This window comes from Streptococcus thoraltensis DSM 12221 (assembly GCF_000380145.1).
GTDB classification, from domain to species: Bacteria; Bacillota; Bacilli; order Lactobacillales; family Streptococcaceae; genus Streptococcus; species Streptococcus thoraltensis.
On record NZ_KB904591.1, the window covers coordinates 1 to 45,730 of the forward strand.

Genomic DNA, 45,730 nt, shown 5'->3' on the forward strand with positions numbered 1-45,730 from the left:
TTGCATCTCAGAGTCCTTCTAATTGTTTTTGTGGTGATTACAATTATATCTCTCTGAGGTGTTTTTTCATACTTTTAAGTGGCTAACTTCATTTTAGAACTTTTATATCACTTTCGGATGATGATAAATCAAAAGAATTAGAAAAATATCTTGTATTGTTTTGGCACTTCTGCTATAATAGTAAGGTATGTGGTGCTAGCACATCCAAACATATTCTACGTAGGAGGAAAACACGAAATGGCTAAAGTATGTTATTTTACAGGTCGTAAGACTATGTCAGCTAACAACCGTTCACACGCGATGAACAAAACAAAACGTACTGCAAAACCAAATCTTCAAAAAGTTACTGTTCTTATCGACGGTAAACCTAAAAAAGTTTGGGCTTCAGCTCGTGCCCTTAAATCAGGTAAAGTTGAGCGCGTTTAATAGTTAGAGAAGCTAGGTGCCCGTCATCTGGCTTTTTTATTTTTACGAGTCTTGAATCATCCCAGCTTTTGCTAAGCCTAAACCTACCCTTGTTTACCAAGCTCGCAAAAAGAAAAATTGCCACGATAGGCAGTGATTTTTCCTTTTGTGGCCCTAGGTGCAAGGTTAAAGGGCTAACAGCAATGCAACATTTCTGTCAGTGAGGACTTACTATGAAAATGATGACACAACTCAATTTCTTTGAACATCGAGAACTTAGCAATTTCTAGTCAAATGAATTACCTTGCAGACAAGAAACTGAGATGCCGATAGTACTTAAGTACGGCAAGTCGAAAGTGACCATTATCAAAGGAATTCAAAAGACTATAGAAAAAGTTTGATGGTTTTAGGCGGACTTCCAGCAGCAAGTCTGTTTGATGATTTAGCAGATAAACGAAAATATGACCGTAAAGACTAGGTCCCTTAGTCCTATTTCATTGCTACATCGCTAAAATAGTTCTTGAATTGGAAACCGATCAACAATTGCTTCGTCAGCTGAAGATGAATAGCAAAACGTATCAAATTTGTGGATTTGACGCCCATACGATTTGGGGGCGAAGATGCTCTCAGCAATAAGCATGCGTTTTTTAGTGATGGTTGGTTTTGGAAAAAGTTCGGCGAGGACTAAAAGATCAGACTGGCTAGTTGGGGAATTTGGTAGAGACGATTAGAAAAATAGATTGAAAAACAAAGGGAATGACGCCCTCTTTTGGTGTTCAAGCAAAAATACTTATTTAGAAACAGTCTCACAACTTTTAAGAACAGGAGAAAGTCCTACAGCTAACATGGCGTTTGAAAATTGTGAAGAAATTCATGGCAAGGAAATAATTCGTATTATCTTTTTTTACAAAGTCTCTCTATTATGATAAAATGAAGTGATAAAAACTTTTTGAGGTAGTGAATATGACTGTAAAAATCAATACAAAAGATGGTCAAATTGAACTCTTAGACGATGTTATTGCGACAGTCGTTGGGGGTTCGGCAACAGAGATTTTTGGTGTTGTTGGCATGGCAAGTAAAAGTGCTATTAAAGATAATTTCCAAGCCCTTCTTCGTAAAGAAAACTACGCAAAAGGTGTTGTTGTCAAATCAACAGAAGCAGGAATTTCCGTTGATGTTTATACTGTGATGAGTTACGGTGTGAAAATCAGTGAAGTTTCCAAAAACATTCAAGAACGTGTTAAGTTTAATTTAGAAAATCAGCTTGGCATTTCAGCTGAAACTGTGAATGTTTATGTTCAAAATATTAAGGTTGTAGGAGAAGAGTAGTGTCAAATATTACAACAAGTTTATTCCAAGAAATGGTCCAAGCAGCGGCTACTCGTCTTGGTAAACAAGCTGAATATGTGAATTCCTTAAATGTTTTCCCAGTTCCAGATGGAGATACTGGTACAAATATGGGAATGACCATGGATAATGGGGCTAAAGAAGTTGCTGATAAACATGCTGCAACAGTTGGTCAAGTAGGTCAAATCCTTTCAAAAGGTCTTTTGATGGGGGCTCGTGGTAACTCTGGTGTTATTACATCACAACTTTTCCGTGGTTTTGGACAAAGTATCAAGGATTTAGAAGAGTTAGACGGTAAAGCGTTGGCTGATGCCTTTCAATCGGGTGTTGAAGTAGCTTATAAAGCTGTTATGAAACCTGTTGAAGGAACAATCTTAACAGTTTCACGTGGCGCAGCAACTGCAGCTAAGAACAAAGCTGAGAGTACAGATGATGCTACAGAAGTTATGCGTGCAGCCCTCGATGGAGCCAAAGCAGCTCTTGCTAAAACACCCGATATGCTTCCAGTTCTAAAAGAGGTTGGCGTTGTCGATTCAGGTGGACAAGGTCTTGTGTACATTTATGAAGGCTTTTTGGCGGCTCTAACTGGTGAGTACATTGCTTCAGAAGATTTCCAAGCAACTCCTGCAACAATGTCTGAAATGATCAATGCTGAACATCATAAATCAGTAGCTGGTCATGTAGCGACTGAAGATATTACTTTTGGTTATTGTACTGAAATTATGGTGGCACTTGGTAAAGGTCCGACCCACGTTAAAGAATTTAACTACGAAGAATTCCAAGGTTACTTGAGTGGTATCGGTGATTCACTTCTTGTCGTTAATGATGATGAGATTGTCAAAGTACATGTCCACACAGAAGACCCGGGGCTTGTTATGCAAGAAGGCTTAAAATACGGCTCTCTTGTTAAAGTTAAGGTTGATAACATGCGTAATCAGCATGACGAAGTTCTTGAAAGAACAAATTCAGAAGCAGCTGCTACTCCAAAAGAAGCAAAAGAGTATGGTGTTATCGCTGTTGTAGCTGGTGAAGGTTTGGCAGAAATTTTTAAAGCACAGGGTGCCGATTACATTATTTCTGGTGGTCAAACGATGAACCCATCAACAGAAGATATTGTTAAAGCCATCAAAGAAGTTAATGCTAAGAATGTTATTATCTTACCAAATAACAAAAATATCTTTATGGCTGCTCAATCAGCAGCAGATGTTGTAGATGTTCCAGCAGCAGTGGTAGAATCTCGTACAGTACCGCAAGGCTTGACAAGCCTTCTAGCTTTTGATCCATCTAAATCTCTGGAAGATAATGTGGCAGCAATGTCTGCAAGTTTATCTGACGTTATCAGTGGTAGCGTGACCTTAGCTGTTCGTGATACAACAATTGATGGTCTTGAAATTCATGAAAATGATATTTTGGGGATGGTTGATGGTAAGATTCTTGTTTCAACACCTAATATGGAAACAGCACTCTTGTCTACATTTGAAAAAATGTTAGATGAAGATAGTGAAATTGTAACCATCTATGTTGGAGAAGATGGAGAGCAGGAATTGGCAGAGTCAATTGCTGAAAAACTTGAAGAAGCTCATGAGGATGTAGAAGTTGAAATCCATGTTGGAAGTCAACCTGTCTATCCATACTTGATGAGTGTTGAGTGATTATTGTCATTATAAAAAATATCTGAGCATCGTTTGATACTCAGGTATTTTTATTTATTTTAAGTGAATGGGGATGGTTTGACAATCTTCATTTCTACGTTTTTACGATGCAAAATGGGTAGCGATGAAATTATACTCAATATGAAAATCAAAAGTAGACTAGGCGACACAGATAGCCGATAGAACTGTCTTCATCAAATCAAGTCAACAAGGTCTGCTTTTGATTTTTGAAGAGAATTGATAACACTAAAATAGTGAATATAGTGCTAGTTTGCCACTTGGTTTAAAACAAATCCGACTTTTTCCAATTATTCGTCTGTACATTATATTCTTTATGCCTTACTTGCTATCATGGCAAATGATAAATAGCAAGGATAAAGACTGAAGCTAGGCTATTCTTTAATTTGCAAAGAACGTAAAAAACTTGAAGCATTAGGATATTTTCGGAGCTTTGGAGCATATATGCACCAAATTCTAGCAAAGTAATTATAGTCTTTTGAATTACCTTTGATACATAGTTACTCTCGACTTGCCGTATTCAAGTACTGTTCGCGTCTCAACACCTTGTTCTGAAAGTTAATTCATTTGACTATGTATCGCGTGTCAACCTAGATAAGTGAAAGCTCTAAATGAGTAATTTTCTTTCATTGTTGACTTCTGGCGCAATACTCCCTGCTTCCTCAAGTGAATGCTCTATGCTGATTAAAACATCTAGAGCTGTAGCGGTTTGAACAACGGTAAGGTCTTGTGATGCTGGTGATTATCTCAATAGCTCTCACTCCTCTGCTTTCATTCTACTACAAATACCGTTGGATTTAAAATTCTTAGAAAATACATGATGAACGGTTGTTTAGTATGAGGTGAGTTAGATTTGTCAGCACTTGCTTTGTTAAAGACCTAGCTCTAGACTCTTTCTGTCCCTTGCTGTCAGTGCTTTGTAGAGCTTGATTTTGAGTGTCAGAAGTAGACTTTTTCATAGTTATTGGAAAGTCGCTTGAAGTTGATTGTTTATCACCCGATTGATTTTTATTTTGAATTCGTCTTAACCTTATCGACTCTAAGCTCATTGTTGTTTCGACATCTGATTTATGAGAATTTAACTTTTCTGGACGAGTGATATGGTCGTCTCTTTTAGACGGTGTGATTTCAATGTCATCTGAAATGGCATTGCTATGGGTATTGTCGTCAATGGCTTCAATACTATTATAGCTATGACTCGGAGGATTGGTAACCTCTTCGTCGGTAATTTTATGTAGTAATAATTTTTTGTATTCTGAATTCTTTTAACCTAAGATTTAATTTACTGAAGTTGATTAGCATATTTAGAATAGTCGATTGTTTTCTTAATTTTTCTAAGAAATATTAGGTGAATATTTGACACTGCTTTCATACTTGATATAATGGCATTATTAAAAGTTTTTTTAGGAGGAACTGTTACTATGGGATTTATTTTTCCGCTTGTCATTTTACTTATTATTATTGCAATAATTGCTAGCACACTTTATGTGGTTAGACAGCAGTCTGTCGCTATCATTGAACGTTTTGGGAAATATCAAACCATTTCGACTAGTGGTATCCATATGAGATTACCATTTGGTATTGATAAAATTGCTGCACGTGTGCAACTACGTTTACTTCAAAGTGAAATTATTGTTGAAACGAAGACAAAAGACAATGTTTTCGTCACACTTAATATTGCCACCCAATACCGTGTCAATGAACAAAATGTTATTGATGCTTATTATAAATTGATGAAACCTGAAGCGCAGATTAAATCCTACATTGAGGATGCCTTGCGTTCATCAGTTCCTAAATTGACTTTGGACGAATTGTTTGAGAAAAAAGATGAAATCGCCCTTGAGGTACAACATCAAGTTGCTGAGGAAATGTCAACTTATGGTTACATCATCGTAAAAACCTTGATTACTAAAGTTGAGCCAGATGCTGAAGTCAAGCAGTCAATGAATGAAATCAATGCAGCACAGCGTAAGCGTGTGGCTGCACAAGAATTAGCAGAAGCTGATAAAATCAAAATCGTTACAGCGGCCTCAGCAGAAGCTGAAAAGGACCGCCTGCATGGGGTGGGAATTGCCCAACAACGTAAGGCTATTGTTGATGGTTTGGCAGATTCCATTCAAGAGCTCAAGGACGCCAATATTAGTTTGAATGAAGAAGAAATTATGTCTATTCTTTTGACAAATCAATACCTTGATACACTCAATACTTTCGCTGCAAATGGCAACCAAACAATCTTCTTACCAAATACACCTAATGGTGTTGATGATGTTCGTACTCAGATATTATCAGCTTTAAAAGCAAATCAGTAAACTAAAAAGACAAGAAATGCAATTTTCTTGTCTTTTTTCGTAGATTGAATAATAATATTAGTTACTTTTGCCTCTGCGTTTGAAGTCGTGAATGATTTTTAGAGCACGTTTACGTGTCTTGATATTTGGACTTTTAAGACGACGATAGGCTGAAGAAAGATCAATTTTTTCTGCCATAGGTTCCTCCTTATGAAAAGTGGTCATTGCAATGACTATTTTATATTAGCATAAAATAGTTAACTGGTAAAGTAATTTTGATTGCATTTGAAAATAGAATTTATTTAACCTCAATAAGTTACCTATTACGTAGTATTTAGAATACTGCGTTTTATTGTGTCTGAATAAGTTCTTAATTACTAAAAATAGGTCTATTTTGTATCGGTTGTTTCCGAATTGTTGCCAATTAGAGTGAGTAAATAGTCTCTATCTTCTTCAAAACTACTCCATTGTTTAATCATGTTTTTTGCAAAGGGCTCTATATCAATATTTTTATATTTAATTATTGTTATTATATGGTTTATTTCTTTACCAATTTTATCCTTTGGAGCAGAGTTATATTCTACCATTTTTATTAACCTATAAAGTGCGTTATCTAACTTATTTTTGTAATCATTAGTCGCGTCACTTATTTCTTTAAAACTTTTTTCTATATTTTCTTCATAAGATTTGTCAAATTCGTTTATATCTGTAATACCTAGTAAATAATCAGTTGTTACATTGAAAATTTTTCCGAGTTCTAATAGAGTTCTGAATTTTGGTTCGTTTGTCCCAGTTTCATAATTTCTATATGTCACACGATTTACTTTTAATAAATCTGCAAGTTCTTGTTGAGTTAATTTTTTTTGAATTCGTAATTCTTTAAGTCTATCATTAAATTCCATAAAGCACCTCTTAAATGATTATTTTTTTTATCTTTTTATTGACAATGTAAACAAAACTTGCTAGTATTATTTTGTGGTAATTAGTTTTATCATGTTTCGTTCATTGTAAAATTATTTTATCATAATAACTAGTAAAAGTTCAAGGAGGTAATTGTCTATAGATTATAAAGATATAGCTAAGTTGACTGGTCGTTCAGTCAGCACGGTTAAGAAATGGCGATTGAAAATTGAGGAATTATCTGGTTATGAGTTTGAAAAAACAAAGGCTAGAGTGAGTAAGAGAAGTGTTCAAGTCTACTTTGTTTTCTCAAAGGAGGAAGTCGCTAAATTTGTTGAATTATCCAAAGAAATTACAAGAACGAATGATTTGGATAATTCCGTTAAAAAGGTTTGGAGCGACCTTAATGCTCAATTAGAACGAGATTTAGGGCAGGAAATACGTGATTTAAGACTTTGGATAGGGAAATACACCCTAGAGACAAACAAACGCATAGAAGCCCTAGAAACAGCTAATAAAGAGCTTAGGCAAGAGTTGTCTAGGCTAAAAGAAAAACAAGAGGAAATAGAAGAGAGTCAATCGACTGGACTTCTAGCAAAATTTAAGAATAAGAGGTAAACAATAATGGCACAACCAACATGGAACAAGACACTTAAAGAAGTATTGCAACAAAATACTGTCATGAAAACACGCAAAAGCGCTAAGGGAACAGACTATGACGTTGAGGTCGTCCCACATTTAGAGGTGGTTTCTACGGGCAGTATTGAAGAACATCAAGGCGAGTATCGCTACTCGATTGTTGACACGGTTCACCAACTGGAATACACGATTAAAGCGCCGAACAAGGTTGATGTTGCCTTTGGTACGGAATTAGTTTTTGACGAGGTCACAGGAGGGACAACGCAGAATGGGCGAGGGTGGTATAAGGCTGAAGCTGTTGCCCTTGCCAAATAGGAAAATGGAGGTCTTGTGAGTGCGGAGAGTCAGTGCCAGCGAGCGAGGCTTGCGGGAGCGATAGCTCGCAAAGGCACGGTCGAGCGCTGACGCACGAACTTCCAGACCTCTATTTTCATAATATTTTCAAAAGTTTTTCAAAGGCTCAAGAGTTTTTTTAGCGTTTTAATTTGCTCATTTGCTCATTTCTATGCGCGCACCATTCTAGGGCTTGTCGACAGAATGGTGTTAATCCCTTTAACCCCAAGTGGTTAGGGCAATTTTCCACCTTTCCATTTTTCGCTCGAAACCTTGAGCAAATTGATGAGCAAATTAGTGAGCAAATTGAGCAAAAATCGTTTAATTTGCTCAAGAAAATTATCGAAAAACGATAAATATGATAAGTATTTAAAAATAATAGACAATTGTTATTTTCATAAAATAGACTATTTGAAAGGAGAAAAATGACAAAAAGAAAACAAACAACCACGTTTATATTTGAACAACAATTACAGTCAGATTATTGGGATTGGTCTGATGATAAAAAAGATTTGTTTGATGATTGGGAAGCAAACAAACGAGCAATTTTTCAAGAGATTTATGATAGGGTTAAAACCATTGATGAGGAAAATCCTATCAAAATAGGTTTGATTGTTCATGATAAAGATGTTAGCTTTGGTAGTAGGTTGGTGAAACCTCATGTACACGGTTATATTGAATTTAAAACCAAGCGAGATTTAAATATATTAGCGTTAAGTTTAGGATTGCTACCTCAATATATCGAACCAAGTGGCAAAGGGCGTTATGGCAAAATTAATTCAAAAGCTTATTTAATTCATGCTAAAAGTCCCGATAAATACCAGTATGAAGCTAGTGAAGTTGAAACCTTTGATACGTTTGATTATGAACAATTTATAGCAGAAAATAAAGAAGATTTTGCCAAGCAGTCAGCAACACGAAAGCGTGAAAAATCTGATGAAAGTTTAGATTTAGTCATATCAAAAGTCCAAAAAGGAGAATTGAGTTATCAGGAAGTTATGGAAGATGATGAATTAGCTTTTCTATTTGCTAATAACCAACAAAAATTCAGAGAAAGTTTTAATTTCTTTGGTGAACGTGAAGCATTTCTACGTTTGAAAAGTTTAGAGCGTGGAGACTATCAATTAACAGTACTTTATATTCAAGGAGAGCCAGATGTTGGCAAATCGACTCTGGCTAAAGAAATAGCTTTAAAAGTAAAAGCTAAAATGAATGACATTGGCTTGCGTGGAGATATTTATTCTGCTTCTTCTTCTAATCCGTTTGATAATTATTATGGTGAAGAAATTCTCTTTTTAGATGATTTGAGGGAATATAATTTATCTGCAAGTGATTGGTTAAAGTTGTTTGACCCGCTTAATTCTGCACGAATGTCAGCACGTTATCAGAATAAGTTGGTTATTCCTCGACTGGTAATTATGCCTGTCTATAAAACTCCAAAAACATTTTTTGGGGAAGTCCAAGCAGAAGATTTAAATCAGTTTTTACGTAGAATTAACTTTTTGTTGGATATTTCATTAAAACATGAGACAGACGATAGATTATATAACGTATCTGAACTTGTAAAGCGCAAAGCAGTTGATTTTTATGAAAGAAAAGATGGTTCAACTGTTGTATTGAATTTCAAATATGAAGATATGTTCTGTTCCGATGATAAAGAATGGTTTGTAAATAAATTATTAGAGGATTGTGTTTATCCTAGAATTTTGCCAAAGAAAGTGAAGGACGTGACAAATGACTAGGAAAATAGTTGTATTTACGAAAGTCAGTATTCCAAATTCTCTTGCAGGTATAGCGGTAAATTTTAGACGAAATCCCAAATTATCTCAAGAATTGAAAGATATTTATATATTTCTACATAGTCAATCAAGTTATGCTGAAATAAAAAAAATGATGCAGTCGGCAAACCGCATCAAAATAAACAAAATCTATAAATAGTTTAACACGAAAGGAAAATAAATGCTATGTTTGTAACTAAAGAAGATTTAAAAAAATTAGGATTTGGAAATTATCAAGCTTACATGTTGGTCAAGCAAGGTAAAGCGCTTATGGTACAAAAAGGCTATGCTTATTATGCTTCTAAAGGTTTAGGAAGAGTACCAGTTGAAGTTATTGAGGAGATTTTAGGAACAAAACTAGATTTTGAGGAGTTGGAAAATAATGCCTAAAATTCCTCATGTATATTTTGATAAAGCTAGCAGTAGTTATTATGCAGTAGCTTCTTTAGGCTTTGATGAGATAACTGGTAAAAGAATGCAGAAGAAAAAACGTGGCTTTAAAACGCAGACGGAAGCTAAAAAGTGGTATGACGAGTTTATAGCTAAACACTCTAAAAAAGCAATTATACATGGTGCTAGTTTAACAGTTGAAATGTTTCTCGAACATTATTTTATACCAGACTATAAAAATAAGGTGTCAAATAGAACCTTTATAACTTTTTCTTCTAAGTTAAAGAGACTTCGTTATTTTTCCGAGATGAAAATGATTGATATTCAGCCGATTCATGTTAAAAGATGGCATACAGCTATTCTTGAGGAGGGCTTATCAAACAATTATTTAAAAGATTTACATCAATCAATGAAAGAAATTTTTGATATGGCTATGACTTTAGGTATAGTTACTGAAAATCCAGTTAGAAAAGCTGGCAATGTTAGCCGTACAAAACATAAAGTTGATTTTTGGACGAAAGAAGAATTTGAGTTATTTATTAAGACTTTTGAAAAAGAAGACGTTCTCGAACATTTAAAATTTATTACTTGTCTATTCCTTTTCATGACTGGTTTGCGAATTAGTGAACTTCAGGCTTTAGTATGGGATGATATAGATTTTGAAAATAAGCATTTTATGGTTAGTAAGTCAATGTTTTATCAAAATAAGAATAACTGGCAAATAAATCCAACTAAAACTTTTTCTAGTAACAGATTAATTTATCTTGATAATATGACTGTAGAAGCCTTAAAAAAGTGGAAAGAACATCAGAAAAAACTGGGTCACATAGATTTCATATTCTCTTATAATTGTATGCCTATCACTAAAACAATGTTGACAAAAGCGATTGATAAACATAGTAAGCTAGCAGGCGTTAAAAAAGTTAGGATACACGATTTACGGCACTCTCATGCAAGTTTATTGCTATCCTTAGGTATGAATGATTTAGAGCTTAAAAATCGCTTAGGACACGCTAGTATTCAAACTACGCTAGGTGTGTATTCTCACCTTAGACCAACTGCTATGAAAGAAGTAGCAGATAAGCTGGAGGGACAAATTAGACTTCACTAATGAGAATCGTGGCTTTTGTTAGACTAGCAAAGTCTGTCTAACAAAGACGCAGATTGTAAAAAGCAGTAAAAGAATTCTTACTGCTTTTTATGTTTCCAAATTGTTGCCGAAAATAAAAATCAATGGCTTCGACCACTGATTTTATACTATTTTCACTAATTAAAAAATTATTTATCCTCAATAAAAACTAAAATTAAACCAGACGGTGCAGATAGAACTGAAGGTCTTCAAATCAAGTCAAGGAAGTCTGAATTTGATTTTCGAAGGGGATTAAGTCAGACCGATGCACGCTTTGAATGACTTTCTGCAGTTTTTTATCACATCATAAAGTGATTCAAAGGATTGTTTCTTAACCGTTTGTGGCGCGAACCAATTGCCAATAGTTAAAAACGTTAATTCCTCATAACGTAGAAGAATGCAGTGGGAGGTTTGTGAAACATAGGGCGTATTTTTAATGCTTGTTTTAATTCGTTTCATTGATTAGAAGATAGTGATGGTTCCATGCATCTATGAGATGTCTATTTTTATTTTTTATAGTCTTTTGAATTACCTTTGATACATGGTCACTTTTGACTTGTCCTGCTCACGTATTATCCGCGTCTTTCTGTTCCTTGTCGGAAAGTTACTTCATTTGACTATATTAAGCGGTAGAAGAATTTCAAATTTATTTTATAGCAAATAAAAAGAGCTGACAATGTCAACTCTTTCTTGTATGATCTCTATTTCAAGAAGCGTTTCAAGAATTCTTTAGTACGCTCTTCTTGTGGGTTACCAAAGATTTGTTGCGGTGCCCCCTCTTCAGCGATGACTCCCTTATCCATGAAGATGACACGATCAGAGACATCGCGTGCAAATTCCATTTCATGGGTTACGATAATCATCGTTAAGCCTGATTTAGCCAAATCTTGCATGGTCTTAAGCACTTCACCGACCATTTCTGGGTCAAGGGCAGAAGTTGGTTCATCAAACAAGATGGCTTCGGGATCAACGGATAGAGCGCGAGCGATGGCTACACGTTGCTTCTGTCCACCAGATAACTGACTAGGACGAGCTTTCCAGTAACGTTCTCCCATGCCAACTTTTTCAAGATTTTCCTTAGCGATAGCTTCAGCTTCAGAGCGACTGCGTTTAAGGACAGTTGTTTGTGCCACGATGGCATTTTCTAAAACGTTGAGATTGTCAAAAAGGTTGAAAGATTGGAATACCATACCGAGTTTTTCACGATAAGTTGTTAAATTATACCCTTTTTCGAGAACATTCTCACCATGATAGATGATGCTACCTTCTGTCGGGGTCTCTAATAAGTTGATAGAACGAAGAAAGGTTGATTTACCAGAACCAGATGAACCGATGATAGAGATAACTTCGCCTTTATTGATACTCAATGAAATGTCTTTGAGGACTTCATTGTTACCAAATGATTTTTTGAGATGTTTGATTTCTAAAATAGGATTAGTCATGTGCCACCTCCTCAACTTGCATTTGGTTAGCGCCAGTGGTATATGTGTCAACGTCCATACGACGCTCAATGAGTCGAAGGATGCGAGTCACAGTAAAGGTCAATACGAAGTAGATGACGGCGATAACTGTGAAGGTTTGGAAATATTGGTAAGTTTGTGTTGCGACGGTATTACCTGAGAAGTAAAGTTCGACAACAGAGATAACGTTCAATACAGAGGTATCTTTGATATTGATAACGAACTCATTACCCGTGGCAGGTAAGATGTTACGGATTACCTGTGGCAAGACAATCTTACGCATGGTTTGGTTATGATTGAAACCAAGTGCAGTGGCAGCTTCAAATTGACCTTTATCAACGGCGAAGATACCACCACGAACGATTTCACTCATGTAGGCACCAGTATTGATCGAAACAATGAAAATAGCAGCTAAGGTACGGTCAAGGGAGACACCAAAGGCTTGAGCAGTTCCGTAATAGATAACCATAGCTTGTACGATCATTGGAGTACCACGGAAAATTTCAATATAAACGTTGAGCAACCAGCCAAAGAGTTTTTGAAGAATGGCAAGAACCTTGTTGCTGGCTTTAGGGGCTGTACGGTAGACACCAATTAAAAGACCAATGATGGTACCAACAATGGTACCGAGAATGGAAATTAAGAGTGTGATACCCGTACCGCGAAGCAATTGTTTCCAGTTGTTTTTAACGATGCCAGCAACTTGTGCAAAGAAACTTTTAGGCGCTTCTTCATCACTATTATCTGAAGGTTGTTCAGCAATCATTTTATCCATAAGTTTGATGCGGTCGCCTTCAGAAATGGTTGCCAGTACTTCATTGACTTGTGACATACGTGTGTCTTCTTTACGCATACCGACAGCAGTAGCAGCATTTGACTCATCAACTTTAAAACCAGGTTTCAAGGTCAGCATTTTGAATTTGCTGTTAGCTTCCTCAGCAGTCAAGGCTTCTGGACGTTCAGAAATATAAGCATCGATAACGCCTGAAGAAAGTGCTTGACGCATTTGGGAGAAGTCCCCCATTGGTGTTTGAGGATCGGCACCTTTTAAATCTGAAAGAAGATCGACATGCCATACACCTTGTTGAGCAGTAACTTTAGCTCCTTTGAAAGCATTGATGGATTTTGCATTGGCGTAATCACCATCTTTAGCAACCACGATGACTGGCTCACTAGTATAATAACTATCTGAGAAAGCAATTTCTTTTTTACGTTCTGCAGTAGGACTCATACCTGCAGCAATCATATCGATTTTCCCTGAAGTTAGGGCAGGAACTAGACCTTCCCATTTTGTTTTAACAACAAGGAGTTTCTTATCCATGCGTTTAGCAATCTTTTGTGCTACTTGGACATCATATCCATTGGCGTATTGGTTGGTTCCTTCGATTGGCGCGGCGCCATTTGAGTCATCATCTTGTGTCCAGTTAAATGGGGCATAAGCAGCCTCCATACCGACACGCAAGTACTCATCTGCTTGCGCTTTTGTTACTCCTGTAAACAAAAGGAGTAAAGCTGCAAAACAGCTTAAAAAGATCTTTTTCATGAAAGACTCCTCATTTTTTTATTGTGTCTTCTCCATTTTACAAGAAAGCAGAGGCTATTTCAATATGAAAGTGCTTAAAATAAAGAAGAATTATACAATAACAGTTTGAAAAAATAACAGCTCATCCTCCATTTTGGGGGAGGTTTTGTTATAATAGAAAATAAGTTTAAACATAGGAGTTTTCATGTTAATCATAGAAATTTTAAAAGCCATCTTTTTTGGTATTGTCGAAGGTATCACTGAATGGCTGCCTGTATCAAGTACGGGTCATCTCATCTTAGTGCAAGAATTTGTTAAATTCAACCAATCAAAAGACTTTGTTGATATGTTCAATATCGTTATCCAATTGGGGGCTATTTTAGCAGTTATTGTCATTTACTTCGAACGTTTAAATCCGTTTCAACCTGGAAAAACGAAACTAGAAACTCAGCTGACTTGGCAGCTTTGGTTAAAAGTTGTTATTGCTTGTATCCCATCTATTTTGGTTGCCTTACCTTTCGATGACTGGTTCGAGAGTCACTTTAACTATATGTTTCCAGTAGCCATTGCCTTGATTGTTTATGGGATTGCCTTCATCTTTATCGAGAAGCGCAATGCGACGAGAGAACCAAAAGTAACTGATTTAGCGAAAATGTCCTATACGACAGCTCTTCTTATCGGTGTCTTCCAAGTGCTTGCAATTGTGCCAGGGACCAGCCGTTCAGGCGCGACAATTTTAGGGGCTATCATTTTGGGAACTAGTCGTTCTGTAGCAGCGGATTTCACTTTCTTCTTGGCGATTCCAACTATGTTTGGCTATAGTGGCTTAAAAGCTGTTAAATTCTTTATTGACGGTAATGTCCTTAGTATGCCACAAGTATTAATTCTCTTGGTAGCCAGTGTTACTGCCTTTATCGTCAGCCTTTACGCTATTAAGTTCTTGACAAATTACGTTAAGAGACATGATTTCACTGTTTTTGGTAAATATCGTATTGTTTTAGGACTTATTCTGATCCTTTATGCTGCAGTGAAAGTGGTTGTTTTATAACCTAATTTGTAAACTTAAAAAATATTATAATACAGTGACTGTATAGAGATTGCTGACTCATTTCCGTCACTCATTTAGTTAAAAAGTGTACACTAAAACAACAGTAAGTGTCTAGAGTTTTGATAAGGTGTTACAATGCTAGGGCATAGACGACTTTAATGATTTTGGGTTGAAGTATAATCGTAGAGTTTGTTATGCGTTATGAGGTAATACATTGTCCTGATGAAGCGATGTATAGGGGCAATCGTATGCAGCTTAGTTGAAGTCGTTTGCGATTGTCTTTTTCGTTTCTCGTAAAAGTTAGCGATATGACACGGCTTAGTGTGGCTGGCTGCAGCGATATTGTGAATGCAGAAGCTATTTCAGTCAAATAAGCATCTGGATGAGTTTTAAGATAGTTCTTTAATTTATCTCTATCAACTTTTCTTGGCTTAGTTCCTTTAACTTGGTGATTAAGATCGCCTGTTTTTTCTTTTAGTTTTAGCCATTGATAAATGGTGTTGCGTGAGATTTGGAAAACAGCAGATGCTTNAGAAATANTGCCAGTTTTGTCACAGTATGCGAGAACTTTTTTACGAAAATCTAGTGAATATGCCATAAAAACATGATATCACAAATGTACTGTTTTTATTTCATTTTGCTATAGTGCGATTTTAACTGTTTTTGTAGCCAAAGTGCATTATTATAGCTATTACTTATCATCGTCTTTGTGTTTCAAGACTTAGATATTGTGCCAAAACATATCGAAGAATCGATGCTGATGTTTAATCAAGTGATTAGGAGTGGTCTTACTCATGCTCTACTTGCTGGTATCAGACTTTTCATGATCGACTTATCGTTATGAGCACATGCCGTGACTTGGCAGTTTATTATTTTGAGTTTGACATCAGTTATTTAAATGATGCTTGTTTCATAAATTATTAGGCAAGTAATTTATGACAAGGGCTACTAGCATTGGATGATAGACAATTCTATGGGTGAATCGGGAATAACGTTGTTTTCTTAGTAACTGATCGTGTGGAAATGATTGCCTTTGCACGATGGAAAATTGTCTGCGTGGAGTTATTGTTTTAATCCTTGGAGGACTCATGCTTACCCTCTTAAGTTAGTGAAAAATTAGACAACACGAAATCTTTCTAATCGTTGATATAATTGAGTTTGTAAGTGATTTCATTCACGTGAAATAATTTAAAAAGTTGAGCTAAATTAGCTTAATTTTTTACATATTTTTGCTATTATGGAGTAGTGAAAGTTTTCTTGTGATTTATGATGTAATGACTGTAAAAATGAACGATGGATGAAATGATTGGTTGATGTCTGCTATAAAATTTTCGAAATCTTGTTTATTTTTATCGTCTTCATTAGTTAATATCACAATGAAGCTTATCAAGAAAATTTTTTATAGAAAGTGAAGCTTTAATGCACGCATTATTAGAAATTGTTATTATTTTAGTCGCTAGCTTGTTAGCAGGAGCGGTTTCATCACGTTTGAATATTCCTGCAGTTGTTGGTCAATTATTGATCGGTATTGTGATTGGACCACCTATTTTAGGCTTGGTTCACAATGGTGAAATTCTCCATTTTTTATCCGAACTTGGAGTTATCCTTCTTATGTTTATGGCTGGATTAGAAGCTGATTTTAGCTTGTTGAAAAAGTATCTTAAGCCTAGTTTGTTAGTGGCTATCACAGGAGTAGTCGTCCCCTTAGTCGTCTTTTATTTCCTAACACAGGCTATGCATTTTAAGGTTAGTCAATCTGTTTTCTATGGGTTAGTATTTGCAGCAACAAGCATCTCAATTACCGTTGAAGTTCTTCAAGAGTATGATAAGGTATCGACAGATATTGGTGCCATCATCATCGGTGCAGCAGTTGCAGATGACATTATTGCTGTTTTATTGCTTAGTTTCTTCGTATCATCACAAGGGTCAACTGAGAATATCAGTATTCAGTTGATTGAACAATTACTCTTCTTTGTCTTTTTATGGTTAGCCATCAAAATCCTCATCCCTTGGTTGGTAAGGCGTTTGGAAGTCCTTGCTTCTAAGAATCTCATGTTTTATGTCGCTTTGATTCTTTGTTTTTCACTTTCTTGGTTGGCTGATCAGGTGGGAATGAGTTCTATTATTGGTTCATTCTTTGCAGGTTTGGCAATTGGTCAGACAAAACAAGGTCATAATGTTATGAAACGCGTCACTTCGTTCGGTTACAGTTTTTTCATCCCTATTTTCTTTGCTTCTATTGCCTTTCCATTGCGCTTTACGGGATTGTTGGAGCACCTGTCAATGATCATATCCTTTACAATTTTAGTTGTTTTAACGAAATTAATCCCAGGTTATTTAGTAGGTCGTGGCTTTAAGTTTCCTAAAATGGAATCAATAACAATCGGTGGCGGTATGGTCAGTCGAGGTGAGATGGCTCTGATTATTATTGGTGTGGGTCAAGCTGCTCATATTATTGGAAATAGAGTTTATTCAGAGTTAGTCATCATTACAATCGCATCTACAGTTATTGCACCATTCATTTTGAAATATTTCTTTAAAGGCTCTAAGGGCCCTCAAAAAGGTTTGAACTCAACGGATGGCTATTAGATGCTTATTTAAAAATCCCTATCACTACAAAGTGACAGGGATTTTTGAATGGGCTGCTTAATCGTAGGGAATAACGAATTGAGACTGCTCAAGGTCAATAGTTAATTGGTAATTCGAATTATCACGAATAGTGTGTTCAAAATCTGTTGTGTATAAAATGACATGCAGTTTGGCACCGGCCTTGACGCTGTAGATACTTGGTTGAAGTTTCAAAGAAAAGGTCATCCATTGATCGGGGGTGATGTCTTCAACTGTAAGTAAGTCATTGCGGTTTTGAAGATTGATATGCCCTTTGGTAATGACACGTGATTTAGCTTCTTTAAAAGGCAATTCTCTTAAAGCCTCCATCTGGAAGAAGCGACCATTATCCACACTGTTCCCCTTGGGGACGGGAATAGCTTGGAGGTATTTTTGGGTCTCAACTTCAAGGACTTGAGCTGAAAGAAGACCTCTGTCAATGCTTGATTTAAGTCTCAGATTAAGTTTGATGGAGCCATTGATACGTAGAGATTTTGGAAGTTCTAAATCAATAGTTACTGCATTTGCCTTGTCGTTAAATAAATCCGTTTTAAAGCTATTAAAATCTTTTCCATAACGGGTAAAGTCCTCTTCGTTGTAATGGTTGTCAATGACTTTCAGACCAGAACCTAGTTCAATGCTTTCATAGCGGTCACTGCCAAATGACTCAAGGTCTTGCCAAGTTTGAGGAGTTGTATTATCTTGCCAAACAACAGTTGGTAGTTCAAAGTTGCTTTGTTGTCCTAAAATAAGCTGACTCAAGAGAGCGTTCATACTTTCTCTAAAGTCAATGGATTGCCAAGCATTCATGTAAACGTGAGCGCCATGGTGGAGAAAGAGGTGTTTAGAAACAGTTTCGGGCAGGGCGTTAAAGATATTGTAGACGTTGATTGGCTTGACGTTCCAGTCTTGAGTACCATGGGTAAAGACCATGTGCGCCTTAACCTTATCAGCATGTATTAGGTAGTTACGATCATGCCAAAATTGATTATAATCGCCGGTTTCACGGGAAATAGCTGCGCTTTGTTTCTTGAGCAGCTCTTGATACTTAGTATTTTGACGCAGGTAATCTCCAGCAGAGAGATTTCGTGAATAGGTGAATTCAGTCAAGGTATCTAAATCTTCACCAGGGTATCCACCAGGGCTGGTAACAAGACCATTTTCGCGGTAATAGTTGTACCATGATGAGATACCAGCTTCAGCAATGACCACTTCAAGTCCATCAACGCCCGTTGTTGCCAGGGCATTTGACATGGTTCCCAGATAGGAAAGACCAGTTGTAGCCACCTTGCCAGTCGCCCAAGTGGCTTTGATACTGCGCTTACGATCATGACTTGTAAAGGCTCGAGCACGACCATTTAGCCAATCAATAACAGCTTTATAGGCTTGAACTTGCTGATAATCACCTGTTGTCATAAAGCCGTCAGATTGGATTGTACCGATACCTGATACGTAAACGTTGGCAAAACCACGTGCAAGCATGTAGTCGTTGAGCGTATAACTATTTGGATAAAGAAAAGCTTCTTCTGTTTCTTGAACATCATCAGCCATGCTGTTTGATGTTAAAACAGTAATGTCTCTGGTTTCAACAGAAATCTTATTAGCTTCTTTTTTGAGTAATTGCCCTTCCATTTTATGGGTTCTTTTATCGCTAGCTGGCTCATTAACGCCTTGATGGTAAGGGCTCGCGGTCATCATGGTAGGTAATTTCAGATGGGTTTTTGGTCTGATAATAGAGACTTTGACGAGATCAATGTGCCCATCTTTATCGGTGTCAACACCAGACTCTACATAAACGACCTCACGAATAAGGTCAGTAGTATTAAAGGTTGCTAGACTTTTTCCGTTAAAGTATGTGTATTCATTAGTAACTGGAATCAAGTTTTTAGCTACCAGACTATCAATTAGGGTATTGCCAGATTTAGTACGAGTAGCTAATAAATGATGAAGTGGTAGGACGCTGTCGTCGAATCCTACGGGAAAGGCAATTTCCTTAATAAATGATGAAGTATCTGTAAAATCAACATTAGGAACAAATCCTAACAGTTGAAGGACGATAGTATAGAAATGGGCTTGTGATAATGTCTTATCTGACTGAAAGAAAGACAATAAATCAGAATTGACATCTGCACTCATCAGCGCAAGACCATAATCTGTATTCTTGAATTGTAAGGATAAGATTTTACGAATAAACTGTTCTAGATTGGTTTTTAAAGAGGCCTCTAAAGAAATATTGAACCCGAGAGCTGTCAGTTCTATCAGTGCTTGTTCTGAAGTTGTTGGGATATAGCTGTATTGATTGTATTTCATAAAGAGCCTCCATAAGTAAACGTTTTAATTTTGAGATTAGCTTTACTTTCTCTATTATACTTGATAAAATGGACAATGTCGAAAAAGAACTAATTCACTAATTTGAAAGGATCATCAAAACATGGATGTTACATGGACTGTAAAGTATATTACAGAATTTCTTGGAACAGCTTTTCTTATCATTCTTGGTAATGGTGCTGTTGCAAATGTTGAACTTAAAGGAACAAAAGGTCATGCGAGTGGTTGGCTAACCATTGCAATTGGTTATGGTATGGGGGTTATGATTCCTGCCCTTATGTTTGGAAATGTTTCTGGTAACCATATTAATCCAGCCTTTACACTTGGGTTAGCTGTTTCAGGTTACTTCCCATGGGCTCAGGTAGCGCCTTACATCCTTGCACAAGTTCTTGGAGCTATTGCAGGGCAAGCAGTAGTTGTAGCAGCTTACCGTCCATACTACTTAGCAACAGAAAATGCAGGTCATATTTTAGGCTCATTCTCAACGATTTCATCTTTAGATACTGAGGTTGTTGATACTCGTAAAGGCGCTCAAATCAATGGTTTTGTCAATGAGTTCTTTGGTTCATTTGTCCTTTTCCTAGGTGCAATGGCAATGACCAAAAACTTCTTTGGAGCTGAAGCTATCCAATTTATATCAAAGCAAGGTGTAGATATAGCAGCTCTTAATGCAGGACAAAAATTACAAGGGGGCTTAATCGCTTCTACTTCAGCAGGTGCAGCAGTAGCTCACATGGCACTTGGTTTCCTTGTTATGGCACTTGTCGCTAGTCTTGGTGGTCCTACTGGTCCAGGTCTTAACCCAGCGCGTGACTTCGGTCCACGTTTATTACACCATTTCTTACCAAAATCAGTTCTTGGTGAGCACAAAGGAAGTTCAAGATGGTGGTATGCTTGGGTCCCTGTTGTTGCTCCAATCCTTGCAAGTATCGCAGCAGTAGCACTTTTCAAACTACTTTACGCATAAAATCATAGTCACATAAATTAACTTTCAGATAAGGAAGGCAAGACGTGGACAGTACTTGATTTTCATTGAGTATGAGTACGACAAGTCGAAAGTGACCATGTATCAAAGTTAATTCAAACGACTATACAAAAATAAAAATCCTTGAAAATATGATTTCAGGGATTTTTTTAAACTCTATGATATAAAGTTTAGCTAAAAAGTGAAAAAAGTTGGGACGGTCATTCTTGATTGCCAAGCAACCAGAGATGACCGCCCCATTTTCTCTTGTTTAGTGATGTCTAGCTTGTTTGTCTTTTAGTTGAGGTTTCAAGGATGAGCGAATGAGCATGCTTCCTGTAAAGAGTACAATAATGACGACCAGCACTTTCAAGCTATTGAGGTTGAGGTTTGACAAGAAAGCAACTGCGATTAGCACACCAACAATTCCTCCTAAAACCATGCCTGCGTAGCCATTCCAACTGATACGATCATTTTTCACAAACTGTGTTGTTGATGCGGTCATAATCATAGCAGCATCAAGCATCATCACAGGCATTGCAACCGCAGGACTTAGTCCCATGAGTGAAAAGAAAATGAGTTCAGGAGCGTAGTTACCAAGTCCCATAGTCATCAATACCCCGATGATTAGGTTAAAGATAATACCGACGGCTAGCCAAATACCTTCTAAGCCATGAGCACTTTCGACAATATCAGCACCAGGGTTGGACCACATGCGGTAAATGCTGATTAAGGCAGCGATGATAAGCAAGGTTCCTAGTATTCCTTGGACAGTTGGGGTATGCCAGTTTTTAGTGATCTTAGTACCAAAAAGGGCACCTATAAATGAAGCACCGGCCATGCTGACAAGAGTGAGGGGTTCAACGTTAACAACCAAGATAAAGCAGAGGGATTGAATTAAGACAGGAATCACATGAACAGCATTCATGGTACCTGGTAACTGACTGTCGTCGTCAATCATTTTAGTCGCTTTGAATAGGGTTGTTGTCGTGGCAAATGATCCAATACCAAGTGTATCTAACAGGTCGGTCGTCAAGCCAATACCAAAACCAGTCCAAAAACGCTTGAAGGGGTCAATGTTATTTTTTTTGATATAAAAAATAAGATAACTTGCAATGGTAATAATTGCTATTACCAAAAAAAATTGTATGAGATGTAAGATAATATTATCAGCCATTCTACCAGTTTACTGAAAAAACGCTGAAATGTAAATATCTCTCATTAAAATCTCCTAACTTACATATAATTTCTTGTCAAAAAAGACATTTTCGCATACAATAGGTAGGAATAAGGAGGACGCTATGTCATTATTTACAGATATTACCTTCAGATCACCGGTTATAAGGGTTGAAGAACGGGATTTAAATTTAGAATTCTTACAAAAAAATCTCGGCATGAAGCTAGTAAGCGAAGAAAATGCCTTGGCTTTTTTATCTGGTTATGCATCCAAAGAAATCCGTTTCATTATAGAAGAATCTCCAACCTATCGTACAAGAGCAGTTGAAGGTACCAAGAAGTTAAATTGCTTAGTCATCAAAGCAAAAGCTACTGAAATTGCACAACTTTTAGCTCGTGGTGCTGAGGCTCGTTACATCTTTAAAGGTAAGGAAGGATATGCTTTTGAAACGGTATCTCCACAGGGAGATGCCATTTTAATTCATGCTGAAAATGCCATTGAAGACCTAGAACAAGTGACATCTTTTGAAGTAGATCTTAATCCAGAATTTAAGGGCTTATCAGATTTCCATGTTGAAGAGGTTGTTTTGAACGTACCGGATATCAGTACCAGTCAGGCCTTCTACCAAGAGGCTTTTGAAGGGAAATTACCGCTTCATTTGACTTTCGAGACTGCAGAAGGACCAGACTTGACAATTGAACCTCAGATTACCTGGGACATCGAATTCTTTGATTTTCGAGTACCAGAAGAGTATGACTTGGTTGCTTTGTATGAATATCTAGATGCTAAGGATTTAGCACCCTATATTGATAAGAAAGCTCGAGTTGTTGTCGTTTCTGATCCAAGTAATATTGAGATTTGGTTCAGCAAATAAACCTCTATGAAAAAAATCCTAGAAAAAGTCAATCAACAGATTGCTGAAAATCTTTATCATGGCGCAAGCTTAGCTATTTTCAAGGAAGGTCATTGGCAGGAGTATTATTTAGGGACGATTGATGGGGAAAATCCTGTCAAGCCAGATTTAGTTTATGATTTGGCTAGTGTTTCTAAAGTTGTGGGTGTTGCCACTGTGGCTGCTTTCTTAGTTGATCAAGGTAAGCTTGATATAGATAAAACCTTATCATTTTATTACTCAGATTTTAAAAATGATGGTGTGACGGTTCGTCAGCTTTTAACACATACTTCTGGCATTGATCCTTTTATCCCTAATCGTGATCAGCTAAATTCTGCTGAACTAAAGGCAGCTATTAATCAGATTAGCGTGACGGATAAGAAGGACTTCTTATATACTGATATAAACTTCTTACTTTTAGGTTTCATGTTAGAAGAGGTGAGTGGCTTATCTTTAAATCAACTTTTTAAGCAAGAAATTTTCAATCCTTGGCAAATGACTCAGACGAATTTTGGTCCAAATAGTCAAGCAGTTCCAACAGTTAAGGGGATTTCAGATGGATTCGTCCACGACCCGAAAGCTAAAGTTTTAAAAGAACACGCAGGTTCTGCAGGCTTGTTTTCAACAGTTAAGGATTTAGAAACATTTTTAGAGCATTATTTACAAGATGATTTTGCCAAAGATTTGTGGGAAAATCTCAGCCCATCGCCTGAAAAAAGACGTGCCTTAGGCTGGAATCTAGATGGGGATTGGATCGACCATACGGGTTACACGGGCTCCTTTATCATGGCTAATCGCAAAGCTCAACAAGCCATCATCTTTTTGACGAATCGGACTTATGAGAAAGATAATCGTCCAGAGTGGATTGCTAAGCGAAAGGAACTAATGGCTGTCATGGTTGATGTCTTAAATCTAGTCAACTAAGACGTTTAATATTCTTCGAAAATCAAAAGTAGACTAGGCGATACCGATGTAAATAGAACTGAAGTTCATCATATCAAGTCAACGAGGTTTGCTTTTGATCTTCATTGAGGATAAGAATAAGAGTTTATCAAAAGTCAGTTTTCATTAAACTGGCTTTTTTGTATCTTCTAAAAGCAAAAAACCTTACCCACAGGTAAGGTTTTGAGGAATTAAGCTTGGATAGCATCATCCATTGAAAGAACTTCGTGGAAGACACGTTGTGTCAATTCAGTTTTTTGTTCTGGTGTGAGGTATTTAGTATTTACGCAGTATCCAGAGATACGAACGATAACGTCTTCACCAGCCATGATTTTTTCGTAAACGTCGTTGAGGTCCATAACGTTCAAGTTAACGTGTTGACCACCGTTTTCAAAGTAACCATCAAGAACTGTTACCAAGTTTGACACTTGTTCGTCGAATGATTTACCAAGAGCACGTGGTGATACTTGAGTTGTCAATGAGATACCATCAGCAGCGTATGAGAAGTCAAGGCTTGCAAGTGAGTTAAGGTTTTGCAACCATCCACCATTCGCTTTATTTGATGGGTTAGCACCTGGTGAGAAGAATTCAACTTTAGATGTGTTAACTGTACCATCTTCGTTGAGATATACTCCACGGTGAACCGGTGAGTTACCTGTTTGTTTAGAGTAGGCAACGTTTGAAGTGATTGTAAGAAGTGACACAGTTGCTTCTGCATCTTTGTAGAGCTTGTGGCTACGGAGACGATTTGTGTAAGCTTCAATCAACCATTCAGCCAATTCGTTTGAACGAGGATCGTCTTCACCCCAGCGTGGGAATTCTCCGATAGTTTCGTAGTCGTAGATGTATCCATCTTCGTCACGGATTGGTTTAACAGTAGCGTATTTGATAGCTGATAATGTGTCAACAGTGTTGGCAAATCCGCAGATACCAAATCCCATGTTAGCACGTTGGTGACTTGGCAAGAATGCCATTTGAACAGCTTCATAGTTGTATTTATCAGTCATGTAGTGAATGATGTTAAGCGCATCTACGTAAGTATCTGTCAACCAGTCAAGTGATTTCTCAAAGTTAGCTTTAACAGTATCAAAATCAAGGACATCATCAGTCACAGGGTCAATATCGAAGACTTTATAGTCTTTATGAACGTCATCGTATCCACCATTAAGACCTGTAAGAAGGGCTTTAAGGACGTTAACACGAGCACCGAAGTATTGGATGTTGTGGCGTTGCTCTTCGTTTTCTGGGTCAAGTGGTGATACACAACATGAGATACATGACATTTCACCGTAACCATCTTTAGCCATTGTTGTTACACCTTCGTATTGGATTGAAGAGTGCTTGTGGCTCATTGCCATACAGTAGCGACGGAATGAGTATGGTAATTTGTCTGTCCAAAGAACAGTCAAGTTTGGCTCTGGTGAGTTACCAATGTTATCAAGTGTGTTCAAGAAACGGTAGTCCATTTTTGTAACACGGTGACGACCGTCGTTACCCATACCAGCCATTGATGTTGTGATAAAGGTTGGGTCACCTGAGTAAAGAGCATCGTAAGCTTTTGTACGACCGAATTTTACAGTACGTAGTTTAAGAACGAAATCATCAACGAATTCTTGGATTTCTGACTCTGTAAATGTTCCACGAGCAAGGTCACGTTCTGCAAAAATATCAAGAACGATTGGCACACGTCCAAGAGATGTAGCAGCACCGTTGATAACACGGCAGACAGCCATAAAGGCGATGTTAACCCATTGGATAGCTTCTTTAACGTTTTCAGCGGGACGACGAACATCAACACCGTAAAGGTCACCAAGTTTAACAACTTCACCAAGCGCTTGGTATTGAAGGTTAATTTCTTCGCGAAGACGGATTGATTCTTCATCGATTTCTGTGATTGCGTTCCAATCGTTAACTTTTTCTTGCATCAAGAAGTCAGCACCGTAAACAGCTAGACGCGCGTAAACCCCGATGATACGTCCACGTGAGTAAGCATCTGGAAGACCAGTAACTGTGTGGGCGTGACGAGCACGGCGGATATTTGATGTGTAAGCACGGAAGATACCATCGTTAACTGTTGTTACATATTTAGTGAAGATTTCATGCACAGCAGGATCTGGCTCATAGCCATTTTCTTTAAGAGTAGTTTCCGCCATACGGATACCACCTTTTGGCATGAAATTAAGTTTAAAGAGCTCATCATTTTGGATACCGAAGATTACTTCATTTTCTTTATCGATGAAGCCCGCAGGAATATCAGCGATTGAAGTTGGACGTGTGTCCATTGGGAAACGAGTTGCTTCGTATTCTGCTTTAGTGTCCTCAATGATTTTTTTGATGTGGAGTGAACGTTCAGTTGCACCAGCTAGGAAACTTTCATCACCATCATAGGGTGTGTAGTTAGCTTGTACAAATCGAGCGACACTTGCTTTTTCTTTCCAATCAGTTCCTTTAAAGCCTTCCCAAGCTTTTTCGAAAACGTCTGTATTTGTTTTGACAGTTGCCATAAGAATTTCTCCTTCAAATCTAGTAACAGACCATCTGTTACACTTTACACAAATTATTATATCAATCCGAAAACGATTTCACAAGCAAATTGCTTGACTTTATAACTTTTCTTTTATAATACAGTTGAGAACTGATGGCTATAACTGTATTATAAAACGCTCGTTTAATAAGTTCTTGCCCCTCAGCTGATGGAGCTTAAAGATGTTGACTGTCATTAGTTTAGGAATGAGAGCTGAGCATTTCCATAAAAAATAAGGTATAATAAAAACCATCAACCGTATTAGAAAGCAATCATGATGCCCAAAATTTTTTTGAAAAAATATCAGTTATACGCAATTGCTATTGGTCTTAGTCTTTTAGCCATTGCGGCAGTTTTATATAGTTTTGGCATCTTTGTGTCGTCTGTTAGTTTAGAAAATTATTTTAGTAATTGGTCGTTTTTCAGTGGATTACTGGGGAGCTTGGTTATCTTTGGGGTTAGCTTCCTGCGTCCCGTTGCCCTTTGGAACACTGTTTCACAATACGCTGGGAAGTACTTGCTCATGCTAAATCCTGTTTTAATGATTTTAGGGACTAGTCTTTATCTTATATCAATTGCTCTGGGAGGTCTGTCAAGTTTTTGGGGAATAGGACTAATTCTTTTAGGTGCAGGTAAGACTGTTTTAGATGTTTTTAGAACGCCCTAATTCCTCCTATGCTTTTATAGTCAAATGAAGTAACTTTCAGAACAAGCAGTTGAGATGCGGACAGTACTTGATACTCTTCGAAAATCAAAAGTAGACCCTGTTGACTTGATGTGATGAACTGCAGTTCTATCTGCTATCTGTGTCGTCTAGTCTGATTTGGATTTTCATTGAGTATGAGGACGCCAAGTCGAAAGTGATCATGTATCAAAGTTGATTCAAAAGACTATAAATGCACTGTGGCTTTAGTTTTGTTTGTAGATTTGATAGGCTTGAGAGAGTTGCTGTATATAAAGGTTAGTTAGATATTTCCTCTTAGGTCGCGAAGAAAGAGATGTAGTTACAAGGCAGTTCAAGATAGTCGAATGTGGTTTTTATGGTAAAGGGGGAGCCTATGCTTATATTTCCACTTGTCAATGATACCAGTCGCAAAATCATCCATATTGACATGGATGCTTTTTTTGCTGCGGTGGAAGTGCGTGACAATCCTGATTTGAAGGGCAAACCAGTTGTAATCGCTAAAGATCCGAGAGAAACGGGTGGTCGCGGTGTGGTAGCAACGTGTTCTTACGAGGCTAGAGCGTTTGGGATCCATTCGGCGATGAGTTCAAAAGAAGCTTACGAACGATGTCCACAAGCCATCTTTATTTCTGGGAATCATGCAAAATATCGAGAAATTGGTAACCAAATCCGCGATATTTTTAAACGTTATACTGACTTGGTGGAACCAATGTCGATTGATGAGGCCTATTTAGATGTAACGGCTAATAAGCTCAATCTCAAGTCAGCTGTTAAGGTTGCTAAGCTCATTCAACATGATATTTGGAATGAGTTGCACCTAACGTGTTCAGCAGGTGTTTCTTATAATAAATTTTTAGCAAAATTAGCCTCTGATTTTCAGAAACCAGCAGGCTTAACGCTGATTTTACCAGAAGACGCTCAGGCTTTTTTAGAAACATTGCCGATTGAGAAATTTCACGGTGTGGGGAAAAAAACAGTGGCAAAATTACACGACTTGAATGTTAAGACGGGTAAGGACTTACTGGCTTTGTCTGAAATGACTTTAATTGATCATTTTGGGCGTTTCGGATATGATCTATATCGCAAGGCAAGGGGAATCTCTAACGCCACAGTCAAGCCAAATCGCATTCGCAAGTCGATAGGGAGTGAGCGTACTTACGGAAAACTTCTCTATAATGAGGAAGACATCAAAGCAGAGCTATCCAAAAATGCTCAACGCGTCGCTGAGACACTGATTAAAAATGAAAAGTTGGGGAAAACTGTTGTTATCAAGGTTCGCTATGCTGATTTTACAACCTTAACCAAGCGACACACCTTAGCAGAAGCTAGCCAGTCTTTCGAAGTGATTGAACAAGAAGCGCATCGTATCTATGATGAACTGGAAAACCAACCTTCTGGGGTTAGACTTTTGGGCGTGACTGTGACAGGCTTATTGGATGGTATGAGTGTTGAAGCATCTTTATTTTAAAACAAAGGACTAATCGCTGCTATGACACAGATTGAAGAAAAAGTCTATTTTGGACATCTTTCTCCAATCTTTTTTCTTTGTAGGCAAAAACAAAAAAACTCTCAAAAACGCTGACATAACAGCGTTTCTAAAAGTTTAATTATTCTCCGTCTCCCTGTGAGGTGTTCCGAAATATCAAGGTTTCAAGGGTTTGTTTACGTTCTGAAAGTCTATTTTCAAGTTTTCTTTGGGAAATAAAATCTCTCAGAAAGGTTACTATAGTCAAATGAATTAACTTTCAGAACAAGGAACGGAAAAAGACGCGGACAGTACTTGAATATGGCAAGTCGAAAGTGACCATGTAGCAAAGTTAGTTCAAAAGATTATAATACTCATTGAGAACCAAATTCAAACCTTTTTGACTTTATGTTCGAAGAACTTCAGTTCTATCTGCTATCTGTGTCGCTTTGTCTGATTTTGATTTTCAATGTGTATAAATCAACGTTTCTAAGAGTTTGTTTTAGTTTCAATTAGGTCTTATAGTTATGTTGTGTCGTTTAGAGGAGTTTTTACATTTCTTGAGAGACTGTTGTGACTAGCTTTTAACTTTTGTCTTAAAAAATTGCTTGAGGTCTTCCTCGGTAATTCCAATCATGGGGTCAATGCTTAGTATATTATCAGCTGTTAAACGATAATTTTCCACCTTATCCATAGGTTTATTAACAAGCTTATCCACAGCCTGTTGATAAGTTGTGGATTTATCTGGAAAATCAGTGTTATCAAGGGATTTGGTGGTTTTTTGAAAGGCATCAGATGTCAGGTTGTCCGCATTGTTTTGGGTTGTTTGTTTCCTATCTGTGGATAACTTGTGCACAGTTTGATTTGAGATATTTTCGTTTTGGAAACGTTGAACCAACCAAGTTTGGCGGACAGCACCTTCTGTATGGACGGCTTTATCAAAGGCGGCTACTTCACCTAAGAGGATGAGTTTACTTTTTGAGCGAGTGATGGCTGTGTAAACCAGATTACGTTGTAGCATGCGTCCACTCTGGCGTGTGATAGGAAGGATAACAACTTGGAACTCGCTTCCTTGCGATTTATGGATAGACATGGCGTAGGCTAGCGTGATTTTTCCCCACTCGTTACGAGGATAGACTACTTCATTGCCATCGAATTGGATAGTGATTTCATCTTGCTTGCTATCAGTGTATTTGGCGGGAAGTAAATCCGTAATATAGCCGATGTCTCCATTAAAGACATTGTTTTCAGCATCATTGACTAGGTGTAAAACCTTGTCATTTTGTCTAAAATATTGGTCATTAAAGGCAAATTCTAAACCATCGTTAAGTGGATTTAGGAGGTTTTGGATCAGATTATTGAGGTTGTTGATGCCAGCATCTCCCTTGTACATGGGGGCAAGAATCTGGATTTCTTGAGGATCTATCCCGCTTTTGACTGCTGAGGAGACGATTTTAGTCACCATTTGAGGAATATGAACAGCTGGCGCTTCAAAGTAGGAGCGGTCAGCTTTTTTCTCGGTGAAATCACTTGGTAGTTGCCCTTGGCGCATCTGACTTGCCAGAGTGACGATAGTTGAATCTTCAGTTTGGCGGAAAATTTTCTCTAGACGAACTTGAGGCAATTCTTGAACCTTTAATAAATCAGCCAGAACTTGTCCAGGTCCAACAGATGGTAGTTGGTCGCTATCTCCTACGATAATAAGCTGACTTCGTGTAGAAATGGCACTTAAGAGCTGGTTAGCCAACCAGGTATCTACCATGGAAAATTCATCCACAATGATTAAATCAGCATCCAGATAATCATCTAAAGCTTGGTAGTCATCGTTATCCCCAGTCAAGCCTAAGTGTCTGTGGATAGTGGCAGAAGGTAGTCCTGTTAATTCATTCATTCGACGAGCAGCTCGACCAGTAGGAGCAGCTAAAAGAATGGGAGGTTCGTTTTTGTGGGTATCAATCTTATGAAGTTGTCCATAAGCTTCAATAATCCCATTGATAACTGTAGTTTTACCTGTACCAGGACCTCCAGTTAAGATAAAGACGCGATTAGTTAGGGCTTTAGCGATAGCTTCTTTTTGAATGTCATCGTAGGTTAATTTTAATTTTTCTTGAACACGCTCTATTTCCTCAGCGATAGTTTCCTGTGGAAAACTAAGCTTTTCATCATTTTTTAATAGCCGTGTGAGGTTTTTGTGGATACCTTCTTCAGCATAATAAAGGGTGTTGTCGAAAACCTTAGTTCCAATAGTTTGGATTTTATCTTCTTCAATCAAATGGGTCAATTCAGCAGCAACTAGACTTGGTTCTAATTCGATTTGGCGGCTAGATTCCAGCAGGTAAAGGGTCATCTCGAGAAGTTCACGAGCTTCAGTATAAGTGTTTCCAGTTTGGATAGACCTTTCTGTTAGGGTGTGGATAATTCCTGCCCGATAACGTTGTGCTGCATCAGCGGCGATGCCCAATTGTTCTGCTAGTTGGTCGGCAGTTTTGAAGCCAATTCCTTGTATGTCCTCTACTAACTGATAAGGATTTTCCTCAACAATGGCAATACTCTGGTCCTGATACTGATTAAAGACTTGGAGGGCAAGTTTAGAAGTTAGGCCGTACTTGGCTAGTTTGGTCAGCACTTGTTCGTATCCATAATTGAGCTTAAGTTTGGCGACAAAGCTCTCACGATTAACCTTGGATAATCCTGCAATATTATCCAGTTGACTGGGATCTTCTAAAATCTTATCAATGGGCTCTTGACCATAGATTTCGACGATTTTTTCTGCTGTTTTGCGACCAATACCTTTGAAATGCTCACTAGAAAAGTATTTGATGAGTCCTGAAGCGGTCGGCTTAGCTCTTTCATAGCGGTCTGCTTTAAGTTGCTGACCATATTTTGGGTGCTGAACAAGTTCTCCCCAAAAGGTATAAGTTTCACCTTCTATGACATCACCGATAGTTCCCGTGATGATAATTTCAAAATCGTCAAAATCACTATTGGTATCATCAATTTCGAGTAGTAAAATCTTAAAAAAATTGCTGGCATTTTCAAAGATAATACGGTCGATTGTGCCAGAAAAATAGCTTGTCATATCATTTCCTTTGCATTTAGTAGGAAAAGAGGCTGGAACGAAAGTCCTGCCTCTTAGTTGTTTATTTCAATGTGCCAATTTCAGTAACAGGCCAGTAACGGAATTTGACTTCTCCGACAATTGTATCTTTCTTGAAGCTTCCAACAGATCGGCTATCTTTGGATACAATACGGTCATCACCTAGGAGGTAATATTGGTCTTTAGGCACTTTAACGCTAAAGGTTGTCTTACCAGAATTATCTTGAGTGAAAGCGTCACTTGCTTGCGCTAAAGATTGGAAGTAGGGATTGTAAGAGTATGTTTTTTGAAGTTTATCTTTTTGGTAACGTTTCTTGTAGTCTGTGAGATAGGCTTCCTTTGTTTCCTTGTCGTTAACATAGAGTTTATCATTTTTATAGGTGATGGTGTCACCCGGCATACCAACGACACGCTTAACAATTTGTTTTCTAGTCCCATTTTCTACTTCGTCGGCAACAACAATGTCGAAACGATCGATTTTTGCTGTTTTAACGACCAGTAATTTTTCACGGTCGGCTAGAGTTGGATCCATTGAGTGTCCGTCAACGGTAACAGTGAACCAGACCAACCAACGGGTCAAGAAAAAGACAGTTAGAAATAGGATAAATACTCCCCATTCTTTAATAAAACGTTTCATGATAAATCCTTTATTTTTTGAGTAATGCTTGTGCTTTTTGGGTGTTAGCAAAGTGTAATTTAGCGGTGTAGGCTAGGCTTTCCATTCCATAGGCAGCTAGTAGCTTACTTGCCACCTTATCGGACTTGGCAGAAGCGCCACTTGGTAATTGAAAACCGACATCCTCGCCTAAGGTTTTGAGGTTTTCCAGAAACATCGCCCTCGCAATAATTGATGAGACAGCAACAGCCAGATATTTACCCTCAGCTTTTTCCTCCAAGGTGATAGCCTGTGTGACTTGATTGTTCTCTTTGGAAACGTACTTCTGGTAATTACTTGGCGAAGTGAAGGCATCGATCACAATTTTATCGGCTTGAACCCCTTTTTGAAGGAGAAGGAAAATAGCCTGATTATGCAAGGCGACCTTGACTGAAACGGCATTGTGTTTCAAGCCTTTTCCGACCACCTGATTGTATTTTTGGGGTGATAATAGCAGAGCTTGATGGGGAATTTTTTCCTCTAAAAGAGGAGCAATGGCTTGTATTTTTTGATCAGTCATTTGTTTCGAATCATCGACACCGAGTGATTTTAGGAAGTCGTGATCTTCGGGTCTGACAAAACTAGCTACCACAGCAAGGCCTCCGAAATAAGAACCATTTCCAACTTCATCAGTTCCAATCATTGGTAGATTTTGCCTTGACTCAATGGACTTTGCAGGGGAGCTGTGTTTAGTTTGAGTTGCTTCTAATTTGAGATAATTTGCCAAATCCCACGCACCATTGCCTTGAATCACAACTTTGCCTGAAGTATAGGCTAAAAATGTTGCATTCATATGCTTAGCAGCAAAGGCAACGTAGGGATTGTTGTTGCTAGTTTGATAGACAGTTAACTGCTCGGAGAGATTTTGGATAGTTGTCTTGGGTAGTTGGAAAACCAAAGTATTCATAGCCATTATTTTACCATATCACCTCTAAAAAAGGGCAAAAGAAAAGAAGATTTTTCAATCTTCTTAAGGGTTATATCCTTAGTCAATGTGTTTTGTTTGGCTCTTATTTAACCAACCGTAGGCGATACCGATGAAGAGTCCACCACCAATCCAGTTACCAAAGAATACCACAACCCATTGGCGGATGATATTAAGTAAATCAAAGCCTTTAATATGTTCAACAGGGCTAAAACCAGCCAACATGAATGAGGCGAAGTTTGCAATCAAGTGTTCGTTTGAGATGAGAACGAACATAAAGATGGCTGATACAGCGACGAAGAACTTAGCTGATTCTTCTTTTAGAAGCATGTAACCTAGAATGGCAATGTTAACAAACATGTTGGCAGTGATACCTTCGATAAATGCCATCCAGTTATCTTTAGCTAGTTTTGTTTGAACAGTTTTGATAACGAAGGATTGTTCTGTTAGATGACTAAATGCGTAGGATTGGTTAAAGAGCCAAGCTAAGATAAGGGCACCAACCAAGTTGAAAATGGTGCAGTAAAGAAGGATAGTGACAACTTTTTTCCAGCTGATAACCTTATAGTAGGCGCCAGTTGTTAGATACATCATATTTGAAGTGGCTAGCTCGCCATTAAAGATAAGGACGTAGACCAAACCAATAGCAAAAATAAAAGTAAAAACAAACTTAGCAAGAGCTGGAAATTGACTTGAAATGGTGTCAGCACCAATAATACCGACAGCTGTAGACATGGTTAAGAAAGCACCGGCAAACATGGAACGAAGAGCGTAACGACCGAGACTTTCACTGAATAGTGCTTCTTTTTTTGCGCAAGCAGCAAAGATTTTATCTTGAAATTGTGACATGAATGTTTTCCTTTTTATTGTGATTAATATTACAAAGATTTATAGCCCAAAGAAAACGGGAAGGTAACCCTCCCGTTTTTAAGGGATTCTTAGCTTTCAGATGCTCCAGAAGTAGCATCGGCTTCTGCGGCTGCAGGAGCATCATTGTGCCCACCGGCATCAGAAGCCCCAGAAGTAGCATCGGCAGCAGGAGCGGCATGACCAGCAGGAGCCTTACCACCAGCCAGGTGCTGTCCAGTCGTTTGGAGGTACCAATCTAACCATGGTTTAAAGTTAAAGATGATTTCGTTGATACCAGCGTAAGAACCATCTGGATAGTACATCGCTTGATAGTTATGAGTGTTGATGATTTCAGGGGGAGTACCTGGGACAATAGTACGAACGTATTCTTCGTTACCGTTACGAAGGCTCCCAACAACCCACTCAACATTCTTCATGCGTGCAGGAGGAAGTGTGTCATGAACGGTTGCTAAACGGTTTCCGACTTGTTCGCGAACACGTTTACCGAGCATGGTTGATGCTTCTTGATGTTGGTTATTGTAATACAAGAATTGGTTATTATCATCAGCGTATGTCAATTCAAATGGCATAGCGTTAAGGAACATGTTTAACTGATCGACTGTCAAAAGCCCGTTATCCAATTTTACATAAGTGTCGCCCTCAACCGCATTGACTTGAGCAGCTGCTTTGTCCAACCAATCTGGATCATCAGGATCAATACCTTGAATGGTTGTTTTGATTGGTTTTGTAGCATACAAATCTTCAGGTGCAATTGGTTTTGGTTTTTGCAATTGTTTAACAACTCCTACGTATTTGATGAAATTATCCAAGCAAGAACCTAAGAAATCGATAGTTCCTTGATTAATAAGGTCACCATTGTCATCGAAGGCTTCTTTAGCTTTACCAAGTAAGAATTCGTTACCCGGAAGGGTATAAGCATTAACACCTGGTGCGTCAAGGATTTTACGCAAGTGAACTTGCGCGCGTGATGTTCCTTGATCATAGTATGAAGCACCAACAATCATAACAGGTTTGTCTTCAAATGGGTGACGGTCACCAAATGATAACCACTCTAAAGTGCTTTTGAGGGCAGGAGTGATGGTATGGTTGTGTTCTGGAGTAGCGATGATAACACCATCAGCGCGTGTGATTTTATTATAAAGGTAACGAAGTGCAAAGTTTTCAGACTGATCTTCGTCTTGGTTAAACATTGGCACGTCTTTGATTTCAAGAACTTCAAGTTCAAATTTTACTTTAAAGTGACGTTGGATGAACTGCAAAAGCATACGGTTGTATGATTGGTCTGCATTCGATCCGACAATACCTACAAATTTCATAGTGTTCTCCTCCCGCTTAGCTTAGGTTTTCCCAGTCAAAATTTTCAGCTTCTTTTTGCAATAATGATTTGGCACTTGAAAGTTTTCCGGTAATTTTAACAAACAAACGGAAATCATCGAAGATGGCATCCAATTTTTGGATGGTTTCCAAATCAAAGAGATTACCTTCAGCGTCAAAAGCTTGCAATGAGTGTGAAAGAAGGAATTCATCTGGAAGGACGTTTGCTTTCAACTCAGGGGCGTTAAGGATTTGACGAAGTTGCAATTGAGCGCGCGATGAACCAAGTGTTCCATAGGAAGCACCAGTAATCATAACAGGCTTGTTGAGAAGTGGGAAGATACCGTATGACAACCAAGCTAAAGCGTTCATAAGGACAGCTGGGATTGAGTGGTCGTATTCTGGTGTACCAATAATAACACCATCAGCTTCTTCGATTTTGGCTGCAATTTCTAAAACACTTTCAGGAAGTTTTTTGTCTGCAGGTTTATTGAAAGTTGGTAGATGTTTGATTTCAACTAATTCAATCTCTGCCTTATTGGCAAAATGCTTTTCAATGTACTGCAAAAGCTTGCGGTTGGTTGATTTAGAGGAATTAGTCCCCACCAGTCCAATAAGTTTCATAGGATTCTCCTTAATTATCTGGTTAAAAATATAAAACAATTCACATTAAAATGATAACGTTTCCGACTAAAAAAGTCAATATTGCTTCATAAAATTACAGTTCTTGTCAATAGTTATGCTTGTGTAATATCGAACAAATCGTTTAATAAAAGTTAAGAAGTTTTGGTACAATATAAGATATGAAAAAACTATTTTATTTGATTGTGGGTTGTCTCAGTTTGGTGACAGGTATTGCTGGGATCGTCCTTCCTATCGTACCGACAACTCCTTTGTTATTGCTGGCAGGGTTTTGTTTTGCTCGCAGTTCTAAAAAATTTGAAGTTTGGCTTCGAAATAGTAAGATTTATGACTTTTATGTTGCTGACTATGCAGAAACAAAAAGTATTCCTAGAGAACGCAAGAAAAAGATGATTTGGCAAATCTACCTTCTTATGGGAATTTCCATCTTCTTAGCTCCCTTCTGGTTTATTAAGCTAGGGCTTTTTATTGGTACGGCTATTGGTACCTACGTTTTGTTTCAAGTGGTACCAGATAAATAATTTTGCTAGAAGGCAAGTCGTGTTGCGATTCGCCTTTTTGTCTTTTTGCTTTTGATTGCTGGATGTTTTATAATGAAAACGATTATAAAGGAGACACTATGAATTGGTTGGAGCGAAAAGACAAATTTGATGAACGATTGACGATTCAAGATAGGGAAATCTTAGCTTATTTAGATCAACATATAGCTGATATTCAGCAAATGACCAGTCAGGAGTTAGCGCAAGCCTGTTTTGTGTCAAGGTCCTCTATTTCTCGTTTGCTCAAGAAACTAGAAATCGCAAATTTTGCAGCTTTGAAGTTCTTATTACGAGAGGAAGTGGCTAAGCTAAAGCCTGCTAGGTCAGATTTTTCAGCCCTTGTTAGCAATTATCACAGATACATTGATCAAATTTTTGAAAAACAGGATTTGAGCTTATATGTTCAGTTGCTACAAGAAACGGACATTTTGTACTTGTATGGAACAGGGAATGTTCAAAAAATGGAAGTTGAGTCCTTACGTCATCTACTCACTTCTGTCGGGAAGCAGGTTGTAGTCTTTTTTGACAGGGGAGAGTTTGACTATTTAAAACCGCTATTTAAGCCTGATGATTTATTGTGTCTATTATCTTATAAGGGTGAATCAAGTGAAGCTATCGCCATGTTGAAAGATAGTCGTAGTTCTATTCTTAAAACCATGGTGATGACGCAGACTTCTAATAACAGCATGGCTAAGTTAGCAGATTATCAACTCTATGTTCCGACTGAATCTATCGTTACACCAACGACAAGAACTTATGAAGTAAGCACAACCTTTTATTTTATTATCGATCAACTATTTTATGATTATTGCCAAGCTACGGGGGTATTGTGATGACTTTGCAAGAACGTGTCCAACAATATGCTAATCAGTTTTCCAATAACGATTGGTTGATTTTTCAATACTTAACAAACTATTCGAAGCCAAGTCAATTAACCATTCAGGCTTTAGCTAAGGAATGCCATGTATCCACAACAACAATCTTTCGTTTTTGTCAAAAACTTGATTTTACAGGCTTCTCAGAATTGAAAGCGAGTATGATCTATGCTCAACCTGATAAAAAACGTTTAGCAAGAGAAGATTTCAAAAAAACCTATCACCAAGTGGTAGATTATATTGATCATTATGATACGTCGCGACTTTTCAAAGCTATTAAGTCATCGGAAAAGATTTTTTTGCTCGCAAGGTCGGAGTTGGAATTGCGATTAGCCAAAGACATGCAACGCATTTTCTTTCCATTGGGGAAGGTGATTGTCATTCTACCTAGTAACCAGTCGCTGATACAACATTTGGACCAGATGTCTTCGTCAGTTTTAGTTGTGGTCAAGATAGATTCTTTAGCGGAATTTCCTTTGGTTTTAAAAAATCCACAGGAGTTGAAAAATATTTTCGTGGCACTTTTGAGTGATTTTAAAGAAGTCGCCATTTTAGCAGATGAACGTTTTTACATCCCTAATCTCTATGATGATAGTGTCATGCCCATACCGCATATCACCTCCTTTACACTAGCAGTTGAAATGCTATATTTGAAGTTACAATTAAATTGATACAATTTTACAATTACAGTAAAAACGTTCCATAATTGAACCGTTTTTCTAAACCTTCAGAAAGTCTTGTCTGAAGGTTTTTCTTGTATTATGATGATTTTGTAAGCGTAAACAGGAGGAAAACATGCTAGAAAAGAAATGGTGGCAGTCAGAGATTGTCTATCAAATTTACCCAAAAAGTTTTCAAGATTCCAATAATGATGGGATTGGAGATGTCCGTGGTATCATTAACCGCCTGGATTATTTAGCAGATTTGGGTGTAACAAGTCTTTGGATTTGTCCGATTTTTAAATCACCTATGGCAGATAATGGCTATGATATTTCAGATTATTTTGCCATTCAAGAGGACTTTGGTAGTCTGGATGATGTCAAAGAATTAATTTTACAAGCAAAAGAAAAAAACATCAAAATCCTTTTAGACTTGGTGGTCAACCATACTTCGGATGAACATGTTTGGTTTCAAGAAGCTTTGAAAAATCCTCAAAGTCCTTATCGAGACTACTACATTTTCAAGGAAGGTACTCAGAGACCAAACAACTGGCGTTCCGTCTTTGGTGGGTCTGTCTGGGAAAAACTTCCTGATGAAGAGGTTTATTACTATCACAGTTTTCATAAGAAGCAGCCCGATCTTAATTGGGGAAATCCACGATTAAGAGAAGAAATCTACCAAATGATTAACCAGTGGTTGAAGCTTGGTATTGCTGGTTTCCGTGTCGATGCAATCACCTTTATCAAGAAAGATTTGAGTTTTCAAAGCATTGAACCAGACGGTGTTGATGGTTTGGCAAAATGTACCAAGGTCAGTCGCAATCAACCTGGTATTGAAGTCTTTCTTCATGAGTTGAATGAGCGTTGTTTTGCCAAGTACGATTGTGTAACAGTAGCAGAAGCACCCGGAGTTTCCTATGATCAGCTAGATGATTTTATCGGTGACAATGGCTTTTTCTCAATGATTTTTGATTTTAAACATGTCGACTTGGACGTTAAAAGTGGTAGCGAGTGGTTTGTTCCAGTAGATTGGACGCTTTCAGACTTGTATCAATATCTAGAAGATTCTCAACTGGCCATTCAAAAAGTCGGTTGGGGTGCCCCCTTCATTGAAAATCATGACCAGAACCGTGCGGCAAGTAAATATTTAGGTCAGGCAGCTCGTAATCCTGAGGCAGTCAAGGCTTTAGCTATGCTGTATTTCTTCCTACGAGGGACGTCATTTATTTTTCAGGGTCAGGAACTTGGTTTGGTCAATTTTGAACGTCAGAGTATCGATGACTTTGATGATATTTCATCGATTGACCAGTATTATCGTGGCATGCAGGAAGGGTTGAACAAAGAGGAGGCCTTAGCGGTGATTAACTACCGCAGTCGTGATAATTCAAGGGTTCCAATGCCTTGGTCAACAGAAGGTTACATGGGCTTTTCTAAACACCAACCTTGGCTAGACTTGGCTAATCGTGATGAGAGCTTGACTGTCGCCTATCAAGAGAAGGATCCATTCAGCGTTTTGAATTTTTATAAAGACATGATTGCCTTTGCCAAAGGAGAAAATCAAGAAGTGCTAGATTATGGCACCATTTCCTTCCCAGAACGTCGGACTAAAGATGTCTTTGTTTACCGTCGGGAAAATCCTGAAAAGTCCGTCTTGTTTGTAATTAATTTAAGTGATGAACCACAAAAAGTAGCTGTAGAACACGCTGCTGGACATCTTTTGTTTGCTAACCAAGCAGAAGTGTGTATTGGAGAAGATTATATTGAAGTGAGTCCGTTTGGGGCTGTCGCTTTGGAGGAGTTAAAATGACAAATAAATATAATACTATTGCAAGAGCGATTGTTGAGGAAGTTGGAACAGATAATATTGTATCTGTGACCCACTGTGCAACACGCTTACGTTTAGTTGTTAAAGACCGCGAGAGTATTGATACAAAAGCTGTTGAAGCTATTGACGAAGTTAAAGGTACTTTCTACAATAGCGGTCAGTATCAAATCATTCTTGGTCCTGGTACGGTTAACAAGGTCTTTGAAGAGGTTGAAACCCTGAATGTATCAACGAAATCAAAAGCCCAACAAGATGCCTATGTGAAATCACAAGAAAAAGGCGTCAAGGCCTTGATGAGAACCTTAGGTGATATTTTTGTTCCGATTGTTCCAGTTATCGCAGCGACAGGTCTTTTCTTGGGACTTAAGGGTGTTGTTTTTAATGATAATATTCTAGGTTTGATGGGACTTTCAACTGAAATTTTTCCGCCTTACCTCAACCAGTTGATTAGCGTCTTGACTGATACAGCCTTTGGTTTCTTGCCAGCCTTGATTACTATGTCAGCTTTCCGTGTTTTTGGTGGAACACCCATGATTGGTTTGGTGTTAGGGTTGATGTTGGTCGCACCACAATTGCCAAATGCTTACGCCGTTGCTTCTGGTGATGCTAAAGCCATCATGGTGGGTGGTATCCTACCTGTTATGGGGGCACAAGGTTCGGTTGTGACCGCTATTTTAACAGGTCTCCTCGGCGCTAAGCTGGAGCGTAAATTGCATCAAATCATGCCAAATTCACTCGACTTGATTTTAACCCCATTTATCACGATGTTGGTCATGATTATGGTTGCTCTGATGGGGTTTGCACCAATTGTTCACTGGTTGGAAACAGGCTTGATTGCTCTTACTAAGGGACTTATGAATCTTCCTTTTGGTATTGGTGGTTTCTTTGTTGGTGCCACTTACCCATTGGCAGTTATCACAGGTTTGCACCATATGTATGTGGTCATCGAAACATCACTTCTTGCCAATACAGGTTTCAACCAATTGATCACCCTTTGTGCTATGTATGGATTTGCTAACTTGGGTGCCTGTCTTGCCTTTTACACATCAGCTAAGAGTGCTAAAGTGAAACAAACTGTTATGGGGGCTTTCATGTCACAGTTATTCGGTGTCAGTGAGCCAGTTCTCTTTGGACTTCACTTACGCTATAACTTGAAACCTCTTTATATGATGTTGATTTCATCTGGATTTGGTGCAGCTCTCCTCTCTCTTCCACATTCAATCAAACTCTTACGGCCTTGCAGTTTTACCGTCATATCTCATGTACATCTACAGCGGTCATCAACTTTTAGTTTACTTTTTTGTATCGCTTATCAGTATGGCGCTTTGCTTCTTCCTCACCAAAACATTTGCAATTCCAGAAGAAATAAAAGTGGAAGATTAAACTCGGTTATCCATTTGCAGCTCGGTTAGTTTTCTAACTGGGCTATTTTTTGCTTTTGTTTTTCGAATATTTTATAATGAATAGACGATTTTTTAAGAATAAGGAAGATAAAATGACTAAAGTACGTGGATTTGAATTAATTACAGCCTTTGAGGGACAAGTTGACCTTCTCCCTAAACGAGAAACAGCCCATGCTGCGGGTTATGATTTGAAAGTAGCAAAAGAGACTATCATCGCACCAGGTGAGATTGTGCTCGTGCCGACTGGTGTCAAGGCCTACATGCAAGATGGCGAAGTTCTCTATCTTTATGACCGCTCATCAAATCCTCGAAAAAAAGGTCTGGTTTTAATCAACTCTGTTGGTGTTATTGATGGCGACTACTATAATAACGAAGGCAATGAAGGTCACATCTTTGCTCAAATGCAAAATATCTCTGAGCAAGTTGTTCGTTTGGAAAAAGGAGACCGCATTGTTCAAGGTGTTTTTGCCCCATTCTTAGTTGTAGATGGTGATAGCGCTACTGGTTCAAGAACAGGTGGCTTTGGCAGTACAGGAAAATAGGCAAGGAGGCTTATCATCGCGAAGAAAAAATCGAATTTTGTTTGCCAAGAATGTGGCTATAACTCACCAAAATACTTAGGTCGCTGCCCCAATTGCTCAGCCTGGTCTTCATTTGTCGAAGAAGTGGAAGTTCAAGAAGTAAAAAATGCCCGCATTAGCCTGACAGGGGAAAAGACACGTCCAACCAAGTTAAAAGATGTGGATTCTATCCATTATGCCCGCACCAAAACAGACATGGATGAATTTAATCGTGTTCTAGGAGGTGGTGTTGTCCCAGGCAGTCTTGTTCTGATTGGTGGAGACCCTGGTATTGGGAAATCGACGCTCCTTTTGCAAGTATCCACTCAGCTAGCTAGTCGAGGCACAGTCCTTTACGTTTCTGGCGAAGAATCAGCTGAGCAGATTAAATTGCGCAGTGAACGTTTAGGTGATATCGACAATGAATTTTACCTCTATGCTGAGACTAATATGCAGCATATCCGCACAGAAATCGAGAAGGTTCAACCAGATTTCCTTATTATTGACTCTATTCAAACCATCATGAGTCCGGAAATTTCCAGTGTACAAGGTTCTGTTTCGCAAGTTCGTGAAGTAACGGCGGAGTTGATGAATCTAGCTAAAACCAATAATATTGCCACCTTTATTGTTGGGCATGTCACTAAAGAGGGAACGTTAGCCGGACCTCGTATGCTGGAGCATATGGTGGATACTGTGCTTTACTTTGAAGGGGAGCGACACCACACCTTTCGTATTTTGCGTGCCGTTAAAAATCGCTTTGGTTCAACTAATGAAATTGGGATTTTTGAAATGCAGTCGGGCGGTTTAATCGAAGTTATCAATCCTAGTCAGGTCTTTCTGGAAGAGCGCTTGGATGGGGCAACAGGTTCAGCTATCGTTGTCACTATGGAAGGTACCCGTCCGATTTTAGCAGAGGTTCAGGCTCTTGTGACGCCGACGGTTTTTGGAAATGCTAAACGTACGACTACGGGGCTTGATTTTAATCGAGTGAGCTTGATTATGGCTGTCCTTGAGAAACGATGTGGTTTGCTTTTGCAAAACCAGGATGCTTACCTCAAGTCAGCAGGCGGTGTTAAGTTAGATGAGCCGGCTATTGACCTGGCAGTCGCAGTAGCTATTGCTTCAAGTTACAAGGAAAAACCAACCAACCCACAAGAATCTTTCATCGGTGAAATCGGCTTGACAGGTGAGATTCGTCGTGTCACTCGTATCGAACAGCGTATCAATGAAGCGGCTAAACTAGGATTTACCAAAATCTATGTTCCTAAAAATTCACTGCAAGGTATTGATACTCCAGATAATATCCAAGTTGTAGGCGTTTCAACTGTTGGTGAAGTCTTGAAGAAAGTTTTTGCTTGATAAGAAAAAAGCCTGTTCTAAAAAGAACAGGTCATAATGTAGGTACCTCCTCAAAACGATAGGGAAATTGACTTGTAAAGCTTGATTGTACAGGAAACAAACTCTTATCAATGTTGATTTTTACTTAATGAAAATCCACATCAGACTAGGCGACACCGAGCAGGTAGAACTGAATGTCATCGTATTCAACAAACTCTGAATTTGATTTTCGAGGAGCATTAGTAACCATTCTGAAAGTTTTTTTCAAAGAAAATTAAAAAGTTGCAGAAAGTGGTCACAATGGACTTTTTCTGCAACCTAGTTGACTTTTATCAAGAATTGTAACCAAACATGATAATAAAAACTGACGCATAAGCAATTAGAGCTAATAGTACCAGATAAATCAGTAATAGCAAGATTTTTAAGGGTCTTGATAAGGCTAGTTTAGATTGATTTTTGATAAGTAAAATTCCTGTGACAGCATAGGCAAGGAATCCCACAATGACTAAAATACGAAACATCTGACCTCACTCCTATCCATACGTAGATTGCTCTTATATAGTTAGTATAACATTTTTAAGGTGTCCTGATTGGTTATAGTCTTTTGAATTACCTTTATTACATGGTCACTGTCGACTTGCCCTACTCATACTCAATAAAAATCCAAATCAGACTAGGCAACGTAGATGCAGGTGGAACTGAAGTTGATCACATCAACAAAATCTGAAATTGATTTTCAAAGAGTATAGTATTAAGTACTGTTCTGCGTCTTTTCTGTTCCTTGTTCTGAAAGTTAATTCATTTGAAGATAATTTGGTGTGGCTTGATTGTTTGATAATGCTTATTTTCTTTTTTCCATGCTATAATGGTTTTATGAAAGAAAAACGTAGAGAACAAGAAAACAATGATATGGTGTACGGTGTCCATGCTGTTATTGAAAGCCTAGAAGCCAACACGGGGAATAAACTTTATATTCAAGATGACCTCAAAGGGAAAAATGTTGATAAAATCAAAGCACTGGCAGCGGAGAAAAAGGTGTCTATTTCTTGGACCCAAAAGAAAAGCTTATCTGAGATGACAGGGGGCGCTGTTCATCAAGGTTTCGTCCTTCGTGTCTCTGAATTTGCTTATGCCGAGTTGGACGACATTCTTCAAAAAGCAGAAGCGGACGACAATCCCTTGATTTTGATTCTGGATGGTTTGACAGATCCGCACAACTTTGGGTCTATCTTACGAACAGCAGATGCTACTAAAGTGACAGGGGTTATTATTCCCAAGCACCGTGCGGTTGGGGTGACACCGGTGGTTGCCAAAACCTCTACCGGTGCGGTTCAGCATGTTCCCATTGCTCGTGTAACCAATCTTAGCCAAACCCTTGATAAGCTTAAGGAAGCTGGTTTTTGGACCTTTGGAACAGATATGAATGGTACTCCATCCCACAAATGGAATACCAGTGGCAAACTTGCTTTGATTATCGGTAATGAGGGTAAGGGGATTTCCCAAAACATCAAAAAACAAGTGGATGAAATGATTACTATCCCTATGGCAGGGCATGTGCAGAGTCTTAATGCCAGTGTCGCAGCAGCAGTACTTATGTACGAGGTTTTCCGCAATAAAATTTAAGCAATACAAGAAGGAGAAAAAATGGTAAAAAAACGTATTCTCCTAGTTGACGGTTATAATATGATTGCTTTTTGGCAGGAGACACGACAGCTTTTTAAGAAAAATCAGCTAGATGATGCTCGTAATGTGCTTTTGCGTAAGCTCAATAATTACGCCAATTTTGAAAATTTGGACATCGTTTGTGTTTTTGATGCGCAGTTTGTGCCTGGAACACGACAGCGTTACGATCAATATAGGGTTCAAGTGATTTTCACGGAGGAAGATGAGACGGCAGATAGCTATATTGAACGTTTGGCGGCAGACCTAAATAATCCCCTCAATTTAGTAGAAGTGGCAACTAGTGATTTGAACGAACAATGGACGATTTTCTCACAAGGGGCGCTTCGAGTGTCAGCGCGTGAGTTGGAAGAGCGTGTTAATATGGTCAAATCCGACTTGGATAAGATGACGCAGAGCATTGACATGAAAAAACCAAAGTTGAGACCGTGGGACGACCAGCAACTGTCCAAGTTGAAAAATCTCTTGGATGAGTTATAAATCATCTGGTTGTACGATTTCGCCAAAAATCTGAAGTAAAAATGTTTAAATTATTCAGAGGATAGTTTTTAGAACGTAGTCAAACTCTCTAAACGATAGAGACTTTCAAAATGTAAGGCTTAATTGGAAATAAGATAAACTCTTAGAAAGGTTCTTAAATGATATACTCCCCATATAGTAGACAGTGAAAAAACAAAAATTCACTCGAAACTATAAGGGGAGTTTTCCTATGTCCAAAAGAAGTCCAAAATCAGTAGAAGAAAAATTAGAAGTTGTTCGCTTACTACTTAACCAAGAACAGTCGCTTACCCAACTCAGTAAACAATATCAGGTCGATGATCAAACAATCCAGTCTTGGAAAATGAAATATGAGAA

Annotated in this window: 40 protein-coding genes and 2 pseudogenes; 26 read left to right on the plus strand and 16 right to left on the minus strand. The window is 38.2% G+C overall.

Annotated elements, in window-relative coordinates; translation table 11 throughout:
- Window positions 1–237: 237 nt before the first annotated feature.
- The 4 genes from rpmB (at window position 238) to A3IA_RS0103755 (ending at window position 5,731) form a co-directional block, all read left to right on the plus strand.
- Complete coding sequence (gene rpmB / locus A3IA_RS0103740) at window positions 238–426, plus strand: 50S ribosomal protein L28 (RefSeq protein WP_017769206.1); 189 nt, start codon at window positions 238–240, stop codon at window positions 424–426.
- Window positions 427–1,368: 942 nt separating this feature from the next.
- Window positions 1,369–1,734, plus strand: coding sequence for an Asp23/Gls24 family envelope stress response protein (locus A3IA_RS0103745; RefSeq protein WP_018380012.1), 366 nt, complete (start codon window positions 1,369–1,371; stop codon window positions 1,732–1,734).
- On the plus strand, window positions 1,734–3,404 hold the full coding sequence (locus tag A3IA_RS0103750; RefSeq protein WP_018380013.1) for a DAK2 domain-containing protein: 1,671 nt from the start codon (window positions 1,734–1,736) through the stop codon (window positions 3,402–3,404). The genes A3IA_RS0103745 and A3IA_RS0103750 overlap by 1 nt, the downstream gene beginning before the upstream one ends.
- A gap of 1,439 nt (window positions 3,405–4,843) precedes the next feature.
- Window positions 4,844–5,731 carry an SPFH domain-containing protein gene (locus A3IA_RS0103755; RefSeq protein ID WP_018380014.1) on the plus strand — a complete coding sequence of 296 codons (888 nt, stop codon included), beginning with the start codon at window positions 4,844–4,846 and terminating at the stop codon, window positions 5,729–5,731.
- Between the two features lie 57 nt (window positions 5,732–5,788).
- Here the strand turns inward: A3IA_RS0103755 and A3IA_RS12935 are convergent, their stop codons facing one another.
- Together A3IA_RS12935 and A3IA_RS12240 are read right to left on the minus strand one after the other, a co-directional pair.
- Entirely contained in the window at window positions 5,789–5,908 is a 120-nt protein-coding gene (locus A3IA_RS12935) for a putative metal homeostasis protein (RefSeq protein WP_018380015.1), read from the minus strand.
- A gap of 191 nt (window positions 5,909–6,099) precedes the next feature.
- Window positions 6,100–6,612, minus strand: a complete 513-nt coding sequence (locus A3IA_RS12240) for a helix-turn-helix domain-containing protein (protein ID WP_018380016.1) — start codon at window positions 6,610–6,612, stop codon at window positions 6,100–6,102.
- Between the two features lie 151 nt (window positions 6,613–6,763).
- Here A3IA_RS12240 and A3IA_RS0103770 point away from each other — a divergent pair, with 151 nt between their 5' ends.
- The 5 genes from A3IA_RS0103770 to A3IA_RS0103795 all read left to right on the plus strand — a co-directional run bounded on the left by A3IA_RS0103770 (window position 6,764) and on the right by A3IA_RS0103795 (window position 10,861).
- A complete protein-coding gene (locus A3IA_RS0103770) occupies window positions 6,764–7,228 on the plus strand; it encodes a hypothetical protein (protein WP_018380017.1) in 465 nt (154 codons plus the stop codon).
- Between the two features lie 6 nt (window positions 7,229–7,234).
- Window positions 7,235–7,564, plus strand: coding sequence for a hypothetical protein (locus tag A3IA_RS0103775; protein WP_018380018.1), 330 nt, complete (start codon window positions 7,235–7,237; stop codon window positions 7,562–7,564).
- 443 nt (window positions 7,565–8,007) lie between these two features.
- Window positions 8,008–9,324, plus strand: coding sequence for a Rep family protein (locus A3IA_RS0103780; RefSeq protein WP_018380019.1), 1,317 nt, complete (start codon window positions 8,008–8,010; stop codon window positions 9,322–9,324).
- Between the two features lie 222 nt (window positions 9,325–9,546).
- Window positions 9,547–9,750: a DUF3173 family protein gene (locus tag A3IA_RS0103790; protein ID WP_017769084.1), complete on the plus strand. Its 204-nt coding sequence runs from the start codon at window positions 9,547–9,549 to the stop codon at window positions 9,748–9,750.
- The gene (locus tag A3IA_RS0103795) at window positions 9,743–10,861 is read left to right on the plus strand and encodes a site-specific integrase (protein ID WP_018380021.1); all 1,119 of its coding nucleotides are present in this window, start codon (window positions 9,743–9,745) and stop codon (window positions 10,859–10,861) included. Before A3IA_RS0103790 ends, A3IA_RS0103795 begins: the two co-directional genes overlap by 8 nt.
- Before the next feature lie 719 nt (window positions 10,862–11,580).
- Here A3IA_RS0103795 and A3IA_RS0103800 read toward each other — a convergent pair.
- A complete protein-coding gene (locus tag A3IA_RS0103800; protein ID WP_018380022.1) occupies window positions 11,581–12,321 on the minus strand; it encodes an amino acid ABC transporter ATP-binding protein in 741 nt (246 codons plus the stop codon).
- Complete coding sequence (locus tag A3IA_RS0103805) at window positions 12,314–13,882, minus strand: ABC transporter substrate-binding protein/permease (protein WP_018380023.1); 1,569 nt, start codon at window positions 13,880–13,882, stop codon at window positions 12,314–12,316. Before A3IA_RS0103805 ends, A3IA_RS0103800 begins: the two co-directional genes overlap by 8 nt.
- Window positions 13,883–14,066: 184 nt before the next feature.
- Between A3IA_RS0103805 and A3IA_RS0103810 the strand changes: the two genes are divergently transcribed.
- Window positions 14,067–14,909, plus strand: a complete 843-nt coding sequence (locus tag A3IA_RS0103810) for an undecaprenyl-diphosphate phosphatase (RefSeq protein WP_018380024.1) — start codon at window positions 14,067–14,069, stop codon at window positions 14,907–14,909.
- A gap of 155 nt (window positions 14,910–15,064) precedes the next feature.
- Here A3IA_RS0103810 and A3IA_RS12940 read toward each other — a convergent pair.
- Both A3IA_RS12940 and A3IA_RS12945 read right to left on the minus strand, forming a co-directional pair.
- Window positions 15,065–15,262: pseudogene (locus tag A3IA_RS12940) on the minus strand (IS110 family transposase); the annotation flags it as partial.
- A pseudogene (locus A3IA_RS12945) lies at window positions 15,256–15,507 on the minus strand (IS630 transposase-related protein); the annotation flags it as partial. The pseudogenes A3IA_RS12945 and A3IA_RS12940, both read right to left, overlap by 7 nt.
- 821 nt (window positions 15,508–16,328) lie before the next feature.
- Between A3IA_RS12945 and A3IA_RS0103820 the strand changes: the two are divergent.
- Complete coding sequence (locus A3IA_RS0103820; protein ID WP_018380026.1) at window positions 16,329–17,498, plus strand: cation:proton antiporter; 1,170 nt, start codon at window positions 16,329–16,331, stop codon at window positions 17,496–17,498.
- A 57-nt stretch (window positions 17,499–17,555) separates the two neighbouring features.
- On the opposite strand, the gene A3IA_RS0103825 is transcribed toward A3IA_RS0103820, so the two are convergent.
- Window positions 17,556–19,826 (minus strand): Xaa-Pro dipeptidyl-peptidase, encoded by a 2,271-nt coding sequence (locus tag A3IA_RS0103825; RefSeq protein ID WP_018380027.1) that lies wholly within the window; start codon window positions 19,824–19,826, stop codon window positions 17,556–17,558.
- Window positions 19,827–19,947: 121 nt separating this feature from the next.
- Here A3IA_RS0103825 and gla point away from each other — a divergent pair, with 121 nt between their 5' ends.
- Window positions 19,948–20,811, plus strand: a complete 864-nt coding sequence (gene gla, locus A3IA_RS0103830; RefSeq protein ID WP_018380028.1) for an aquaglyceroporin Gla — start codon at window positions 19,948–19,950, stop codon at window positions 20,809–20,811.
- Window positions 20,812–21,079: 268 nt separating this feature from the next.
- Here gla and A3IA_RS0103835 read toward each other — a convergent pair whose 3' ends face one another.
- Entirely contained in the window at window positions 21,080–21,985 is a 906-nt protein-coding gene (locus A3IA_RS0103835; protein ID WP_018380029.1) for a sulfite exporter TauE/SafE family protein, read from the minus strand.
- 124 nt (window positions 21,986–22,109) lie between these two features.
- On the opposite strand from A3IA_RS0103835, the gene A3IA_RS0103840 reads away from it, so the two are divergent.
- Together A3IA_RS0103840 and A3IA_RS0103845 are read left to right on the plus strand one after the other, a co-directional pair.
- Window positions 22,110–22,859, plus strand: a complete 750-nt coding sequence (locus A3IA_RS0103840; RefSeq protein ID WP_018380030.1) for a CppA family protein — start codon at window positions 22,110–22,112, stop codon at window positions 22,857–22,859.
- A 6-nt stretch (window positions 22,860–22,865) separates the two neighbouring features.
- The gene (locus A3IA_RS0103845; protein ID WP_018380031.1) at window positions 22,866–23,801 is read left to right on the plus strand and encodes a serine hydrolase domain-containing protein; all 936 of its coding nucleotides are present in this window, start codon (window positions 22,866–22,868) and stop codon (window positions 23,799–23,801) included.
- Between the two features lie 209 nt (window positions 23,802–24,010).
- Here the strand turns inward: A3IA_RS0103845 and pflB are convergent, their stop codons facing one another.
- A complete protein-coding gene (pflB, locus tag A3IA_RS0103850; protein WP_018380032.1) occupies window positions 24,011–26,323 on the minus strand; it encodes a formate C-acetyltransferase in 2,313 nt (770 codons plus the stop codon).
- A 294-nt stretch (window positions 26,324–26,617) separates the two neighbouring features.
- On the opposite strand from pflB, the gene A3IA_RS0103855 reads away from it, so the two are divergent.
- Both A3IA_RS0103855 and dinB read left to right on the plus strand, forming a co-directional pair.
- Window positions 26,618–27,010: a hypothetical protein gene (locus tag A3IA_RS0103855; RefSeq protein ID WP_018380033.1), complete on the plus strand. Its 393-nt coding sequence runs from the start codon at window positions 26,618–26,620 to the stop codon at window positions 27,008–27,010.
- Between the two features lie 391 nt (window positions 27,011–27,401).
- Complete coding sequence (gene dinB, locus A3IA_RS0103860) at window positions 27,402–28,496, plus strand: DNA polymerase IV (protein ID WP_018380034.1); 1,095 nt, start codon at window positions 27,402–27,404, stop codon at window positions 28,494–28,496.
- A gap of 574 nt (window positions 28,497–29,070) precedes the next feature.
- Here the strand turns inward: dinB and recD2 are convergent.
- From recD2 to A3IA_RS0103890, 6 genes are all read right to left on the minus strand, one after another.
- Window positions 29,071–31,572, minus strand: a complete 2,502-nt coding sequence (gene recD2, locus A3IA_RS0103865; protein ID WP_018380035.1) for an SF1B family DNA helicase RecD2 — start codon at window positions 31,570–31,572, stop codon at window positions 29,071–29,073.
- A gap of 61 nt (window positions 31,573–31,633) precedes the next feature.
- Complete coding sequence (lepB, locus tag A3IA_RS0103870) at window positions 31,634–32,227, minus strand: signal peptidase I (RefSeq protein ID WP_018380036.1); 594 nt, start codon at window positions 32,225–32,227, stop codon at window positions 31,634–31,636.
- Between the two features lie 10 nt (window positions 32,228–32,237).
- Window positions 32,238–33,152, minus strand: a complete 915-nt coding sequence (gene rnhC / locus A3IA_RS0103875; RefSeq protein ID WP_026217542.1) for a ribonuclease HIII — start codon at window positions 33,150–33,152, stop codon at window positions 32,238–32,240.
- A gap of 78 nt (window positions 33,153–33,230) precedes the next feature.
- Window positions 33,231–34,019, minus strand: coding sequence for a formate/nitrite transporter family protein (locus tag A3IA_RS0103880; protein ID WP_018380038.1), 789 nt, complete (start codon window positions 34,017–34,019; stop codon window positions 33,231–33,233).
- Between the two features lie 89 nt (window positions 34,020–34,108).
- On the minus strand, window positions 34,109–35,356 hold the full coding sequence (locus A3IA_RS0103885) for an NAD(P)H-dependent oxidoreductase (RefSeq protein WP_018380039.1): 1,248 nt from the start codon (window positions 35,354–35,356) through the stop codon (window positions 34,109–34,111).
- Window positions 35,357–35,372: 16 nt separating this feature from the next.
- Entirely contained in the window at window positions 35,373–35,978 is a 606-nt protein-coding gene (locus A3IA_RS0103890; RefSeq protein ID WP_018380040.1) for an NADPH-dependent FMN reductase, read from the minus strand.
- A gap of 179 nt (window positions 35,979–36,157) precedes the next feature.
- Here A3IA_RS0103890 and A3IA_RS0103895 point away from each other — a divergent pair, with 179 nt between their 5' ends.
- The 7 genes from A3IA_RS0103895 to radA all read left to right on the plus strand — a co-directional run bounded on the left by A3IA_RS0103895 (window position 36,158) and on the right by radA (window position 43,216).
- Window positions 36,158–36,517: a YbaN family protein gene (locus A3IA_RS0103895; RefSeq protein ID WP_018380041.1), complete on the plus strand. Its 360-nt coding sequence runs from the start codon at window positions 36,158–36,160 to the stop codon at window positions 36,515–36,517.
- Window positions 36,518–36,615: 98 nt separating this feature from the next.
- Complete coding sequence (locus tag A3IA_RS0103900) at window positions 36,616–37,368, plus strand: MurR/RpiR family transcriptional regulator (RefSeq protein ID WP_018380042.1); 753 nt, start codon at window positions 36,616–36,618, stop codon at window positions 37,366–37,368.
- Window positions 37,368–38,081, plus strand: coding sequence for a MurR/RpiR family transcriptional regulator (locus A3IA_RS0103905; RefSeq protein ID WP_018380043.1), 714 nt, complete (start codon window positions 37,368–37,370; stop codon window positions 38,079–38,081). Before A3IA_RS0103900 ends, A3IA_RS0103905 begins: the two co-directional genes overlap by 1 nt.
- 124 nt (window positions 38,082–38,205) lie before the next feature.
- The gene (locus A3IA_RS0103910) at window positions 38,206–39,876 is read left to right on the plus strand and encodes a glycoside hydrolase family 13 protein (protein ID WP_018380044.1); all 1,671 of its coding nucleotides are present in this window, start codon (window positions 38,206–38,208) and stop codon (window positions 39,874–39,876) included.
- Complete coding sequence (locus tag A3IA_RS11805) at window positions 39,873–41,306, plus strand: PTS transporter subunit EIIC (RefSeq protein WP_244862327.1); 1,434 nt, start codon at window positions 39,873–39,875, stop codon at window positions 41,304–41,306. Before A3IA_RS0103910 ends, A3IA_RS11805 begins: the two co-directional genes overlap by 4 nt.
- Before the next feature lie 83 nt (window positions 41,307–41,389).
- Window positions 41,390–41,839, plus strand: a complete 450-nt coding sequence (locus A3IA_RS0103920; protein WP_018380045.1) for a dUTP diphosphatase — start codon at window positions 41,390–41,392, stop codon at window positions 41,837–41,839.
- A 15-nt stretch (window positions 41,840–41,854) separates the two neighbouring features.
- Window positions 41,855–43,216 (plus strand): DNA repair protein RadA, encoded by a 1,362-nt coding sequence (gene radA / locus A3IA_RS0103925; protein WP_026217543.1) that lies wholly within the window; start codon window positions 41,855–41,857, stop codon window positions 43,214–43,216.
- 311 nt (window positions 43,217–43,527) lie between these two features.
- On the opposite strand, the gene A3IA_RS0103930 is transcribed toward radA, so the two are convergent.
- Entirely contained in the window at window positions 43,528–43,716 is a 189-nt protein-coding gene (locus A3IA_RS0103930) for a hypothetical protein (protein WP_018380047.1), read from the minus strand.
- A 352-nt stretch (window positions 43,717–44,068) separates the two neighbouring features.
- On the opposite strand from A3IA_RS0103930, the gene rlmB reads away from it, so the two are divergent.
- The 3 genes from rlmB to A3IA_RS0103945 form a co-directional block, all read left to right on the plus strand.
- A complete protein-coding gene (rlmB, locus tag A3IA_RS0103935; protein WP_026217544.1) occupies window positions 44,069–44,818 on the plus strand; it encodes a 23S rRNA (guanosine(2251)-2'-O)-methyltransferase RlmB in 750 nt (249 codons plus the stop codon).
- 21 nt (window positions 44,819–44,839) lie between these two features.
- Window positions 44,840–45,355, plus strand: coding sequence for an NYN domain-containing protein (locus tag A3IA_RS0103940; RefSeq protein WP_018380049.1), 516 nt, complete (start codon window positions 44,840–44,842; stop codon window positions 45,353–45,355).
- A gap of 229 nt (window positions 45,356–45,584) precedes the next feature.
- A partial coding sequence (locus A3IA_RS0103945; protein WP_018380050.1) for a helix-turn-helix domain-containing protein occupies window positions 45,585–45,730 on the plus strand: 146 nt, incomplete at its 3' end.

Coding starts and splice junctions, on each gene's coding strand:
- A3IA_RS0103920 (WP_018380045.1), top strand. CDS start 41,390: ATGACTAAAGTACGTGGATTTGAATTAATTACAGCCTTTGAGGGACAA.
- A3IA_RS0103790 (WP_017769084.1), top strand. CDS start 9,547: ATGTTTGTAACTAAAGAAGATTTAAAAAAATTAGGATTTGGAAATTAT.
- A3IA_RS12935 (WP_018380015.1), bottom strand. CDS start 5,908: ATGGCAGAAAAAATTGATCTTTCTTCAGCCTATCGTCGTCTTAAAAGT.
- A3IA_RS0103940 (WP_018380049.1), top strand. CDS start 44,840: ATGGTAAAAAAACGTATTCTCCTAGTTGACGGTTATAATATGATTGCT.
- A3IA_RS0103880 (WP_018380038.1), bottom strand. CDS start 34,019: ATGTCACAATTTCAAGATAAAATCTTTGCTGCTTGCGCAAAAAAAGAA.
- rpmB (WP_017769206.1), top strand. CDS start 238: ATGGCTAAAGTATGTTATTTTACAGGTCGTAAGACTATGTCAGCTAAC.
- A3IA_RS0103885 (WP_018380039.1), bottom strand. CDS start 35,356: ATGAAATTTGTAGGTATTGTCGGATCGAATGCAGACCAATCATACAAC.
- A3IA_RS0103805 (WP_018380023.1), bottom strand. CDS start 13,882: ATGAAAAAGATCTTTTTAAGCTGTTTTGCAGCTTTACTCCTTTTGTTT.
- A3IA_RS0103780 (WP_018380019.1), top strand. CDS start 8,008: ATGACAAAAAGAAAACAAACAACCACGTTTATATTTGAACAACAATTA.
- rlmB (WP_026217544.1), top strand. CDS start 44,069: ATGAAAGAAAAACGTAGAGAACAAGAAAACAATGATATGGTGTACGGT.
- pflB (WP_018380032.1), bottom strand. CDS start 26,323: ATGGCAACTGTCAAAACAAATACAGACGTTTTCGAAAAAGCTTGGGAA.
- A3IA_RS0103890 (WP_018380040.1), bottom strand. CDS start 35,978: ATGAAACTTATTGGACTGGTGGGGACTAATTCCTCTAAATCAACCAAC.
- A3IA_RS0103755 (WP_018380014.1), top strand. CDS start 4,844: ATGGGATTTATTTTTCCGCTTGTCATTTTACTTATTATTATTGCAATA.
- A3IA_RS0103855 (WP_018380033.1), top strand. CDS start 26,618: ATGATGCCCAAAATTTTTTTGAAAAAATATCAGTTATACGCAATTGCT.
- A3IA_RS0103745 (WP_018380012.1), top strand. CDS start 1,369: ATGACTGTAAAAATCAATACAAAAGATGGTCAAATTGAACTCTTAGAC.
- A3IA_RS0103845 (WP_018380031.1), top strand. CDS start 22,866: ATGAAAAAAATCCTAGAAAAAGTCAATCAACAGATTGCTGAAAATCTT.
- A3IA_RS0103825 (WP_018380027.1), bottom strand. CDS start 19,826: ATGAAATACAATCAATACAGCTATATCCCAACAACTTCAGAACAAGCA.
- A3IA_RS0103775 (WP_018380018.1), top strand. CDS start 7,235: ATGGCACAACCAACATGGAACAAGACACTTAAAGAAGTATTGCAACAA.
- A3IA_RS12240 (WP_018380016.1), bottom strand. CDS start 6,612: ATGGAATTTAATGATAGACTTAAAGAATTACGAATTCAAAAAAAATTA.
- recD2 (WP_018380035.1), bottom strand. CDS start 31,572: ATGACAAGCTATTTTTCTGGCACAATCGACCGTATTATCTTTGAAAAT.
- A3IA_RS11805 (WP_244862327.1), top strand. CDS start 39,873: ATGACAAATAAATATAATACTATTGCAAGAGCGATTGTTGAGGAAGTT.
- A3IA_RS0103795 (WP_018380021.1), top strand. CDS start 9,743: ATGCCTAAAATTCCTCATGTATATTTTGATAAAGCTAGCAGTAGTTAT.
- A3IA_RS0103835 (WP_018380029.1), bottom strand. CDS start 21,985: ATGGCTGATAATATTATCTTACATCTCATACAATTTTTTTTGGTAATA.
- A3IA_RS0103910 (WP_018380044.1), top strand. CDS start 38,206: ATGCTAGAAAAGAAATGGTGGCAGTCAGAGATTGTCTATCAAATTTAC.
- lepB (WP_018380036.1), bottom strand. CDS start 32,227: ATGAAACGTTTTATTAAAGAATGGGGAGTATTTATCCTATTTCTAACT.
- A3IA_RS0103800 (WP_018380022.1), bottom strand. CDS start 12,321: ATGACTAATCCTATTTTAGAAATCAAACATCTCAAAAAATCATTTGGT.
- A3IA_RS0103930 (WP_018380047.1), bottom strand. CDS start 43,716: ATGTTTCGTATTTTAGTCATTGTGGGATTCCTTGCCTATGCTGTCACA.
- A3IA_RS0103905 (WP_018380043.1), top strand. CDS start 37,368: ATGACTTTGCAAGAACGTGTCCAACAATATGCTAATCAGTTTTCCAAT.
- rnhC (WP_026217542.1), bottom strand. CDS start 33,152: ATGAATACTTTGGTTTTCCAACTACCCAAGACAACTATCCAAAATCTC.
- A3IA_RS0103900 (WP_018380042.1), top strand. CDS start 36,616: ATGAATTGGTTGGAGCGAAAAGACAAATTTGATGAACGATTGACGATT.
- A3IA_RS0103895 (WP_018380041.1), top strand. CDS start 36,158: ATGAAAAAACTATTTTATTTGATTGTGGGTTGTCTCAGTTTGGTGACA.
- A3IA_RS0103810 (WP_018380024.1), top strand. CDS start 14,067: ATGTTAATCATAGAAATTTTAAAAGCCATCTTTTTTGGTATTGTCGAA.
- A3IA_RS0103840 (WP_018380030.1), top strand. CDS start 22,110: ATGTCATTATTTACAGATATTACCTTCAGATCACCGGTTATAAGGGTT.
- gla (WP_018380028.1), top strand. CDS start 19,948: ATGGATGTTACATGGACTGTAAAGTATATTACAGAATTTCTTGGAACA.
- dinB (WP_018380034.1), top strand. CDS start 27,402: ATGCTTATATTTCCACTTGTCAATGATACCAGTCGCAAAATCATCCAT.
- A3IA_RS0103820 (WP_018380026.1), top strand. CDS start 16,329: ATGCACGCATTATTAGAAATTGTTATTATTTTAGTCGCTAGCTTGTTA.